Source organism: Paenibacillus oryzae (assembly GCF_001675045.1).
GTDB classification, from domain to species: Bacteria; Bacillota; Bacilli; order Paenibacillales; family Paenibacillaceae; genus Pristimantibacillus; species Pristimantibacillus oryzae.
Genome location: NZ_LYPA01000042.1, coordinates 1 through 57,671 on the forward strand (window position 1 = coordinate 1; position 57,671 = coordinate 57,671).

At 51.0% G+C, this 57,671-nt stretch carries 53 protein-coding genes (1 of these 53 running past the window's edge); 11 read left to right on the top strand and 42 right to left on the bottom strand.

All coding sequences use genetic code 11. The features are described 5' to 3' along the window. The first annotated feature begins 188 nt into the window (after positions 1-188). Positions 189-479 (top strand): hypothetical protein, encoded by a 291-nt coding sequence (locus A7K91_RS06545; RefSeq protein WP_068680887.1) that lies wholly within the window; start codon positions 189-191, stop codon positions 477-479. Between the two features lie 108 nt (positions 480-587). Here A7K91_RS06545 and A7K91_RS06550 read toward each other — a convergent pair whose 3' ends face one another. The 4 genes from A7K91_RS06550 to pyk all read right to left on the bottom strand — a co-directional run bounded on the left by A7K91_RS06550 (position 588) and on the right by pyk (position 5,301). Then, positions 588-854, bottom strand: coding sequence for a CD3324 family protein (locus A7K91_RS06550; RefSeq protein WP_068680889.1), 267 nt, complete (start codon positions 852-854; stop codon positions 588-590). A gap of 389 nt (positions 855-1,243) precedes the next feature. Beyond that, positions 1,244-1,873 carry an SGNH/GDSL hydrolase family protein gene (locus A7K91_RS06555; protein WP_068680891.1) on the bottom strand — a complete coding sequence of 210 codons (630 nt, stop codon included), beginning with the start codon at positions 1,871-1,873 and terminating at the stop codon, positions 1,244-1,246. Between the two features lie 89 nt (positions 1,874-1,962). Further along, positions 1,963-2,982, bottom strand: coding sequence for an EamA family transporter (locus A7K91_RS06560; protein WP_068680893.1), 1,020 nt, complete (start codon positions 2,980-2,982; stop codon positions 1,963-1,965). A 900-nt stretch (positions 2,983-3,882) separates the two neighbouring features. After that, a complete protein-coding gene (gene pyk, locus A7K91_RS06565; protein ID WP_068680895.1) occupies positions 3,883-5,301 on the bottom strand; it encodes a pyruvate kinase in 1,419 nt (472 codons plus the stop codon). A gap of 110 nt (positions 5,302-5,411) precedes the next feature. Between pyk and A7K91_RS06570 the strand changes: the two genes are divergently transcribed. Both A7K91_RS06570 and A7K91_RS06575 read left to right on the top strand, forming a co-directional pair. Beyond that, positions 5,412-6,197, top strand: a complete 786-nt coding sequence (locus A7K91_RS06570) for an AraC family transcriptional regulator (RefSeq protein WP_068680897.1) — start codon at positions 5,412-5,414, stop codon at positions 6,195-6,197. Between the two features lie 68 nt (positions 6,198-6,265). Next, positions 6,266-8,308: a molybdopterin-containing oxidoreductase family protein gene (locus A7K91_RS06575; RefSeq protein WP_068680899.1), complete on the top strand. Its 2,043-nt coding sequence runs from the start codon at positions 6,266-6,268 to the stop codon at positions 8,306-8,308. A gap of 21 nt (positions 8,309-8,329) precedes the next feature. Here the strand turns inward: A7K91_RS06575 and A7K91_RS06580 are convergent, their stop codons facing one another. The 6 genes from A7K91_RS06580 to A7K91_RS06605 form a co-directional block, all read right to left on the bottom strand. Next, positions 8,330-9,313: a 2-hydroxyacid dehydrogenase gene (locus A7K91_RS06580; RefSeq protein WP_068680901.1), complete on the bottom strand. Its 984-nt coding sequence runs from the start codon at positions 9,311-9,313 to the stop codon at positions 8,330-8,332. A 68-nt stretch (positions 9,314-9,381) separates the two neighbouring features. Then, positions 9,382-10,551 carry a PstS family phosphate ABC transporter substrate-binding protein gene (locus A7K91_RS06585; protein WP_245697289.1) on the bottom strand — a complete coding sequence of 390 codons (1,170 nt, stop codon included), beginning with the start codon at positions 10,549-10,551 and terminating at the stop codon, positions 9,382-9,384. A 68-nt stretch (positions 10,552-10,619) separates the two neighbouring features. Beyond that, complete coding sequence (locus A7K91_RS06590; RefSeq protein WP_068680902.1) at positions 10,620-11,606, bottom strand: zinc-binding dehydrogenase; 987 nt, start codon at positions 11,604-11,606, stop codon at positions 10,620-10,622. Between the two features lie 21 nt (positions 11,607-11,627). Then, positions 11,628-13,463: a polysaccharide deacetylase family protein gene (locus A7K91_RS06595; RefSeq protein ID WP_068680904.1), complete on the bottom strand. Its 1,836-nt coding sequence runs from the start codon at positions 13,461-13,463 to the stop codon at positions 11,628-11,630. A gap of 9 nt (positions 13,464-13,472) precedes the next feature. Beyond that, entirely contained in the window at positions 13,473-14,903 is a 1,431-nt protein-coding gene (locus A7K91_RS06600; RefSeq protein ID WP_068680906.1) for an MBOAT family O-acyltransferase, read from the bottom strand. Between the two features lie 176 nt (positions 14,904-15,079). Further along, a complete protein-coding gene (locus A7K91_RS06605; RefSeq protein ID WP_068680908.1) occupies positions 15,080-15,514 on the bottom strand; it encodes a GNAT family N-acetyltransferase in 435 nt (144 codons plus the stop codon). A 229-nt stretch (positions 15,515-15,743) separates the two neighbouring features. On the opposite strand from A7K91_RS06605, the gene A7K91_RS06610 reads away from it, so the two are divergent. Both A7K91_RS06610 and A7K91_RS06615 read left to right on the top strand, forming a co-directional pair. After that, complete coding sequence (locus A7K91_RS06610) at positions 15,744-16,556, top strand: hypothetical protein (RefSeq protein WP_068680910.1); 813 nt, start codon at positions 15,744-15,746, stop codon at positions 16,554-16,556. Beyond that, a complete protein-coding gene (locus tag A7K91_RS06615; protein WP_068680912.1) occupies positions 16,553-17,800 on the top strand; it encodes a chloride channel protein in 1,248 nt (415 codons plus the stop codon). Before A7K91_RS06610 ends, A7K91_RS06615 begins: the two co-directional genes overlap by 4 nt. A 2-nt stretch (positions 17,801-17,802) precedes the next feature. Here A7K91_RS06615 and A7K91_RS06620 read toward each other — a convergent pair whose 3' ends face one another. The 5 genes from A7K91_RS06620 to A7K91_RS06640 all read right to left on the bottom strand — a co-directional run bounded on the left by A7K91_RS06620 (position 17,803) and on the right by A7K91_RS06640 (position 21,481). Continuing rightward, positions 17,803-18,681 carry a radical SAM/SPASM domain-containing protein gene (locus A7K91_RS06620; RefSeq protein WP_068680914.1) on the bottom strand — a complete coding sequence of 293 codons (879 nt, stop codon included), beginning with the start codon at positions 18,679-18,681 and terminating at the stop codon, positions 17,803-17,805. Between the two features lie 48 nt (positions 18,682-18,729). Next, complete coding sequence (locus A7K91_RS06625) at positions 18,730-19,185, bottom strand: thiol-disulfide oxidoreductase DCC family protein (protein ID WP_082967278.1); 456 nt, start codon at positions 19,183-19,185, stop codon at positions 18,730-18,732. A gap of 77 nt (positions 19,186-19,262) precedes the next feature. Next, positions 19,263-19,472, bottom strand: coding sequence for a cold-inducible protein YdjO-related protein (locus tag A7K91_RS27265; RefSeq protein WP_068680917.1), 210 nt, complete (start codon positions 19,470-19,472; stop codon positions 19,263-19,265). Between the two features lie 198 nt (positions 19,473-19,670). Further along, complete coding sequence (locus tag A7K91_RS06635) at positions 19,671-20,750, bottom strand: lactonase family protein (protein WP_068680919.1); 1,080 nt, start codon at positions 20,748-20,750, stop codon at positions 19,671-19,673. Then, entirely contained in the window at positions 20,747-21,481 is a 735-nt protein-coding gene (locus A7K91_RS06640; RefSeq protein ID WP_068680921.1) for a DsbA family oxidoreductase, read from the bottom strand. The genes A7K91_RS06635 and A7K91_RS06640 overlap by 4 nt, the downstream gene beginning before the upstream one ends. Positions 21,482-21,633: 152 nt before the next feature. Between A7K91_RS06640 and xerS the strand changes: the two genes are divergently transcribed. After that, complete coding sequence (gene xerS, locus A7K91_RS06645; RefSeq protein ID WP_068680923.1) at positions 21,634-22,731, top strand: tyrosine recombinase XerS; 1,098 nt, start codon at positions 21,634-21,636, stop codon at positions 22,729-22,731. Positions 22,732-22,788: 57 nt separating this feature from the next. Here xerS and A7K91_RS06650 read toward each other — a convergent pair whose 3' ends face one another. Further along, positions 22,789-23,310: an ADP-heptose synthase gene (locus A7K91_RS06650; protein WP_068680925.1), complete on the bottom strand. Its 522-nt coding sequence runs from the start codon at positions 23,308-23,310 to the stop codon at positions 22,789-22,791. 223 nt (positions 23,311-23,533) lie between these two features. Here A7K91_RS06650 and A7K91_RS06655 point away from each other — a divergent pair, with 223 nt between their 5' ends. Further along, the gene (locus A7K91_RS06655) at positions 23,534-24,520 is read left to right on the top strand and encodes a YpdA family putative bacillithiol disulfide reductase (protein WP_068680927.1); all 987 of its coding nucleotides are present in this window, start codon (positions 23,534-23,536) and stop codon (positions 24,518-24,520) included. Between the two features lie 149 nt (positions 24,521-24,669). Here the strand turns inward: A7K91_RS06655 and A7K91_RS06660 are convergent, their stop codons facing one another. The 8 genes from A7K91_RS06660 to A7K91_RS06695 all read right to left on the bottom strand — a co-directional run bounded on the left by A7K91_RS06660 (position 24,670) and on the right by A7K91_RS06695 (position 33,676). Continuing rightward, the gene (locus A7K91_RS06660) at positions 24,670-26,037 is read right to left on the bottom strand and encodes a DUF4129 domain-containing protein (protein ID WP_068680929.1); all 1,368 of its coding nucleotides are present in this window, start codon (positions 26,035-26,037) and stop codon (positions 24,670-24,672) included. After that, complete coding sequence (locus A7K91_RS06665; protein ID WP_068680931.1) at positions 26,021-27,121, bottom strand: DUF58 domain-containing protein; 1,101 nt, start codon at positions 27,119-27,121, stop codon at positions 26,021-26,023. Before A7K91_RS06665 ends, A7K91_RS06660 begins: the two co-directional genes overlap by 17 nt. A gap of 8 nt (positions 27,122-27,129) precedes the next feature. After that, a complete protein-coding gene (locus A7K91_RS06670; RefSeq protein WP_068680933.1) occupies positions 27,130-28,089 on the bottom strand; it encodes an AAA family ATPase in 960 nt (319 codons plus the stop codon). Positions 28,090-28,136: 47 nt separating this feature from the next. Continuing rightward, entirely contained in the window at positions 28,137-29,057 is a 921-nt protein-coding gene (locus A7K91_RS06675) for a polysaccharide deacetylase family protein (protein ID WP_068680935.1), read from the bottom strand. A gap of 76 nt (positions 29,058-29,133) precedes the next feature. Continuing rightward, the gene (locus A7K91_RS06680) at positions 29,134-30,150 is read right to left on the bottom strand and encodes a phosphotransferase (protein WP_068680937.1); all 1,017 of its coding nucleotides are present in this window, start codon (positions 30,148-30,150) and stop codon (positions 29,134-29,136) included. Between the two features lie 340 nt (positions 30,151-30,490). Beyond that, the gene (locus A7K91_RS06685; RefSeq protein ID WP_068680939.1) at positions 30,491-32,167 is read right to left on the bottom strand and encodes an APC family permease; all 1,677 of its coding nucleotides are present in this window, start codon (positions 32,165-32,167) and stop codon (positions 30,491-30,493) included. A 53-nt stretch (positions 32,168-32,220) separates the two neighbouring features. After that, positions 32,221-32,838, bottom strand: coding sequence for a DUF3298 and DUF4163 domain-containing protein (locus A7K91_RS06690; RefSeq protein WP_068680941.1), 618 nt, complete (start codon positions 32,836-32,838; stop codon positions 32,221-32,223). 112 nt (positions 32,839-32,950) lie between these two features. Next, positions 32,951-33,676 carry a phosphonate ABC transporter ATP-binding protein gene (locus A7K91_RS06695; protein ID WP_068680942.1) on the bottom strand — a complete coding sequence of 242 codons (726 nt, stop codon included), beginning with the start codon at positions 33,674-33,676 and terminating at the stop codon, positions 32,951-32,953. Positions 33,677-33,844: 168 nt separating this feature from the next. On the opposite strand from A7K91_RS06695, the gene A7K91_RS06700 reads away from it, so the two are divergent. Together A7K91_RS06700 and A7K91_RS06705 are read left to right on the top strand one after the other, a co-directional pair. Next, positions 33,845-34,072 (top strand): hypothetical protein, encoded by a 228-nt coding sequence (locus A7K91_RS06700; protein WP_068680944.1) that lies wholly within the window; start codon positions 33,845-33,847, stop codon positions 34,070-34,072. A 127-nt stretch (positions 34,073-34,199) separates the two neighbouring features. Next, positions 34,200-34,865, top strand: a complete 666-nt coding sequence (locus A7K91_RS06705) for an HAD family hydrolase (RefSeq protein WP_342671732.1) — start codon at positions 34,200-34,202, stop codon at positions 34,863-34,865. A gap of 129 nt (positions 34,866-34,994) precedes the next feature. Here the strand turns inward: A7K91_RS06705 and A7K91_RS06710 are convergent, their stop codons facing one another. From A7K91_RS06710 to pdhA, 11 genes are all read right to left on the bottom strand, one after another. Continuing rightward, positions 34,995-37,337: a type IA DNA topoisomerase gene (locus tag A7K91_RS06710; RefSeq protein ID WP_068680946.1), complete on the bottom strand. Its 2,343-nt coding sequence runs from the start codon at positions 37,335-37,337 to the stop codon at positions 34,995-34,997. 15 nt (positions 37,338-37,352) lie between these two features. Then, on the bottom strand, positions 37,353-38,426 hold the full coding sequence (locus A7K91_RS06715) for a hypothetical protein (protein ID WP_068680948.1): 1,074 nt from the start codon (positions 38,424-38,426) through the stop codon (positions 37,353-37,355). 35 nt (positions 38,427-38,461) lie between these two features. After that, positions 38,462-38,797, bottom strand: coding sequence for a hypothetical protein (locus A7K91_RS06720; protein ID WP_068680950.1), 336 nt, complete (start codon positions 38,795-38,797; stop codon positions 38,462-38,464). Between the two features lie 1,071 nt (positions 38,798-39,868). Further along, positions 39,869-41,356 (bottom strand): glutamate synthase subunit beta, encoded by a 1,488-nt coding sequence (locus A7K91_RS06725; RefSeq protein ID WP_068680953.1) that lies wholly within the window; start codon positions 41,354-41,356, stop codon positions 39,869-39,871. A 176-nt stretch (positions 41,357-41,532) separates the two neighbouring features. After that, entirely contained in the window at positions 41,533-42,024 is a 492-nt protein-coding gene (locus A7K91_RS06730; RefSeq protein WP_068680955.1) for a dihydrofolate reductase, read from the bottom strand. 45 nt (positions 42,025-42,069) lie between these two features. Beyond that, positions 42,070-43,026 carry a thymidylate synthase gene (locus A7K91_RS06735; RefSeq protein ID WP_068681016.1) on the bottom strand — a complete coding sequence of 319 codons (957 nt, stop codon included), beginning with the start codon at positions 43,024-43,026 and terminating at the stop codon, positions 42,070-42,072. 143 nt (positions 43,027-43,169) lie between these two features. Continuing rightward, positions 43,170-43,673, bottom strand: a complete 504-nt coding sequence (locus tag A7K91_RS06740) for an acyl-CoA thioesterase (protein ID WP_245697291.1) — start codon at positions 43,671-43,673, stop codon at positions 43,170-43,172. A 121-nt stretch (positions 43,674-43,794) separates the two neighbouring features. Next, positions 43,795-45,210, bottom strand: coding sequence for a dihydrolipoyl dehydrogenase (gene lpdA, locus A7K91_RS06745; RefSeq protein WP_068680957.1), 1,416 nt, complete (start codon positions 45,208-45,210; stop codon positions 43,795-43,797). 3 nt (positions 45,211-45,213) lie between these two features. Then, a complete protein-coding gene (locus A7K91_RS06750; protein WP_068680959.1) occupies positions 45,214-46,506 on the bottom strand; it encodes a dihydrolipoamide acetyltransferase family protein in 1,293 nt (430 codons plus the stop codon). A 32-nt stretch (positions 46,507-46,538) separates the two neighbouring features. After that, positions 46,539-47,516, bottom strand: coding sequence for an alpha-ketoacid dehydrogenase subunit beta (locus A7K91_RS06755; RefSeq protein WP_068680961.1), 978 nt, complete (start codon positions 47,514-47,516; stop codon positions 46,539-46,541). Between the two features lie 21 nt (positions 47,517-47,537). Continuing rightward, positions 47,538-48,605 carry a pyruvate dehydrogenase (acetyl-transferring) E1 component subunit alpha gene (gene pdhA / locus A7K91_RS06760; protein ID WP_068680963.1) on the bottom strand — a complete coding sequence of 356 codons (1,068 nt, stop codon included), beginning with the start codon at positions 48,603-48,605 and terminating at the stop codon, positions 47,538-47,540. A gap of 277 nt (positions 48,606-48,882) precedes the next feature. Here pdhA and A7K91_RS06765 point away from each other — a divergent pair, with 277 nt between their 5' ends. Further along, a complete protein-coding gene (locus tag A7K91_RS06765; protein WP_068680965.1) occupies positions 48,883-49,620 on the top strand; it encodes an alpha/beta hydrolase in 738 nt (245 codons plus the stop codon). A gap of 107 nt (positions 49,621-49,727) precedes the next feature. Here A7K91_RS06765 and A7K91_RS06770 read toward each other — a convergent pair whose 3' ends face one another. After that, positions 49,728-50,237 (bottom strand): low molecular weight protein-tyrosine-phosphatase, encoded by a 510-nt coding sequence (locus A7K91_RS06770; protein ID WP_068680967.1) that lies wholly within the window; start codon positions 50,235-50,237, stop codon positions 49,728-49,730. Positions 50,238-50,240: 3 nt separating this feature from the next. Next, complete coding sequence (locus A7K91_RS06775) at positions 50,241-50,909, bottom strand: trimeric intracellular cation channel family protein (protein WP_068681020.1); 669 nt, start codon at positions 50,907-50,909, stop codon at positions 50,241-50,243. A gap of 198 nt (positions 50,910-51,107) precedes the next feature. Between A7K91_RS06775 and A7K91_RS06780 the strand changes: the two genes are divergently transcribed. Next, positions 51,108-51,746: a thiamine diphosphokinase gene (locus tag A7K91_RS06780; protein WP_068680969.1), complete on the top strand. Its 639-nt coding sequence runs from the start codon at positions 51,108-51,110 to the stop codon at positions 51,744-51,746. Here the strand turns inward: A7K91_RS06780 and A7K91_RS06785 are convergent. The 5 genes from A7K91_RS06785 to A7K91_RS06805 form a co-directional block, all read right to left on the bottom strand. Then, positions 51,743-53,764: an endonuclease MutS2 gene (locus A7K91_RS06785; protein ID WP_068680971.1), complete on the bottom strand. Its 2,022-nt coding sequence runs from the start codon at positions 53,762-53,764 to the stop codon at positions 51,743-51,745. The two genes, A7K91_RS06780 and A7K91_RS06785, sit on opposite strands and share 4 nt — an antisense overlap. 483 nt (positions 53,765-54,247) lie before the next feature. Continuing rightward, complete coding sequence (locus tag A7K91_RS06790; RefSeq protein WP_068680973.1) at positions 54,248-55,042, bottom strand: MBL fold metallo-hydrolase; 795 nt, start codon at positions 55,040-55,042, stop codon at positions 54,248-54,250. Beyond that, positions 55,039-55,710 (bottom strand): GNAT family acetyltransferase, encoded by a 672-nt coding sequence (locus A7K91_RS06795; protein ID WP_068681022.1) that lies wholly within the window; start codon positions 55,708-55,710, stop codon positions 55,039-55,041. The genes A7K91_RS06790 and A7K91_RS06795 overlap by 4 nt, the downstream gene beginning before the upstream one ends. A 707-nt stretch (positions 55,711-56,417) precedes the next feature. Continuing rightward, the gene (locus tag A7K91_RS06800) at positions 56,418-57,074 is read right to left on the bottom strand and encodes a GNAT family N-acetyltransferase (protein WP_068681024.1); all 657 of its coding nucleotides are present in this window, start codon (positions 57,072-57,074) and stop codon (positions 56,418-56,420) included. Between the two features lie 121 nt (positions 57,075-57,195). Next, positions 57,196-57,671 carry the 3' portion of a carbon-nitrogen hydrolase family protein gene (locus tag A7K91_RS06805; protein ID WP_068680975.1) on the bottom strand. Its footprint extends 388 nt past the window's final position, so 476 of the gene's 864 nt are visible here — the last part of the coding sequence; its start codon lies off the right edge, out of view; it ends in the stop codon at positions 57,196-57,198.

Consider the following 57,671-nt stretch of genomic DNA (forward strand, 5'->3'; position numbering starts at 1 on the left):
TCTATGTCTTGGTGGCCAGTTTATTCAAGCATAGATTCTCACCATTACCAGTTAATCTCGCGAACTGCATAAGTCATGTCTTCATAGAAGTCATCCATAATTTGACAAACATTGCAGATGGCATCTGTTAGCATAATAAAGAGCTTGCGTTAGCGCTGGCATAACATATCTTTTAGGAGAGTATACGTATGAAAATGATTTCCAATCAACGCTTTACCAATGAAACAATCTTTTTTGACGGCTTTTGCTTTTCCAACTGCAGCTTTACAGACTGTGTCATTATTATTACGTCGCTCCAGTTCCATTTTGAAGGCTGCTGCTTTTACCGGTCCTCTCTTCACGTCCATCCCGAGCTGCCGGTTTTCGAGGTATCTCATCGTTTGTCGCAATCCAGCTATGATTCCGATACGCTATGCTTCCGCGACGATTACAAGTATCCCAGAACAACGCTGCCCCTCCCGGGCGCCAGCTTAGCTTAATTGATCCCTATAGACATGCCAAGAAAAAAACAACCTTCGGAGCACACCGTTCGCAAACGCGGTCCAAAGGTTGTTTTTTCTTTTGATGATCTATAAGGTCCTTAATCATTAGCGGGCCTTCACAATAATTTTACGAATGCTTTCGCTGGACAAATGGTACTGTCTCTCAAGCTCGGCCACTGATGCGCCGTTGCTGTAGCACTTAACAATCTCGCTGTTACGCTCCGCCAGCAGCTTGCGGGTTCCGCTTACTTCGCCCCAGCTTGCACGTTGGTTGGCAGGTTTTGGTATATAAATCAAATCGCCTTGAATATACTTTTGCAGCTCCAGCAAAAGGCTAGGGGGAAGCACGTCTCTTCCATTTTTGTAGTTCACGGTCAAAGTCCTCCTGAAATTGGTTTAAGCTAAACGATACTGCGACATTCGACATTCCATTCATAAGCAATGTGTTAGTCATGTGTAACATTCCTCCCTTTCCTTAATTTTTGGTTGCCTTTTTATGGCTCATTATTCATTATAATGAACATTGTTCCAATGTTCAATCACCGACTTCAGAAAAATATAAGAGGAGGCCTCAAAGGCCTCCTCCGTGGAAGGCGGTTTCCGGCGTTAACCGAAAACCACCTCAAGGTTCTTAATCAAATCGATCAGCTCCTTTCTTCTGAAATTCGTCGGCCCCGACACCTTCATTATAGAGCAGGCCTCTGTGGGATTTCTAGGAAAAGAACAGCTATAAAATAAACTTTACCAAAAAGCCGGGTTTGCTAGATCGCTTTTACCGCGCGCAGCCAGGCATCTGCAATGAGCGCATGGCCGGGAGCCGAGGGATGAACGCCGTCTGCTGCCCAATAGGCAGGCCCCGTCGACATGCTGCTTGCCGCAAACAAACCGTCAAGCGGCACATATAGTGTTTTAAACTCCGCAGCCAGCGACCGGACAGCTGCGATTTTGGGATCAAGGTCTTCACGCCAAGCGCGGCGGTCTTCCGGAACGGGAAGCACAAATGGCTCGATCAAAACCAGCAAAACGTCCAGCTTGTTTTTTGTATCCACAATCAGCTTGCGATAGCGCTCATAAAAGAGCTCTGCCGGCGTGTAATCGTTGTTGTCATACCTGCGCCAGGTATCATTGATGCCAATGTAAATGGACAGCACGTCCGGTTTAAGGTCCAGACAATCCCGCTGCCATCTGGCTTCCAGATCAGGCATGCGATTGCCGCTGATTCCCCGGTTTAGAAAGGTGACTCCGCTGTCGGGATACAGAAATCCGAATTGTGAGGCAATGAGATGAGCATAGCCATTACCCAGGCTGCCGGGATCGCTATAGTTTCGCCCGCAGTCTGTAATGCTGTCGCCTTGAAATAGAACCGTTGCATGATTAGGGATAATAGACATTGCCTGAAATCCTCCCAAGCTTAAAATAGAGTTTTTTTGGAAGTCGATACCATGATGATGGTTAATTTTATCCCTCTGTTTTGAAGCTGTCAATGATTAAACGCAGTTGTTTTACGCCGTTGCCGTCGCTTCATCCACTCCGGCAAGGCAATCCCGAGCAGAACCAAAAGCACGCCACCCCATTGAAGCACGCTCACCTGCTCGTGCAGCACCACCGACGACAGCAGGACGGCAACGGGAAGTTCGGCTGCGCCTAGAATACCGGCCAGCCCTTCCCCCACATGCGGTACGCCGTAGGCAAAAAGCAGCGGCGGAATAAATGCGCCGAACAACCCAAGAAAAATGCCAAACACCAACAGACTGGATACCAGATCGCCGTTCCACAGGAATTGCGGCGGGAAAATACTCCAGATCAAGAGCAACGCGCCGGCCATCATCCACTTGCTTCGTTCCGCAGGCGGGGCGCTTGGCACTGCCTTGCCGCTAACCATAATAAAGAGCGTATAGCTAATTGCCGACAAAAATCCTAGCAGCAATCCCCACAGATGAAGCTTTCCCAAGCCTTGCTCCAACACGCCTGCAGCTAAAAACGTTCCGCTTAACAACACAAATAACGTCCAATAAATAATACCGGAGGGCCGTTTCCGTTGTCTCACCGATTGGACCAGCACGCTGATCCAGGTAAATTGAAACAGAAGCAATATGGCAAGCGAAGCCGGAATATAGCGGAGCGACTGATAATAAAGCAATCCCGTAATAGCCGTTGGCATGCCCGCAGCCATAAGAATGAGGCGCTGCTTCCATGAAAGAGCCGTAGCTGCGGCTCCTGCTTTATTTGCTTCAGCTAAGCCAGCCCCTGCTTTTTGTCCAGCAGCTTTAAGGGCCGAAGCGCTGCTGTTAGGCATGGTGCCCGCTGGAAGCTGATTTTTGCTAGATTTACGCCGGAGTCTCAGCCAATAAGCAAAACCCCAGCTTAACAGAAACCCAACCATCATTTGCGAGCCGGTCACCTCGCCAAGGCTATAACCCGCCTCATATGCCTTCACTACAAATGTCGACAATACGCCGTAGCTGGCGGCGCCGAGTAATACCGATAACACATACCTCACTTCAAATTCCCCCTATAGGTAGTTCAAAAAGTTCGCTTCCCATTACGGGTCATGACTAGCGTCATGGCCAGCGGCGAATATGGCTTTCAGCCGAAACTTCCGTTGCTCACTTAGCTTCCACTAAGCTCCGCTACTCAGTTTCTAGCTTCAAGCCATCTTCTTGGTACTGGAAACCGAACTTTTTGAACCTTCATTNATGGCTTTCAGCCGAAACTTCCGTTGCTCACTTAGCTTCCACTAAGCTCCGCTACTCAGTTTCTAGCTTCAAGCCATCTTCTTGGTACTGGAAACCGAACTTTTTGAACCTTCATTTTTGTGGTAGTTCAAAAAGTCCGCTTCCCATTACGGGTCATGACTAGCGTCATGGCCTGCGGCGAATATGGCTTTCAGCCGAAATTTCCGATCCTCACGTAGCCTAAACTACGCTCCGGTTCTCAATTTCTAGCTTCAAGCCATCTTCTTGGTACTGGAAACCGAACTTTTTGAACCTTCATTGTATGGTCGTTCAAAAAGTACGCTTTCCATATAAGTTGATCAATGGAAATGTAGCGACAGGCCAGAGTGTGAGGGGTTCTGGAGAAGCGAAGCGTTCGCTTGTGTTCTCGAATTCCACCATTTGAAAAATTTAATTCAGGGAATTTAGGAACAATTGCGATCGGAAGAACTTTTCACACGCCGGCCCACACCGCTAAAACTCTTTGTTCACCATGAACGCAAAAAAAGCTACGAATAAGCAAGTTATCCTCCTTGGAGGAACAACTTGTTATTCGTAGCTGGAAAGTTAGGCTTTCCGTAGAAACCCCCGCCCTGTGCCTTTCGCGGTTATGCGGGACTATACGAATGCATGATGAAGCAACAGCATTCATTGTTGCACAGGCCGGCTTGTCCTGTCAAGATAAATTAGTCCACTTGATGGATTTGGATCAGGTTGGTTGCGCCTGCTTTTCCGCTTGGAACGCCTGCGGAAATAACAACGAAGTCGCCGGATTGAACGATTCCCGTTTCAGCCGCTTTCGCGATGGACAGCTTGAACATTTCGTCGGTCGAATTTACGTTTTCGCCTTTTACAGGCACAACGCCGCGTGTCATTGTCAAACGCTTCAATACGCTGTCATGGGAAGAAATCGCGATAATTGGCGCTTTTGGACGATATTTGGATACCATGCGAGCCGTAAAGCCGCTTTCCGTAGGCGTCAGAATTGCTTTTGCGCCTAGCTGCAGCGAGGAGCTTACAACGGATTGGCTGATCACTTCCGTAATGGAGCCGATCGGCGCTGTCATGCGGCTTTCGAAAGCAGCGTCGTAATCCACGGTTGCTTCTGTACGGTCAGCGATTTGGGCCATCATGCGTACAGACTCCAGCGGATATTTGCCCGCTGCGGATTCGCCGGACAACATGATGCAGTCAGCGCCTTGCAATACCGCATTGGCAACGTCGCTTACTTCTGCGCGAGTCGGACGCGGGTTAACCTGCATGGAATCAAGCATTTGAGTCGCTACGATAACCGGCTTGCCGGCAACGTTGGATTTTTGGATCATGATGCGTTGCAGCATTGGAACGTCCTCGGCCGGAATTTCAACGCCAAGGTCGCCGCGGGCAACCATGATGCCGTCGGATGCTTCGATAATGGCGTCGAGGTTGTCTACGCCTTCCTGGTTTTCGATTTTGGAGATAATCGCGATATGTCCTGCGCCTGCATCCTCAAGAATTTGTTTCACTTGCAGCACGTCCTCCGCTTTGCGGACAAAGGACATGGCGATAATGTCGATTTTTTCCTCGATGCCAAAACGGATATGGCGAATATCGCGGTCCGTTACGCCTGGAAGGCTTGTGCTGATGCCTGGCAGGTTAACGCCCTTGCGAGGTTTGAGGGCGCCGCCGTTCATAACCAGACAGTTGATTTCAGTATCAACAACCTCTTCAACAACCAGTTCGATCAAGCCGTCGTCGATCAAAATGCGATCGCCAGCTTTAACGTCCTTTGGCAGGTCAGGGTAGTTGACCGGTACGCATTCGGCAGTGCCTGTTACCTGGCGGCTGGTCAAGGTCAGCTTGTCGCCGGCTTTTAGGGCAAAAGAGCTTTCCTCCAGGTTGCCGATCCGAATTTCCGGTCCTTTAATGTCCATCATAATAGCAACAATTTTGTTTGCCGCTGCTGCAGCTTCGCGAACAAGCGCAATACGCGCGCTATGATCTTCCAGTTCGCCGTGTGCCATATTCAAGCGGGCTACGGTCATGCCCGCATTCATCATATCCTTCAAGATTGGTACTGAATTGCTTGACGGTCCCATTGTACATACGATTTTTGTTTGGCTCATTACTAAGATCCCTCCATAGTTGTTCTGCTCACCCCAATTGTAGAGGAACCGGAAGACAACGTACATGAATTATAGTATCATGAATGTAAAATAGTATTGCGAGGTGCTCCATGCTCACTGTGGAAAAGATCAGCTTTGACCGTGGGATGGGCTGGTACGGAGATTCCAAGGAAAACGCAGATTTATCGTTATTTATCGTTATGACCTACGGAAAGTGCCTTTTTCGCATTAATGGTAAGAAAGTGATCGCGGAAAAAGGCGATTTCCTGTATGTGCCAGCCGGCGCAGACTATTATGGGAAAAGCGTTCCAACCGTCTTTCACGAAAAACTTGTCTATTTCTTGAAAACACATGTCAATTATGTGACACTCCCATTACTGCAAAAAGGGATTGGCGTCGCGGCTAAAGCAGGCTGCTTTGATTATAGCGTGGAAAGGCTACGCTCCGCCGCCAAGGAATGGGAGGAAGATGCGCCTTATGCCTCCGTCCGCAATGCGTCGGTCATTATGGAAACGCTGGTGCTCTGGAGCCGCGAGCTGGATCGCGGAGAACCATCGGATATATGCCTTCAGCATACCGAGAAGATGAAAGCTTTTATTGGTTCGGGCTACCGTGAAAAAGTAACAAAGGAGCAGCTGGGAGAATGCATCGGACGCAGTCCCAATTATGCGGCCTCCCTCTTCAGACGTATGACAGGACAAACGATCAGCGAATATGTTCACGCCGTGAGAATGCGCACAGCTGTTTACATGCTGACGGAATCCTTGCTCAGCATCACCGAAATTTCCGAATATCTGGGCTATACCGACGTCTCCTATTTTCAACGCTTGTTCAAGCGGCAATTCGGGGTACCTCCTTCCCATTATTTAAAGGAACGGCCAAAAGGAGTATACTGAGCAATATAGATTTATTGACAAATACGGCCGCGTTCATTCCGGTCCTGCGTGAAAGGCAGTGTGAACTCATGACATCGTTTGTATCCGACGGCATTGTCCGTTCTGTATGTCCCTTCGATTGTCCCGATACCTGCGGACTTCATGTCACGATAAGCGGGGGCAAAGTGACAAACGTCACCGGCGATCCCCAGCATCCCGTAACAAAAGGGGCTATTTGCAACAAAGTAAGACAGCTGCCGGACCGGGTCCATCATCCCGAGCGGCTGATGCATCCCATGCGCCGTGTCGGACCAAAAGGAAGCGGCCAGTTTCAGCGTATCTCCTGGGAGGAGGCTTACGACGAAATAACGTCCCGCATGAAGCATCTGACAGAGCAATACGGCGCTGACAGCATCATGCCCTACAGCTTTTATGGCAATATGGGCGTGCTTAGCGCGGAAGGCATGGATCGGCGCTTTTTTCATCGCCTTGGCGCTACCCATCTCCAACGGACGATTTGCAATGCAGCCGGAGCAGCCGGCTACAGCTATACAATGGGCGCTTCCGCCGGCATTGACCCGGAAGAAACCATCCACACCAAGCTGTTCATTATTTGGGGCTGCAATCTGGTTTCCACCAACATGCATCAGACGGTTTTGGCTACAGAGGCGCGCAAGCGCGGCGCTCGCATCATCCATATTGATGTGCACCGCAACCGTACGTCAACATGGGCGGACGAGTTTATTTTGGTCAAACCGGGTTCGGACGGCGCTCTTGCGTTGGGCCTTATGCATGTGCTGATTCGCGACGGGATGGTTAACCATGATTTTGTCAACCAATTTACGGTTGGATATGAGGAGTTAGCCGAGGAAGCGAAGCGTTACGAGCCTCATATCGTGGAGGAGCTGACAGGCGTGCCTGCGGCCAAAATCGAGGAGCTTGCCCGGTTGTACGGCAGCGTGTCACCCTCTTTTATCCGCATTGGCAACGGCTTGCAGCATCACGACAATGGCGGCATGATGACGCGCACCATCGCTTGTCTTCCGGCTTTGACCGGACAGTGGGATATTCCCGGGGGCGGCGCGATGAAAGGCAATGGCTGGTACTCCCGTTTTAACGGCAGCAAAGTGGAACGTCCCGATCTTTCGCCCAATCCCGAGGTGCGCCAAGTCAATATGAACCGTTTGGGAGAAGCTTTGACGGAGCTGGACCCGCCAATCCGCATGCTTTTTGTGTACAACAGCAATCCCGCCATTGTGGCTCCGGACTTGAACAAGGTTCGAGACGGCCTGCTGCGCGAGGATTTGTTTACGGTTGTGCATGATCTCTTCCTGACAGATACGGCTAGCTATGCCGATCTTGTATTGCCTGCAACGTCGCATATGGAAAATCTTGATTTGTACTCTTCGTATTGGCATTTGTATGTGCAGCTGGGCAAGCCTGTTTTGCCGGTGCCAGGGGAATGCAAGTCCAATTTCACCTTGTTCAAGGAGCTGGGCCTCAGGATGGGCTTTGAGCCTGAAGCATTCGATATCGACGAGGAGCAGATGATTGCCGATGCGCTTGACAGCGAAATGAATCCTTTGCTTGAAGGAATAAACGTTGAAACGCTTAAGGAGCATGATTGGCTAAAAGCTGGCGGCGGACGCCGCATTCTTCTGAACGAGCGTCTGCACACGCCAAGCGGGAAGATCGAGTTTTATTCCAGCTCAATGAAAGCAGCCGGCCTGCCTCCCGTTCCCGTTTATACACCGCTGATGGAGGAAACGGATTACCCGTTCTGGCTGACGACGGGGCCTAATCATAGCTACATTAATTCAACCTTTGCCAATCAATCCAAGCTGCAAAAGCTTGAAAAAAGGCCAACTCTCATTATGCACCGCGATGACGCGGCGGCATTGGAGCTGGCCGAAGGCGATCAGGTGCTTGTTCGCAACGATCGCGGCGAGGTTAAGTTAACGTTAAAAATCGGCGAGGACGTGCTTCCCGGCGTGCTGGTCACCCAAGGATTATGGTGGGATGATGCCAGCGGCGGCCAAGGAGCCGTAAACAAGCTGACTCCGCAACGTTTATCCGATATGGGCGGCGGCGCCGTCTTTTTCTCCAATCGTGTTGAGGTTGTGCGCTTATAGCTTTTAACTTTTAAAAACCGGTTACCGGTAACCTAATGACTTGAATTCAGGGATGAGGCAGGATGGCGTTTCTCCCTTTAATGCACAGACCAGGTTTTCAGCGGCAAGCATCGCCATATCGTTGCGGGTTTTGGATGTGGCGGAGCCAATATGCGGCAAGAGCACAACATTGTTCAGCTTCATCAAGCGATTGTCCAGGGGAAGAGGCTCCCGCTCAAACACATCCAGGCCCGCGCCGCGAATGGTTCCGTTTTCCAATGCCTGGATTAATGCTTCTTCATCCAGTGTAGCGCCTCGCGAAGCGTTAATCAGGATAGCGCTGTTTTTCATCATGCCAAATTCCCTGGCGCCCAGCATGCCTTTTGTATCCTCTGTTAACGGAGCCAGCATAATGACAAAATCGCTATGCTGAAGCAGCTCATCCAAAGTCGCAAAAGCGGCTCCATATTTGGCTTCGACTTGCAGTTTGCGGCTTCGGTTATGATACAGCACCTTCATGCCGAAGCCAAGAGCTGTCCGTCTGGCCACCGCTTCGCCGATCCGTCCCATGCCTATGATACCCGCCGTTGCATGATGAACGTCGATGCCAAACAGGTTTTCGCCGTCGCCTCGTTTCCAGTTTCCCTCCCGGACGTACCGGTCCAGCTCCGCTATTCGTCTTGCGCTGCCAAGCATAAGCGCCAATACCAAATCGGCAACCGAATCATCCAGTACATGTGGCGTGTGTGTGCCAATAACGCCCGCTGCTGCCATTTCCTCAATGTCAAACTGGTTGTAGCCTACACTGATGGTGCTAACGGCTTTTAACTTTGGCGCAGCCGCAAGCAGCTCCTTATCGACCCGCCTGCCTGCCGTCAGATAACCTTCGGCCTCTGCCAGCCTGGCATGCAAAGCCTCGCGCGTCAGCGTATCGCTGCCCTCCCATACATCCAGAGCGCTATGCTCCATCAAATAAGCCTTCACGTTGTCCGGCAGCGGACGGTCTGCAAAAATATAGGGCTTCAAACAGCCTCACCTCTCTTTTTACAAGCTTGTGACTCTACGCGCGACAGCGATAATCCAATCCCCCACGTTTAGGAAGACGGCAAAATCGGCGTATAGCCAACCTTCTCTACGATTTTTTGTCCCTGCTCTGACGTTATCCACTCCAGCAGTCCATCCAGATTGGGATTATCGGACCCCGCTGTAATGGCATAAAAATCATTAGCAAGCGGATAGGTTCCATTTCTGATATTATCGCACGTAGGCGCGATTCCGTCGATTTCAAGCAATCTAATTTTTCCGTTACCCGCCATTTCCGTTGCGTAAAATAAAAAAGAATAACCGATTGCCCCTGGATAATTGCGATAATCCGCCGTTTGCGAAATAATGCCTCCCATGCCGCTCGCGACATCTTCCTTCAGCGGCTCCATCAGCTTTGTATCGCCCATGAGGCGCTGAAGCGCGGTCTGGCTTCCGCTGTCCTCGGGACGCTGAAACGCCTTGATGGCCGCATCTTTACCGCCCAGCTGCGACCAGTTTGTCAGCTTGCCGGAGTAAATTTCTCTTACCTGCTCCGTAGTGATCCCGGTTACAGGATTATCCTTATGTACAAAAAAAACAAAGGCCTCTTTGCCAAGCGGCGTCAGCTTCAATTCAACGCCCGCCGTTTTGGCATTCCATAGCTGCATGTCGGACGGTCCCGCGGCAAAAATGATATCGGCTTCGCCCTTGATCAAGCCTGCGTAAGCTTCCTGTGTTTTGGTAGAGCGCACCTTGCTATTAATGGGATTATAGTCCCCTTGCGGATAAATAGCTTGGGCAAAGGATGCATATAGCGGGTACAGCGCTGTCGCACCGTCCATAACGGGAAGCGGCTGGACAACCTTAAAACCGGCATCCTCCCCCAGCGAAACCGCCTTAGTGTCTTTGACAAAGGGCTTGTATGCCCCCAGGTTTACCTCGCTGCCTACAACCCCGAAGCTTTTATGATAGAGGTTGATGCCTTCATTACCTGCAATACTTAAAACAGCAGCCAGCAACATACCCGCTATGATACGCTTGCCCGTTTTGCCTTTTAGCCGCCCCATTAAGCCAATGGCTAATAACACAATGCTGGCAATAACCGCAATCGGAATAACATACATGTAGAAACGATCACTTGAAAATAGAGCCGTTCCCACCAAGATTACAAAGCCGACAAGCGCTATCATTGGCGCAAACACTATAAATAAACCGATATTTTCCCATGTAGTACGTTTCAAGCCCGACTCCCCCTCTTCCTCTGCTTTCATCATAAGAAAAGGGGGCTGAGCCGGATAGTACCAACTTCTTATAGTACCTTCACTACAATTTTGCCGCGAACATGGCGCTCCGAAAGCCTTTTTAACGCTTGGGGCACCTCCGCCAGGCCAATTGTTTCTTCGATCATAGGGTCAATCAGCCCTTTGGCCATTAAACCAAGAAACTCGTTGCCCATTGCCGCAAGCTCTTTTTGCGCTTTTATACTTCCCGAGAGATGCGCGCCGCCCAGCATAAGCTTGTGTAACGTAAAGGACTTTGTGGAAGGGTGAAAATCCGCAACGATTTCCGGAGCGCCGGCAATGCAGGCTAATTGGCCGCCAAACGAAAGCGCGCCCAGATCCTTTTGCGAGATGACCCTATTAACCGTATTTAAAATAAGGTCGGGTCCTTCCCCTCCGGCAGCCTCTATCATCCGAGCATGCACATCCTCATTATTATAGTCAAAAGCGAGGTCTGCTCCCAATTTGTTTACATAATCAAAATTATGTGACGAACAACTTGTCATAATCAGCCCCGCGCCTAATACGCGGGCCAATTGAATGGCATAACCGCCAACTCCGCCTGCTCCCCCGTGAATAAACACGGATTGGCCAGGCTGGATATGCATGCATCGCACAAGCGCCTGATAAGCGGTTAAGCCGGCGCAAGGAAAAGCTGCTGCTGCTTCAAAGCTGATGTTTTCCGGAATGCGCGAAACGGTATGCGCCGTTGTAACCGCATATTCCGCGCATACGCCGCCAGCAAATACGCTGGCATGAAAAACGACCCGGTCGCCCTTCCTCCATTCCGTTACGCCTTCTCCAATCTCCTCCACCGTACCGGAGGCATCAACGCCGGGCACATGAGGATAAGACCAGGAAGGATGTCCCGCAGTCATCATTTTGTAATCGACCGGGTTTAAGCTTGCCGCATGAATGCGGACGACCATTTCTCCGCTCCCCGCCACAGGCTTGTCAAGCTCCGTCATAACAAGCTCCTCCGGCTTACCCGGGCCTGACTGCGCGATTGCTTTCATCCCTTCGCCTCCTTGAATCCGTCATTTACCTTGCAATCTTTGTGCCAACACCTCGCTTGGCACCTCGGGTCCTCCATTGATGCGCTTCAGAGCAAACAGCGTCCGCGGGTCGCCCTTCACGATTTCGTTCAAGCCGGATTTGGTCGATAACGTTGAACGATAGCCCAAATCCCTAAGAATCTGCTCGGAGAGATGAGTATAGAAGCCAAACGGATACGTAAACACGTTTACCTCGCCGCCAACATGCTTCTCGATTTGTTCCTTCATATATTGTACGTCCTCTGTCAAGGCTCTTGCATAAGCCCCTGTGCTTTCGCCGGCCTTCGGCAATACGCCGTTACGTACATCGGAATCCTCGGGCGGCGTTTCATGCATATCAAAGGAATGGTTCTGAATGTCGATTACGCCGGAATCCTCCATTTCCTTAGCCTGCTCCCATGTGAAATGCGGGTAAAACTGCTTGCCGGGAATCCGGTGCTCGTCCCTGCCGACCGACCAGCCAATGGCGGAAATGGTGGCATGCATACCCAGCTCCTTCAAAACGGGATAAGCATATTCGTAGTTGCTCAGATACCCGTCGTCAAACGTGATGACCAGCGGATTGTCGGGGAGCTCGCTTTTTCCATCTACATAATCAATGAGCTGCTGCAAGCTGACGGTTTGAAAACCCGCCGCCTTGATTGCCTCCATATCGCTGCGGAATTTGGCAACTGGAATGATGAGCGAGTTCGGCTCATAGGGATTGTCGTCGATGTGATGGTAAACGAGAATCGGAACCGTCGCTTTTTCTCCGGACAAAGCAGGCGGCGCAGCAAACACCTTCTCCGCCTGCTCCTTGACGTTTTCTTTGGTTGTGTAATGTCCAAAATCGGCCGGCACATAAACGTCGGGGTCCTCGAAAATGTAGCCCAGCATCATTTTGCCCAGCGTATTCCGATAATGCATCGTATCGTAGAAATAACGGGGATCTCCGCTTATACCGGTATAGCCGGTAAAATCCCAGAAGTCCGTCACCTCCGCCAGCTTGGCCCAATATTCCTTCAGAGCCGCCAGATCATAGCTTTTCATCTCCTGCTCCGACGTTGCTCCGGTAATGAGGCGGAAGGTCGCTCCCCGCGATTCCACATATTCCTTGATTCGTTTCAGAGACATTACGTTTTTGTCCAGTGCAACGGCCTCCAGCTTGCCGAAGGGAGCAAACGCCGCCTTGTTGGCTGCCATAAAGGCCTCCCGATCGTCCACTGGCTCGGCGTCACGTCTTTCTTTATTGTATACGCCTGTTTCAGGAATAAAAGTCGCAAACTGGTACGGATCAGCCGCTCTTTTTGCGTACCCCTCCAGCTTGGCGTAGCTATAGGACGGATTCAGCTTCAGATAATCCAGATAAAAGCGCCATTGCGGCTCGCCGGAAACCTTGCCGTGCAGCGATTGCTTAAAATCTGTCGCTTTTTCGTTGAAATGACTGATTTCCTGAAGGCTCATATGGAGCACGATATTTTTGGGCTTGTATTGATCCATCAGATAATAAACCGTTTTTTCGTAATCGTTAAAATCGCCGCCGTACATCAGCATGCTGTAAAAGCTGGCGCCGTCCCCGTAGTAGTCATTCAGCAGCTCCGGCGAAATGGAGCTGGACTTGGACCCTCCGATAATATAGGAATTATAGCGGTCGTGATACTGATCCAGATAACCGATTTTGGCTACACGCGGATTGTTGTTCATATTGTAGGCATGCCAGCCCAGCACCTTGTCGCCAAATACGCCAAAGGGATCAACAAGTACATTAAAACCCGCCACCAGCCCGGCTCCAAGCACTAGCGAAGCGACAAAAGCGGTCAGCCATTTGCGTAACGTCATGTTTTCACCTCAAAATTGGAAGTACAAAAAGTTGGATACGGATGTCATCTGCGCCAGACAAATGCTCAGAAGCACCGCAGCCACAACCGCATGGCGCAGGCGCGGCGTAAAGTTTTCGGTAAGCTGAGCGCTGTTTTTGCCGAAGAAGGTAATGCCCATCCCAATTAACAGCAGAACAATAACATAGGCGTTGGAAGCGCCAAAATGGGCTATTTTTTCTAACGCGCCTGTCCATCCCAGCCCGGCAAAATCCTTCAGGCTCATCATTTTCTTCATGACGTGCCACGCCTCTTTTGCATCCTTGGAAACAAACAAAATCCGGGTCAAAACAACGCCTGCAAACGTCAAAGCCCAGGCCAGAATAAACGGCAGCTTCCATTTTCTGCGATACATCACATGGGCGAAGCAAACAAAAATGCCGTTAATGATGCCCCATAGAATGAACTGCCAGCCCGCGCCATGCCAAAAGCCCGACACAAAAAAAGTCATCATGACTGAAAAATAAAAATTAAAGCTGCCGCTGCCCTTCCGGTAAAAGCTTCTGAAAATATAATCCGACAGGAACTTGGACAGCGTCATATGCCAGCGCTGCCAATATTCCCGGAAATTCCACGCCCGGTAAGGCGAGTTGAAGTTATGCGGCAGCCGGATATTAAAGAGCAGCGCAAGTCCAATAGCCATATCTGCATAGCCGGATAAATCAAAATAATAGGAGATCGTATACCCTACCGACGCCAGCCAGGACATCAGCGTGTCTCCCGCCGCCACATCCGAATAAAAGGTAATGGCATAATTGGTGAGCGGATCGGCCAGCATTATTTTTTTGGCGCAGCCGATCGAAAACAGGAAAATGCCCGTCATGATGTTCAAACTGTTCAGCACAGGCATCGCCTTGGACTGGTATTGCGGGATGACATCGGCATGATGGACGATCGGCCCTACAATAAGCTGCGGGAAAAAGGTAATGAACAGCATAAAATCGACCAGCGGCGTTTTTTCGCTTTTACCTCGGTAGCAGTCTACCAGATAAGCAATCAGCTGGAAGGTGTAAAAGGAAATGCCGAGAGGCAGCACAATCTGCAGCAAGGCAAAGGCTTGTCCTGTCAGCATGTTAATGTTTTCAATCATAAAGTTGGAATATTTGTAATAGCCCAAAAAGGCGATATTGAGCAAAAGACCAAGCGCAAGCAACGCTCTGCCCCGCCAGACGGCGCTATTTTTCATACATCGGATAATGAGATGGCCCAAGGCATAGTTGACAAGCACATCAACAATGAAAAGCAGAGTAAACGTTCCGCTGCCCTGCGCGTAGAAATAGAGCGAAGCCAGCACCAGCCAGATTTTGGCCGCAAGCGACAGCTTGAATGCGCTTAATGCCCGATAAACGAAAAAGGTTACCGGCAAAAAAATAAAAATAAACGTGTAGGTCGAAAATATCAAGGAGATAACCTTCTTTCGCTCAGTCTAGGGCGTGTCTGAATACTCCGAGAGGAACAGATTGTGCCGATTTTTTGTCCCAAGCAAGGAAGTTTTGTGCAGGCTTACCGGGGGTAAGTCAAACAAAACGGACGCAGCAGGGGGCGAAAAGGCGGTGCAAGATGACCTCAAGCGGGTTTTCAGACATGCCCTAAAGCTTTGATCATTCTGATATGCGGAATGCCTTCCTCCAAAAACACATCAGAGTCGCTGACATAACCAAGCTTTTCATAAAAGCCCGCGGCTTGCGTCTGGGCATGCAGCTTGGCTTTTTTAAGCCCCATTTCCTTTGCAATTTCCTCCAGCTTGATCATGATTGCTTTGCCTGTGCCGCTTGTGCGAAAAGGTTTAAGCACGCAAATACGCTCCAGCTTTGCCGTCTCCTCCACGACCCGTATCCGTCCCGCGCCGGCGGACGCTCCGTTGCTTAGCGCCAGCACATGAATGCTGCTGTTTTCATATTCGTCAATTTCGGCTTCTGCCGCAACGCCCTGTTCCTCTACGAACACTTCCACCCGTACGCGGAACACCTCCCGAAGCTGCTCCGGGGTTACGACTTTCTCTGTTGTTATCATGGCCGTACGCCACTCCCTTCATCAATACCACTCTATTATAATGGCATTTCATACAAATGCCAAAGCGGCATTAACATGACGTTGCCTGCAGCCAAAGGGGCCGCCAAGCAGCGTTATGCCGGCAATCATTGACAAGGGGAAGCGGCGGCTTCTATAATGAGGTCGACTTGTCGCCTGAACATGCCGCCAATGCGGCGATATCCGTTAATGACCTGGGAGGTAAACCTGTATGACGGCTGAGCCGCTTGATTTTTCCGTTATTCATTCGTTTTATCATATTTCGCCGCAAGGCGCGGAGCATCCCGACCTGGAACTGCCGGCAGCCGATATGCTGAAGGCTGATGTATGCCGTGAAACCTTGCGTTTTTTTGGCGAGGCCACGTTAAGCCACGGGATGCTTTACCCGGCATCCATGATTGGGCGAACGATGTTTAACCTGTGTACAGCCACGCTTTATTTTTTGAGCATGAACGGCGTTTTTGTCCACTTCCGGCTTGAGGACTTAACCTTTCAAATGGAGAAGCACGGCGAGCATTATCATTTGGGCTACCGGATTGACAGCTTGAGCCTTCACTCGCTTGCGGCGGACGGAGAAGCGCGGGAGCGCGATATAGAGGAAGGCTGGGCTGCTTTTATTAGCGGGACGGCTGTTCCATTTATCCGTGCCATTGCCGAGGCAGCAGAGGTCAAGCCGGATATGATCTGGAATCAGTTTGGCTCCGGTCTGTTGTCTCTATTGAGTTATGTGGGCGACCAAATCCCTGTTCCCCATTTCCTTGAGCAAATCAACAAACAATCCGCTAATTTGCAAGCCTTGCCGGGCGAGCTGTTTCAAAGACGCCGTAATCCGTTTTCCCATACGCCGAAATATGTCGAAAATCCCTACGATTGTTCAAAAAATTACATTGTCCGCTCCGCCTGCTGCTTCAATGACCGAAAGGAGGGCGGCCTAAAATGCTATACCTGTCCTCTGCTCACCGCCGATGAAAGAGAACAGATACGTGTCGGGCTCGCAGCCCAAAGCGCTGCAAGTGAAGCATGAAACAATCAACAGCAAAAAGCCCCGTTCTAATAGCCGCACGAAAATATATCGCTTTGCCAGCCGCGGCCGGAGTCGCGGCCGGTTCGGCCTCCGCGCTATTCCTTGCCAGCCTGCAGCTTGTTTCCGCGCTTCAGGCCCAGCATCATTTCTTATTGTGGCTGCTGCCGTTTGGCGGCGCTTTAGCCGCCTTTTGCTATATGAAATACGGCAAGGAAGCCAGCCGCGGAAACAACCTGGTGTTTGAGCAAATCCATAGCGGAAAAGGCATAGTACCGTTTGTCATGGCTCCGCTTGTTCTGCTTGGAACGCTTCTCACTCATTTGCTTGGCGGCTCTGCGGGGCGCGAAGGCACCGCTGTGCAAATGGGCGGCAGCTTGTCCGCAGCCATTGGCAAGCGACTGGGATTATCGGAGACGGATTCGAGGCAGCTCGTTTTGTATGGGGTATGCGCCGGCTTTGGCTCCGTTTTCGGAACGCCAATTGCCGCCACGATTTTTGGCCTGGAGGCAGGAGCCAGGCGGAACATGCTGCTGGGCTCCCTCTTCTCTTGCCTGCTTGCAAGCTGCGTTGGACATGGCGTAACTCTTGCATGGGGCATCAGGCATACCCATTATGACATTGGACGTTTGCCAGAACTGGACGCCCTCGTTTTATTGAAAACAGCGCTTGCGGGTATTGCATTTGGGGTAATGGCTCTTTTGTTCGTGGAGGGGTTAACCGTTGTTAAATGGGGCCTCAGCAAGGTTAGCAGCCACCCCCCGGTAAAGGGATTTATCGGAGGGCTGCTGGTTGTTATATTGGTCTACGCCATCGGCAGCCGCGATTATTTGGGCCTTGGCCTTCCCTTAATGGAGCAGGCCTTTTTGGAGCCGGCCTCGCCCCTTGCGCCATTTCTTAAGCTATTGTTTACGATCGTGACGCTAGGCGCCGGATTTCCCGGCGGTGAAGTGACGCCGCTGTTTGTTATCGGGTCAACTGCAGGCAGCGCCCTTGCTCCCCTGCTTCTGCTCCCGGCTCCCCTGCTGGCCGCGCTCGGCTTTGTTGCGGTATTCGGCGCCGCAGCCAAAACGCCCCTTGCTTGCATGGCGCTTGGCATGGAGCTGTTTGGACTTCAGGGCGCTCCGTATATCATCACAGCCTGCGCCGTTGGTTATTTGCTCTCCGGCAAAGCCGGCATCTATGCTTCGCATGTCAATGCAAATTCAAATCGTTTGGCTTTTCGTACAAGGAGGAAGGCGGAGTGAAGCTATGTGCCGAAGCGTTGGCGATAGCCGCACTTACGGCACAACTCCTCCACCGCCTCGCGGCGAGAAAAGCCTTCATATAGCTTAACTGCACGATCGCCGTTGACAATTTCGCCAAACGGCTGCTGCCTGATATTGCCCAGATCGATAACACCTTCCCCGTCCAGGCAGCAAGGAATAACGGTTCCGTCGATTAGCACCCCCGCTTGATTACGCATGCCGTGACAAAACCCTTTTCCGTCGTCCTCCGGCTCGTTCAAATCCGGCCATTTGAATTCGGGGTCCTGATTCAAATAAATGCGTTCCGCGATTTTGACGCCGGTGCCTGGTTTAAATCTCTCCTCGATAAAATAATCCAGACCAAACGCTTCTTCAATCATCGCCAGCAGCTCGCGGTTTTTGTGCGCTTGGCGGTTGACCTCGTTATCCATATCCAGATTCCATAGCCGGAAGGATACAATCAGGTTGCTGCTAGCAACAGCTTCTTTGGTAAAGCTCAATATTTGAGCCAAATAACCCGCTTTGTCCTGGGAGCCGGGATGTCCGTCAAAGCTGTGCAGCGAAAAATTGATTTGCCTTAGTGCGGGCTTGCCCAAAAGCTTGTCCCGGTTTTTTGTAATCAATGTGCCGTTGGTCGTAATGTTGACCTTAAACCCTTTTTCATGGCTGATGTCCAGCAGCTCATCCAGCTTTGGATGAAGGAGCGGCTCGCCTTTGACATGAAAATAAATATAATCGGTATACGGCTTGATCTGATCCAGCGTATCGCTAAAGTCCTGAACGGACAAAAAGCCTTTTGCCCGCTGGGTTGGCGGACAAAAGTAGCAGGATAAATTGCAAATGCTTGTTGTTTCGATGTAAAACTTCTTAAATCGCTTCATGCCCGATAAGCTCCATTTCTAAGTGTTATGGGCTCTCTGTTATGAGCTCTAATGGAGCCCGTCCTTCAAAAAGCGGGATTTTACGTCTTCGCCCGGCATCAGGCAGCTGGTTGACTTGCCGAACCAGCGATAGCGGTTTCTGGCCACCCAATCATATGCCCAGTTCCGCAGCGGAGCCGGGATGATTATGAAAAGATAGAGGAAGGAAAACCAGCCCCCGACAGCCGCAGCGGCTCGCAGGACAGCGCCTGATCTATTATATATAACTCCGTTTTGAACAAGCAGGAAGGAACGCGGCCCTTCTGCGCCGATAGGTTCGCCGCCAAGTAATCTCCGGCCGGCAGGCGATTGCAGCGTAGCAAAATGAAGCTTTCGCTTTTTGTCATGCTTGACCGCAAAAGCGGTAAGATTGTGACATAAGAAGCATTCTCCGTCTATTAGCGCTATGTTGGAGGGATTTTTCTTATGCTCGTCCCCTTCTTCACTCATGCGGCCATGTCTCATTTCCTCGCCTCTTTCTTCCGATAAAAACCCGGCTTAGGCTGCTGTTTTACTATTTATATTCACGCACCAGCCGCATGCTATGCCTTGCTCCCGCGCGGCTGGCGTTTAGGCTTGTTTTGTACCGGCGGCAGATGCCTCATGCTGCGATGCATCGGCCCCTTGCAAAGGGGACATTGCTGCTCCGTAGCGGCAAATTCATCTCTCACCCAGGCCTTGCATTCGCTATTTTTGCATTTCCATATTTTTGTCGGTTTCAATTCGCTTTTGGTGTCTCCCGCAATACTCACAACTCACACGATTCCTTTCGTTTCTGCGACTAGCCACTAAAATTATAGTAGCCCTGATGTTTATATTAGTATCATTAATAATTAATGTCATAAATTAAAACTCACCGCAAAAACCTTCAGCTATTGCTTACTCCATTCAGGAGCGCTTGGGGTTTTTGCGACAGCTTTATTTCTGCGGACAACGTCATAATCTATGCCTTACAAATATACCGGTATGACGCAAACCGGCTTGGAGGCCAATATTTCATGACCGGCAGGCTCAAGCTTGCCGGATGCCGCATTCACGCGGAAGGTCACGATATTGTTCCCGTCGCGGTTGGCGGCAAGCAGCCACTTGCCGTCAGGCGTGAAAGCGAAATGGCGGGGATGACCGCCGCCTGTGGAAACATGCTGCACCGTTTCCAGCTCGCCTGTTTCTTGGTTTACCTTGTAGACGACAATGCTGTCATGTCCGCGATTGGAGCCGTACAGAAAATGTCCATCCCCAGAAATGGCAATTTCGGCACAGCCATTTTCGCCTTTAAAGCTTTCCGGGAGCGTGCTGTAAGATTGAAGAGCCTCCAGTTGTCCGCTTTTGGCGTTTTGGCGCAAAACGGTAACGGTTGAGTTTAATTCATTAATGACATAAACAAACGGCGCTTTGGGATGAAATACTAGATGACGCGGGCCTGCTTCAGGCTCCAGACTGGTTTTTGACTGCAGCTCCAGCTTTCCGTTTTCCGCATCAAGCCGATAAACCGCGATAATATCCAGCCCGAGGTCCTGTACATACAGGTAGCTGCCGTCAGGACTGTAGAAGCTGGAATGCGGATGGGGACGATCCTGGTTGGGATGGGGTCCGCGTCCTTCATGCTGCTTGACATCAAGCAATGTTCCAATGCCTCCGTCATCGTTAATAGACAGCAATCCCGTCATACCGCCGTGATAGCTCGTAACGGTCAAATAACGATTTTTTGCATCACGTTGGATGTGGCAGGTCGTGCTCCGGACTGTAGGCGCAACGTTTAGAGGCGTGAGCGCTCCTGTCGATGCATCGATGCGGAAGGCTGCGGCTTCACCCGATTTGACGCCGTTTTCGTCAACGGCTTCGGAAATGGCATACAGCAGCTTGTTTTGGGCATCCACATTCAGAAAGGTCGGGTTTTGCAGCCCCGCATATTCATGCTGGAGAGAAAGTGCGCCTGACTCTTCATCAAGCTTGAATACCTTTAGCCCCTGTTCATCTCTTGACGCGTAGGAGCCTGCAAACACATAAAGGCTTTGCTTGTTTTCACTCATTTCGCCTGACCTCCATTGTCCGTTCCTGGTACGACACAGCTTCCATCCTCGCAGAGCGCTGCGTCCTGATCTCCGACAATTTCCGTCAGAACCGGATTCCGCTCCTCCCAGGCTTTATTCAGCGCGTTCAGGAATACCTCTGCCGGCTGAGCGCCGGACACCGCAAACTTGCGGTCAAACACAAAAAACGGAACGCCCCGGACGCCTAAACGGGTCGCTTCCTCTTCATCGGCTCTTACCGCCTCCGCGTATTGCCCGCTTTCCAGCACTGCCAGCGCTTCGGTCCGGTTCAACCCGACTTCCTGAGCTAAATTAGCGAGACTGTCATAATCGCCAATCGGAGAGTTGTCCGTAAAGTGGGCCTTAAGAAGCCGCTCCGTTAAAGCAAGGCCCTTCCCTTGCGTTTCGGCATAATGGGCAAGACGATGGCCATGGAACGTATTTTCCACGCATGCGTTTTCGAACGTAAAATGCAAGCCGACGGCAGCGGCCTGCTGCACAACATTTTCAGTCATGCCTTTGGCCTGCTCCAGACTCATGCCATATTTCCCCGCAAGCATCTCGATTTCGCTTTTCCGTGCCGACGAGTCGGCATTGGGATCAAGCTCGAAGCTTTTGAACGCCATCTGAACCTGCTCCCGATGCGGGAACTGCATTAACGCCTCTTCAAAACGCCGCTTGCCAATATAACAGAACGGACATACAAAGTCCGACCAGATTTCAACTTTCATTTTCTGCACCTCCAAGCGTTATCGTTATATTATACCATGACTTTACTCACAGGCGCACATGGTTCAACATGTGTTTTCCCGACGTTCTGTGTTGTTACTCCTCCTTGCTGTTGCTACAATAGATAAATAATCATTTATTCGGAGGAAGCGCCATGAACATTCTCAAGCTGAAAGACCGCGCGGAGCTGGAGGCCAAGCTGCCCTCCATGCCCTGGTACATTGAACAGTTCATCCAATACAAGCTGCCCGATCTGTCTCCGTCCTCCCTTGTGGAGTACATGCGCGATTATGAAACCTTTATGAATTGGCTAATGAGCGAAGGCTTGACCAGCGCCTCCGCGTGGAAGGACATTCCGCTTCACGATCTGGAAGTGCTCAAGATGGAAAGCATCGACAGCTACCGGATGTTTCTGTCGACCCACAAGCCGGAGCGCAACAACCGGACCACGATTTCCCGCAAGCTCTCTTCGTTACGCTCGCTGTTTCATTACTTAAGCCAGATTGCCGAGGATGACGACTTCTACCCTCTTCTAAAGCGTAATGTGATGGCCAAGGTAAGCATCAAAAGGAGCCATAAACCAAAGGATACCGCTGCCAAGCTGGAGGGCAAGCTGCTTCAGGAGGAAGAAATAACGGAATTTATGCATTATGTAAAATCCCTATACGGAGCGGATGTCGCTAACAACAAGCAGGCGCTGCTTGCATACGAGCTGAACGCAACCCGGGATTCCTGCATTATCAGCTTTATTCTTCATTCCGGCTTGCGCGTATCGGAGCTGGTCAATCTCAATGTGGACGATATTGATATGAAGAAAAAGCTTTGTTATGTCTATCGGAAAGGTAAAAATGACGACACCTTCAAAACGCCTGTTTATTTCCGTCAGGACGCCATCGCCGATCTTCAAGCCTATCTGCAGCTTCGAGATACCCGCTACAAAGCGCCAAAACGTGAAAAAGCGTTGTTTCTGGCGGTTGCCAACGGCAAGCAGGAAGGCTCGCGCATGACCAAACGGGCCATTCAGGCCATGGTGATCAAATACGCGAAACGGTTTGGCAAGCCGTTCCTGTCCGTACATAAGCTGCGGCATTCCTTTGCCACGGATTATTACCTTCAGAACGACCTGTACAAAACACAGGAGCAGCTTGGCCATGCGTCTCCTGAAACGACGCAAATCTATGCCCACCTGACAGACAAAACAATGGCGGAAGCCATCGAAAAAAGAGCGGCGGACAGCAAGGCCGATGAATGACCTTGACGTACCGCCGCTTTCCTTTTGTTTGTTGCCTCCTGCCTGAACTGAGGCCCCTTATAGCTCCATGTCCACAGGCGATATGCCTTCTTCGACCGCAAATTCGAAATCCTCGATATCATAAACCTGCACCGGCACTTCCGCTTCGATCAGCTTATCCTGAAACTCGAACTGATCCGACAGCAGCGGCACATCCAGCTTGATGGCTGACAACAGCAGCTCCGTCTCGACTGGATCAAAGCGTTCGCCGTATTGCGCGTTGTCTACGGCATGAACAACCGTGAATTGAATGTGGTCATTCAGCAGCAGCGGAGCGCTTTCGCGCCAAGGCACCTGCAGAATCCTTTCGATTTTTTTACGATTGAGCGAGTCCTCAAAAAAAGCGATTAATTCATTGATTTTGGCTCTTACATGCACATCTTCCTCCGGGTCATCCATAACAGGCTGCGTTCCATCTCTCATTTCATATAGCTCCGCAATGGATGAATAAGGCACAATAAAGTCTACCGGACGGGTTGGTACAAGAAGATGCCCATACGTAGCAATCATGACCGCCTCAATAACGAATCTTCTGCGCACGGCGTCTCCCCCTTGCTGTTTCTGTAATGGCTTTGCGCAGTATTTTTGAAGTCCGCGCACGCCTTCTTAAGATTATGAGATTAACAAGTTATTCAAAAAATATTTTTGTAATCATTATACCGTATACTGCAAGCTGTACAATAACGTATTTGCGTCACATTTGCAGAAGGGGCCCCGCAGAAGTAAAATGACAATACAGCACTATAGATCAGGAGGATGAAGCGTGCAATCATTTCACCATACTATTATTATCGGCGCGGGACCCTGTGGTCTTGCAGCAGCAATTGAATTAAAACGGGCCGGAATCACGCCGCTCGTAATTGAAAAGCGTAATATCGCCCATTCCATTTCCCAATATCCTACATATATGCATTTTTTCAGCTCTCCAGAGCTTTTGGAAATCGGAGATATCCCGTTTACAACGGCGCATGAAAAGCCCTCCCGTATCGAGGCGCTCCATTATTATCGGACGGCGGCCCAGCGTCATCAAGTCAACATTTTGCCATATGTCGGGATTAACGCGATTCAACGCCAAGCAGACGGCAGCTTTGTGCTGGAGGGCACTGATCGTTTTGATGAAAGGCTTTCCTTCAGCTGCAGCAATGTAGTTATCGCTACCGGTTATTTTGACCACCCTAACATTCTTGGCATACCTGGAGAAAATATGGACAAGGTTAGTCATTTTTTCAGAGAGGCGCATCCTTATGTCGGTATGAAGGTTGCGATTATAGGCGGCAGCAATTCCGCTATCGACGCGGCGCTTGAGCTGGAGCGGGTTGGAGCAGAGGTTACAGTTATTTATCGGGGAGACGGGTATTATCCCGGCATCAAGCCTTGGGTGCGCCCCCTGTTTGAGGGCAAAGTGGCCAAAGGCTCCATCGGCATGTTGTTTAATTCTAATGTGACCGAAATTCACCCCCGCCATCTGGTCGTCAAAGGGCCGGAGGGGCTGACGGAGCTTGCCAATGATTTTGTGCTGGCTTTAACCGGCTTCCATCCAGACCGGAGCTTCCTGACGGCCGCGGGGGTTACGATTGAGCCCGAGGGTTATCCTACCTTTAATGAGGAAACGATGGAAACCAATGTTCCTGGCATTTTTCTGGCGGGGGTTGTTGCATCAAGGCGCGAGGCTAATGAAATCTTTATTGAATCCGGCCGCTTCCACGGCGTAAAGATAGCCGCTTTGCTTGCTCAGCGCTCAAACGGCTGAAAACTGCTGATTTCACGGTTCATTTCTGTATGCTATCTCGACTCTAGGCCAAAAGAGACGCCCCAAGCTCCATGCTGGACGAGAACCTGCAGCCGCTCTATCACGAGCGCAGGTTTCGCTGCATGGAGCTTGGGGCGTTAGCTTTGTTTTCATTTTTCCTCTAAGCGGCTCCGGTACAGCTCAACCTCACTAGAATCCGGCTCTATGCCGCCATATCTGGCTTGCTCGTACAGATCGACAAAACGGTCCAGCTCATAAACAACGGTTCCATTCAACTTCTGCTGTCGCTTTGCCAGAGCCTCCGCCGTTTCTCTTGCTGTTTGATCCTTGCGGTAAGAATAACCTCTTGAGATGCCGCGTCTCACCATCATCTTATACAGATATCGGATTTTTTCGCTATTTGCAGAAAGCTCATTCCAGGCTTTAACGTCATTTAGCAGACCGCCCTTAGCCCTTGATGCTCTGTTGCGCTTCCATTTACTTGAAGCCATCAAGCTTTCAATTTCGTCCTTGTAAGCCGCGCCATCCTCGTTGTTGATAGCCTTTGTGTGAAACAGTCTTTTCCATAAAGCTTCGGATAGTCTGAACAGCTTTCGGATGATGAAAAAAAGCAAGACGCATGTCACCGCTATGATGAAGGCATAAATGACATACCACATGAACTGCTCCAGCATTTTCATCCAGAGAGCGGGCTCCCTGGGCTCTATCTCCGGCAGAAAGGCGTTAGGCTCTTGCGAAGCCGGTATTTCCTGATCGGGCGGGGACGATTCTGAGCGGAATAGCGCCATTAACGCTGCAAAAGCGGTTTTCAGGCCTTCCTCCACCCATTGCTGAAGCTGCCGAAAAATAGAAATCAGCACAATGAGGCCAAGCAGAATAGCCATCATCCATCTATTTCGCCTTCTTGCGGTCAGCACTGCGGAGTTTTTTCCCTTGTCAATCAATTCAAAGCTCAAATGGCGGTGATTGATAATTAGCAAAAATAGAAAGAGCGCTGTTATGCCGCAAATCGCAGCAGGTATCGAATAAGGAGAGAGCCGGTCCGGCCCCCAATGAATGATGCAGGTCAACACAAAATAAGCAAGGATGCAGGAGGCCATTCTATTAAAGCTGAATGAATCATTCCATCCATGCAGCCGCATGGCAACCCCCCTGTCTGCCATCCAGATGGCGGTTGCCATACAAAGCAGCCAAATTGCGTCATACCCGGTCAGCCCTCGGAAAAAGGCAAATGCAGCGATATGGACGCCGCCAATGATCAGGGCTCCAGCTAACCTGCGCCAAAACTTGAGACTTTCCGCTTTATGAATCAGCCAGGCGGCTGCGGCATATGGCAGCCACAAGGTGAGAAGCCATGGATAAACCTCGCTTTGCGGCAAAAGCCAAACGACTGCCAGCAGCAAAAAAGGGAAATAAAATAAGAGCTCCGTCAAGCCGCGAACAAAGGGCTTCCAGTGATTGCTTCCGCCTCCCTCGGCGGACTTCTGATTCAGACCAGCGTTATTCTCCGCTTGCATAAGCGCCCCCCTTGCCCTCCAGCATCCACACGATCACAGCATTGCCGTTGTAGCGCAGTCTGGCTGCCGTTTGCTCCAGTTCATCATCCCAATAGGTGGATATAATCAACATGTCCTGAGCGGTAGCGCCAGCGCTCTCCGCTCGTTTAAGCACTTCCGCAAACGCTTCCGTTCTCTGCATCTGTAAACCCGCCATCAGGTCAAGCAGCGCATACAGATGCTCCTGTCCTCCGGACGGCTTGATATAGGTGCTATCTGACCTGCCTTGCTGGGGCATATTGCTAGCAAACCCGGCCGACATGCCGCTGGCGATCGCTTTTCCTACCGCGCCTGCCGCCCAGCTAATGCCGGTTTCGATCAGCTCTTCGTCTGTTACCGCTCTCCACATCCCTTTGCCGCTTTCCACATTCAAAAAAACCATGAGCTCCGGGTCCGCCGTAAAATCGTATTGATGCACCTGAAGCTCGCCAGTCCGCGCAGTTGCTTTCCAGTTGACGGATTTCATTGTATCTCCGCTTCGATACGGCCTTGCGCCAACAACAATGAATGGGTCAGGCGCAATGTACCGCTTGACACTATGCTCCCCCTGCCAGCTATGGGAAGGCAGATCGCCCAGATTAGGCAGCAAGGGCAGCGGATAAACGGTCAGCTCGCTTTCTAAAGGAATCACGAAGGAGCGATTTCCGTTGCCAAGCAAATCTCCGCCTGATAACGTAACCGTCTCCAGCTTGAATTTCCCCCGCCTGGCGGCTGTTAGCGTATGAGTCCGGGTTAGCTTGGTGTAGGGTGCAAGACTAAAGAAGCTCCGGTGATTCTGGGAAAACTGCCCGCTGCTGACATCAAAATTATCGCTTTTCCTGAAACGGAGCGAGCTTGGAAGCAGAGCTTCTGCCCGAAGCCACGGAACCGGCAGCCACTTTTCATTTCGCAGCTCCTCCACCAGCTCCACCTCATCCCCGCAGAAGCATTGCTTCTGGCGAAACCGGCGGGTATAGCTCAGGCGAGCCAACACAAATCGCTTGAACAGCCGGTTCTGAATATAAAGAACAGCTCCTGCCGCTAGAAGAAACCATATAAATATCATCGGCTTGCCTATTGAGCCGCAAGCCCGGCTTCCGCCGGCACTTCCAGCCCCTGCAAAATTTCGTCGATGATTTTGCCCGCGTGCTCCTGCCCTCTGCCCAGCGCCCGCAGCACAAGCCTGTGGCCCAGCACAGGCTTCGCCATCGCCTTGATGTCATCAGGCGTTACAAAGCTTCTGCCGCGCAATATGGCATGGACCTGGGACGCACGAAGCAGCGCCTGGCTTCCGCGCGGGCTGACGCCAATCAACACATCGTCGCGTCCTCGCGTCCGCTCTACTAATTGCAGCAAATAAAGCAGCACATCGTCATCGGCTTTTACGGCAGAGTAAGCCGCCTGCGCCTCTCCTATTTCGTAGCTGCCGGCAATGCTTTGCAAATCGTCCAGCGGATTGCTTTCCTTAAACCGCTTCAGCAGGCTTAAGCCTTCCTCTTGGCTGGGATAACCCATTTTGATTTTGAACAGAAACCGGTCAAGCTGCGCTTCCGGGAGCGGAAACGTTCCCTGATGCTCCACCGGATTTTGGGTTGCGATGACCATAAACGGACGTTCCAGCGACTTGGTTTCCCCGTCAATGCTGATTTGACGCTCCTCCATACATTCCAGAAGACTGGATTGCGTTCGCGGCGTTGCCCGGTTGATCTCATCGGCAAGCAGCAAATTAGTAAACAACGGACCTGCCCGAAACACAAATTCATTTTGTTTCTGATTATAGAAATGAATGCCGCTTAAATCCGAGGGCAGCAAATCTGGCGTAAATTGCACCCTCTTGAACTGCAGCGATAGCGATTTGGCAAAGGCCTTTGCCAGCATCGTTTTGCCCGTGCCCGGCACATCCTCAAGCAATACATGCCCGGAAGTAACCATTCCGATGAACAAAAGCTCGATAACCTCTTCCTTGCCGACAATTACCTGTCCGACATTATGGCGCAGACGCTCCGCCAGCTTCTGTATATCCTGAAAAGACATATGCGTAACACTCCTCATCCCTTAAGACGTATCTAAAAAGCTTGGGACTAGCCCTTCGCTTTTTTCCCCCGCTGCAATTGCTGAAGCTCTCGCCACCTGATCAATGTGATGCCGCGCTCCTTCATGTAAGCTGTCATGTCCTCATCCAGAAATAAATGATGCTCCATCACCCGCTTCTCCGGCTGGGCATGGAAGGCATCCAGCTCCTCCGCAGCCAGCGAAGGATGGATGATCAGCTCCGTAACTCCAGGCTTTAGCGAAGCAAGCAAATGCTTCATATCGGCTTTGAAGCTGTCATACGTTTCCCCCTCGCCCTTATGGAAAGGCAGCCCTACCAGATAATCCAGAATGACGACGCCTTTGGCATCCGCCAGCGCGGCAATAGCTTTAGCCTGCTCCTCCATCTCCGGGGGCGCGATGCCGCCTTGCTCCGGCGTGACGTACCTTGGCAGGCGAAACGGCAAGCCGTATTCCGCGCATACCTCCAGCACCCCGGTTAAAAAATGCCTTCCCGTAGCAAGTCCGTACAGACTGCCCATATGGTTGTCCGCATGAGTTGGCGTCATGCCGAAGGAAAGCGCCCGCTCCAGCTGGCTGATGAGCTCCAGCCTCACTTGGCCGGCATCCGCTGTTTCCTCAAAAGCTTTTGTCCCAGCCGGAAAATAACCTTCCTTCGTTACAAGTGAAGACACATTTCCGCTTGTGGTCACCGGCCCCCACTTGTACGGCTCCCATTCGCTCGTAAATGTGAAATGCACGCCAACGTCCAGATGTTTGTTGGAAGCGCTCCAGAGAGCAGCCTCGCGCGCCCAGGCGCAAGGCGTCATCAAAGTGGCGGAGCTGACAGCCCCCGCTGCAAGCAGCTGTTGAACGGACTGGTTGACGGAATGGCATAACCCGTAATCATCCGCATTAATAATCAGAAGCACCTCATCATTTCCATAGCCCAATTGCTCCGCTAGCTTCATTCCTGCTCCTCCTCCATATCCAGTTGCTTGTACCGATTTGCTCAACCCTCATTTATGGATTGTAAAATAGGCGTCATCAGCCCTCCGGCAGAACGGAATGCTGCTCCAGCCAATGCAAGCCGTACATCGTATCGTCGATAATGCCAGCCAGCACCTCGCCGCTATCAATTCCATCCGAAAATCTAACAGCAAAATGCAGCGCAACATCCAGCAGCCTCAGCTTGATCAAAACAGGCAGGAGGCGAAGCTCCTCCTTGTTTAGCGAAACCTGGCTGGTAAACCCTTGAATAACGGCGCGGATGCTTGCAGCTGCATCCCTGTTCCAAGGCTTGATGAGATCAACAATAAGCACGGCCAGCTCCATGGCGCGGCAATCTACGGTGACGAACTCAAAATCAAGAATTCCGGTAATTCGGCTGCCGTCGCTTAACGCATTGTTAAATACAAGATCCCCATGAATCCATTGCTGGGGTAAAGCGGCAACCTCGGGGCATTGCCGTTCCGTCGCCTCTCTGTGAAGCTGAATGGCTGCCAATGCCTCGCCTTTCCCTTCCAGAAGCGGCGATGCGCCGGAAAGCGCCGCCATTTTTTCGCCCGTCATTGCAGCGTAGGAGTCCGCCAAGGCATAATACGGACTGTATTGCGGTTTGCCAATCAGCTCCATATCCTTAATGGTGTTAATCAATCGGCCAGCCGCTTCGCCCAGCTGGAAGGCGTCCCTCTCTGAAGCCCCCGAAGGACGAGCGCCTTCAATATAGCGAAAAACGGCGCCCGCTCTTCCATCTGACAGCTCCACCACCGTTTCTCCAGCTTCATTAACTAAAGGCCGAGGCACCAAAAACGGCAGCTCAGACCTTTTGTCCAGCTTGTCCAGCATTTCATGCTCCAGTTTTACCGCTTCCATATTTCCATAGTTGTTATACACGCGCAAAACAAAGCTTTCGCCGCCTGAGCTCCCCATTACCGTAACATTGTTCATGCCGCTTTCCCCTTCTGTCAGCTCAAGAGGTTCATTCGGACGAAAACGCTGCCACAATTCCCGTAAGAGCTCATTCCTTCCTGATTCGGTATGTACGTTGCTTTCCTGTTGCATTAATCTCTCTGCTCCTTCCCCTCATATTCTCATAGAGGCAGATCCAAAAGCCCGCTTTCCAAAAGGAGTCATGCCCTCCCCATAAGCCTTATTATAATCGCCCTAGGGAGAAGATGGCAAAAAAGTTAGCTTCACGGTCCCCCTTTAAAGGCTGCATTATTTAAGGAATGGCAAAAAAAGCAGCTTTCGACAGACTGGAAGGCCCAATATGGCCGCCCTCGTTGTCGAAAGCTTCTGTTTTCTGTAGCTTATTGCGCTTCCCCGGGAAATAAAGCGATGCGCCCTTTCTATTTCCCGTTCCCATTTCCCAGGCTGCCTGCCAGCTTAAAAATGATAAGCGCTAATTCACGGGATAATTTCCTTCCAGGCGAGAAAGCTCGCGGCCAGCTTTCTTCATTACTTTTCGTCCTTCTTCCATTCTGGCTCTGCGTTTGCGAATGGCGGCTTCTCTAAGCACTGCCAGAGTCAAAAAAGCGGCAATGCCAGCCCCGCCTCCGGGATGGACATAGACGGCAGAAAGAATTCCGCTGGCGGCTAGCCATACAAATGCAACCGCATGAATCGGCTTGCTCCAGCTCCCGAGATGCCAAGGTCCTTGACCAAGCGACGCTTCATGCATGATTTTGCTTCTATTTCCAAGCAGTGATTTAAGCCGCAGACCAATCGGCACCGCATAAGCAAGCTGAAATCCCGCCAAACCAAGCGACAGCAGCAGCATTAGGTGGTTCCGGCCTGCAGCGGCAAAGCACGCAAGCAACGCCAGCGAGAGAGCGGCTGTCACAACAATGGCCGTGACAGGCAATTGGCGGGTTACGGACACAGCAGCCAGCCTGCGGCTGAACGGCAAGGCTTCGTCGCGTGCCATAGCAAACAGTGTTCTGGCGCAAGAACCGGCGGCCTGTACTCCACTGAACCATATCGACAAAATAATCAATACGGCTAGAATCACAGCTCCTCCCCACCCTGCCAGGGCGCTTTGCATGAACCACTCCACTCCCGAAAACCCGCCAATCAGGGGGATCGTCGCCAGATTGGAGCTGCTGCCCAGTGCGGACGGCAATGTCAAAGTCATAAACATAAGCAGCACAAAACCAAACGCAAAAACAAAAGCAACCGACATAAATATGCTCCACGGAACACTAATTCGCGGCTCAATGGTTTCCTCTGCGCCTTGTGCCGCTCCGTCCATTCCCGTAAACAGCTTCAGAAGCAAAAGCGAACCAAGAAGCAGCCCCTCCGGTCCGGCCGCTGCATTCCAACTTATGTCCCGAAACGCAAACAATACAGCCGGTGAATAATCGCCAGGCCAGAAAGCCCAGACCAACCCTCCCAATATAGCTGAAGCAAGCACAAGCTGGAGCCACAGTCCCGCAGCCGCAAGCCATTGGCGCGCTATATGTCCCCACAAGCTGGCGGCCGCGAGCGAGCAACATACTGCCGTTGCCGTCAGGCCTAGCGACATTGGCGTCACTTCAAGGCCAAACCGGGCGGCAAGCAGCCGATTGACCAAAAATGCGCAGCCCCCTGTTAGAAGGGCAAGCATGGCAAGCTGGCCGATGGCGTGAAGCCAGCCGGCAAAAAGCGCCCACCTCCGCCCTCCAAGCAGATATGCGCCGTGATAAATGCCGCCTGATGAAGGCACTGCCGACATCAATTCCGCCAGCGCAGCAGCAACAGGCAGGCTTAGAAGCGCAACAATCGGAAAACCAAGGCCAATGACCGTTGGTCCTCCGGCGATCAAAGCCGGACCAAACAGGATCGCTGCGCTTCCGATTAGCGCCATTGTATTAAAGGAAAGGCCCAGCGCAGGAATGCCCCGCCATCTGCGGGACAATAGCTGTGCCAGTCCCAGCCGATGCAAGTCCGATTTGTCCTGAAGTACTTGCGCGTCACGCCCATACATGGACATGCTCTGGTAACGTGAGGACTCCACGCCGCTTTGCGCCTTCCAGCCCAATGCCAAAATTAATACCCCCGCGGCAACAGCCGGCAAACATCCCAACAAAGCCGCAAACATGCCGCCATCCCTCCCATCACATCCATCTGCAACCAGCACCCATACGACTGATATTAATCTCCTGCCAGCATGACGCCCAGCGGGCCATCCTCCTTAATGATGGATTGCAGCTCATATACGGAAATAGGGAAATAGATAAAGCCGTACACATAAGCAGCCAGCTCATACAGCTGAAAATAGATAACGAGCGACCGGTCGGCGATATAGAAGGATTGGCCGGGTGAAATGGATTTGAAGGGCTCCAGCGTTTCTATGCCGCGTTTGGCAATGGATGCGGCAACAATAGCGCTAATGACTTCAATGTAGTTGCTGCCTGGCTTAAACAGCTCGCCAAGCGTATAACGCTTGCCTGTGCTGGCGTCAAAGGTGAGCGATTGCTGAAGCGTCATGCCATGCGCGCCGCCGGTATAGGCGTAATTGTATAGCGAGAGGCTGAACACGTTTTTTTCATTGGTTTTTACTTCGAACCAGCCCAGCATTTCGGCTCTGGGATCGTCCAGCGGACCTTGGTTGGCCCGTAAATTGCGCACCTCGGCGGCTATCTCCTCATTGATGATACGGACCGCGTTGGCGTTGGCGTGGCCCCCTCCGGATACATGCGGGACTAGCAAAGTTGTTTTTGGAAATACAGCCTTTGCGGTTTGAACAACGAGAGGTGAAGAAATGGACATGAAGCGACACACCATCCTTTAAACAAGCTGGGATGATTAAGCTTATGTCCAGGACAGCTTGTCTCATGACAAAGACGGCGGAGATTGCTCCCCGCCGCCAGGCTGTGTTTTCTTACAAAAGACTTTTTTCGCGCAATGTCAGTTTTCTTCCGTAAACATCAAGAACCAGCTTGCCCTGATTTAATCCCAAAATACGGTCGGCGTACCGCTCGGCCCAATCGCCTTGATGAAGCACGGCGATTACGATAATGCCTTCGTTTTTACAAAGCGCTTTCAGCTCGCCAAGCACTTCATCCGCAGCATGGGGATCAAGGCCCGATACGGGCTCGTCCGCAACAATAACCTTCGCTCCATGGACAAGCGCCCGGGCAATAGCCATCCGCTGCCGTTCGCCGCCGCTTAGATTACGGGCCTTCAAATGCGCTTTATCGAGCAAGCCGCGTTTTTCAATCATTTCCATCGCGCCCATATAATCGTCGTTTCTCATCATTCCGCTCCATCTGCGCCATGCTGGCGTTTGGGTAACGGAACCGATGATGACATTTTTCAAGCCTGTTTTATCGGGATAAAGAAACGGCTTCTCCTCCAGATAAGCAACCTGCTGCTTAATCTTCATTTTTGCAAGCCAGTTGCCCTGAGGCACATCCTTCCCGTTGAACTGGTAGGTTCCTGAGGTCCAGGTTTCCTGTAGCGCAAGGCATTTCAGCAGCATGGATTTGCCGCTGCCGCTGCTTCCTTTTACAGCCACAAAATCGCCCTCGTAAGCGTCGAAGCTGACATCGTCAAGCACCTTCGGACCTCCGGGTATTCGTTTGGTTAATCCTTTTACTCGTAACATGCCCAGCTCCCCTTCTAACAATGCAACTATGTAAGCAAGTCTTATAACGATAACCTATAAAGCTAGTTTACGGCAAATAAAAAACACTTTCCACACGAACAAATGTTTGGTATACTGAAAAAGAACAAATGTTCTGAAAATTGAGGCATTGAAGGAGGCCGGTACACCATGGGAATTAGCTGTGAAAATTTTCGTTATGTGGAGAAGGTTCGTCCGTTTCGCGATTTAACCTTTAAGTTTTACAGTGATGGAAGGTTAGTCATTATCGACAATAACACAGAGGAGGTGATCGGTCCCCGCGATTTGAAGAGCGACAGCCGCGACTTTTATGTGAAGAGGCGCATTGCTTTTATCAAAAATCAACTGCATCAATCCCAATTAAAGTATGCCCTATGAATGCCTCGCCCCGTTCTCCCCTGTTTGAATTGGCTGTGCGGCAGTTTGACGTTTCGGGGTCAGATGCGGTAGATTGGTATAAACCAACTACGCCATGCGTATGGAACGGCAAAGGAGAACAGGCTTGATGAAGCAGCAACTATTATTTGATCTGGATGATACGCTTATTTATTGCAATAAATATTTTTTCTTTGTCATTGATCAATTCGTGGATACGATGACGGTCTGGTTTGGCGGTTATGATGAGGTTAAGGCCGAGGATATTCGCAGCAGGCAGATGGAATGCGACGTCGCATTAATTAGTGTCAGCGGCTTTAAGAGCGAGCATTTCCCCCAATCTTTTCTGGATACCTATTCGCACTTCAGCCATTTAACCGGACGCAAGCGTTCCGCAACAGAAGAAGCTTTTTTATGGAAGCTGGGCATGGGGGCATACGAGCATGAAACGGAGCCGTATCCAAATATGGAACGTACATTGGATACGCTGGCGGAAGCCGGTCACGAGCTCCATCTATATACGGGCGGCGAAGAGCCCATTCAACGCCGCAAAATTCAGAGTATGGGACTCCAGCATTATTTTGGCTCCAACATCTATATTCGGCAGCTCAAGGACAACGAAGCTATGGAAGGCATTTTGGCATCCGGCGGCTTTGACAGAGACCACACATGGATGATTGGCAATTCCATCCGTACCGATGTTGTGCCGGCATTCATGCCATTCATATACGCTCACAGCTGGAATGGCATTACAATGTGGTTGGTATTGACGTACAGCCGCGCGGAGCTTTTCTGACGCTTGATCAATTGATTGAGGTGCCGGACGCCATTCATAACTTTATTACCCGCTAAAAAGTCAAAAACCGCTAGCATTCGCAATTAAGCGACTGCTGGCGGTTTTTTTCATTCAAACGTTGCGTGACTTCTATATTTCCACCCCAAGCTTGCCCGTTGCAGAATCAAGCAGCACAATTTTCCCTTCGGCTACTTCCCCTTCTCTAACGGTTAACTTAAGCTTTGCTGTTTTGCCTTTTTCGGCAAGCGCTTTGACCTGGGTATCGCTTAGCTTGCGGCCAAAGCTTTCCTTCCAGATGACAAAGCCGCACCCCGTTTTGTAATGACTGCATCCATAACCCTTGCGGCCCATAAATAAATATCCGCCGCAGCCCGGCCGAGGGCATGCTGCCACCCTTTGCGGCTCCTGAGAATGGCTTGGCTGGTTTTGCTGGCTGCGGGAGACCGGAGCAGTTGTCCCGTTATTAACCATACTGCTGCTGGCAGCAGTACGGGAACTGACCGGCGATTTCTTAGAGGCGGTCCCGGCGTTAGCCGTTGATCTTGACGATGCAGCTCGCGTGCTCCGCGTCGTTCCTTTGCTGCTGCCCCTTCCGCCTTTGGCTGGCATGTCGGTATTTTGGAAGGCGGCGCTGTCGATTCTGACCTGTCCCTTTGCTTTTTGAACGATCATGGTCGCAAATTTTTTGACATTTTCCATAAATTGCTCATTGGATGCGGTGCCGCGCGCGATTTCGCTTAACCGTTTTTCCCACATGCCGGTCATTTCGGGCGATGTCAAAAGCTCCACTCCCGCTGCACGAATCAGTTCGATGGCCGTTTTGCCTTTTTGGGTAATGACGATCCGCTTGCCCTGCATCGCAATATATTCAACCTTTTTTAACCGTTCAATCGTAGCTGCGCGAGTAGCGGGGGTTCCCAGGCCGGAGTCCTTCATGGCATCCCGCACATCCCCGTCTTCAATATCTTTGCCCGCGCTTTCCATAGCCTTCAGCAGCGTGCCTTCTGTAAAAGGCTTCGGCGGCTGAGTTTCCTTTTCCTTTGCCTCCGCATGGGTGCACGTAATGCCCTGCTCCTTATCCAGTCGGAACGGATAGGCTACCTCCACCTCTTCATCGCTATCCTGCTCTTTTTGAGCTTTATCCGTTTTATCCTTCGTTTTTTCCGCTTTTTCATCTTTGTAAATAATTTTCCAGCCCAAGCTTTGCAGCTCCTTAATATTGCTCTTGAACCGCTCCTTCTCTACCTCGCTCACAACGGCGTGCGATTTGTATTCGGCAGGAGGATAAAACTGGGATAAAAAACGTTTCACAATGAGATCATACAGCTTGGCTTCGTCTCCGGACAGTTCACCTGCCTTGCGGGTTGTGGGAAGTATGGCATGATGATCCTCGACTCTTGCCGGGTTGCAGATGAATTTGTTTCCCTTATGCACCAAAGCCCGGTTGGCGGAGCTTGCCCATTTGTCGTATGCTGTTCCTTGCAAAGCGGACAACGCCTTATGCATTTCCGGAATATTTTGCTCCGTGACATAGTTGGAATTTGTTCTGGGATAAGAAATAACCTTGTGTTTTTCGTACAAGACTTGTGCGATATCCAACGTCTTTTTGGCGGAAAAACCGTAACGCCCGTTTGCTTCCCGCTGGAGAAGCGTCAGATCGTATAGCTTGAACGGATATTCCTTAACATCCTTAACTTCATAGGATTCGATAATGCCGGACTTGCCGCTTACTTTGGCAGCAATCGCGCCCGCTTTATCGCTGTCCGTTAACCGGTCCCCCATCCAGATGCCGCGAAAAGAGGTTTCTCCCTGCTGAAGCATAGCCTCTACCACATAATATTTGAGCGAGGAAAAAGCCTCGATCAGCTTTTGCCTGTCGTAGATTAATGCAAGCACCGGCGTTTGAACCCGGCCAACCGACAACAACACGTTATGCTTGGTTGTAAAAGCGCGTGATCCATTCATTCCGATCAGCCAATCCGCTTCGCTTCGCGCCGTCGCCGCTTTGGTCAGATTATCGTATTCCGAACCATCCTTTAACTCGTCAAAGCCTTTGCGAATGCTTTCGGGAGTCAAATCGGATATCCATAGCCGCTTGACTGGCTGGCGCAGCTTCAAATGGCGCTGAATAAGCGAAAAAATGTATTGCCCTTCCCGCCCCGCATCGCAGCAATTAACCAGCTGCCCGGAGCGTTTGGCAAGCTCCTTGATGACCTTGAGCTGATCTGCCGTTTTGCGGTTTGCCACCAGCTTGAACGCCTCCGGTATAATCGGCAAATCGTTAATATTCCATTTTTTATATTTGACATCATAAGCATCCGGCTCGGCGAGGCCGATCAAATGACCGATTGCCCATGTAATAATATAGTGCTCGCCCTCCAGATAGGTCCGGTGATTTTTGGCGCGCGGTTCGATCACGGCCGCGATGTTTCGCCCCATGTCGGGCTTTTCCGCTATAATCAGCGTTTTCAATGTTAGGCCACTCCCTTATGAAACAGCTTTCTCGGTGACGCTATGGATTTCCAGATGACTGACGATGGACCTGAATATGGAGGAAACGCCCGTTGACCAGTTGGGGTCTTCCGCATATTGCCGGTTGATCCAGACAAGCGGCTCGGTCCCTTCAGGACGGTCCTTGCTAAGCCGATTAATCGTTCTGGCTGCAATCTGTGCAGATTCCTTTGTTGTTGTATTGAAATCCTGCCAGCTATAAAAAACATTAAACGGATTATTAACAATTTCCCGCGCCCGTTTATTGTCCTTTGGCACAAACCCCTGCTCCTGCCCGGTAATGGCAAACAGCAACGCGGGGTGGATATCGAATTCCTGGGCCGTCACCATAATATCGGTAAAATAAGGCTCGTCCGCCAGCAAGGAATTGCGGCTTGTCAAATAGGACAGCAGCGCCTCCCTCGACACATCCACAAACTTCATATCCGCTGGCAATTCATTAAGCATAGCCGGCGCTGCAAGCTCCTGCTCAGGGCCGCTCGGTGCAATAAATGCCGTGTCTTGGGTTTCCGCCGTGCTTGGCATTGTTAAATATCCTGCCCCATACAAACCCAGGCAGGAGGCGAGCAAAACAAATAACAGGCTGTAGAGCAGCGTTTTTCTCTGCTTTGGCCTGCTCAATTCCCCTGCTCCTGATAGTGCGGCTGGAGGCAGCGCTTCCGCGTTTGCGCCTGAAGCGGCGCTTCCGGAAAATGCGATCGGCACGACTTCGCCCGAAGCCAGCTTTTCGCCTTGCAGGTCAATCCATCTTTGCAGCGGCCCCGCGATTTTTTCGTCGCTATGGTCAAGCTCCAGACATAGCCGATACACGTCGTCTGCGCTTACAGGCCGCTGCTCCTGCAGCACGGTGGACCGGATCAGCTCGCCAGTCAAACGCTGCTTGAGCGACAGCTCAAAATCCGGCAATTGCCGGTGAATAATGCGCTGAACCGCATCCGCCACCATTTCGACTCGTTTGTCGTTTGGCATGGCGGCATATTTGGTATGTACGTACCCGCGTATATTTTTTACATCAGTTGGCGTTAGGATATAGGCAGGATTGGCAGTCATTTGATAACCCCCGGCACCTTGTCTTCACACCGATTTTACCACAACTTTCCTTCTTGCGGTACAGCTGCCTCGCAAATTTGGCGTTGAATGCCCTCCTGCCGGATAAAAGCAGCAATTTGTTCCTTTTCGGAGGGGGTAAAGCTATATTCACAATCACAATCCTCGTCCAGAGCCACGCTCTGCACCAGCTGTCCATCCGGCGTAGCAATCACTAATATAGAAAAATCAATGATATCCCCCGGCAAAAGGGAGGATTCCGCAAGCTCCGGCTTCAGCCAAATATCGATCCATTGGCTGTCCCGCTTTTCAATTCTGGCTTGAAACCCAGCGAAAATAAGCTCATGCGCCGCATCCATTCCATATTTAATCATCGTGATATCCTCTCCTTTTCACCTAAAAAAGCAAGAAAGCGCCCTAAGGCGCTCACAGATCAAGTATATTTAATTTCGGGCTAAATGCCATATTCGACGCCGCCCATGACGCCAGTCATGACCCGTAATGGGAAGCGGACTTTTTGAACAACCATTAAAATGAAAGTTCAAAAAGTTCGGTTTCCAGTACCAAGAAGATGGCAAGAAGCTAGAAACTGAGTAGCGGAGCTTAGTGAAAGCTAAGTGAGCAACGGAAGTTTCGGCTGAATGCCATATTCGCCGCCCGCCATGACGCCAGTCATGACCTGTAATGGGAAGCGGACTTTTTGAACATCCATTAAAATGAAAGTTCAAAAAGTTCGCTTTCCAGTACCAAGAAGATGGCAAGAAGCTAGAAACTGAGTAGCGGAGCTTAGTGAAAGCTAAGTGAGCAACGGAAGTTTCGGCTGAATGCCATATTCGCCGCCCGCCATGACGCCAGTCATGACCTGTAATGGGAAGCGGACTTTTTGAACATCCATTAAAATGAAAGTTCAAAAAGTTCGCTTTCCAGTACCAAGAAGATGGCAAGAAGCTAGAAACTGAGTAGCGGAGCTTAGTGAAAGCTAAGTGAGCAACGGAAGTTTCGGCTGAATGCCATATTCGCCGCCCGCCATGACGCCAGTCATGACCTGTAATGGGAAGCGGACTTTTTGAACATCCATTAAAATGAAAGTTCAAAAAGTTCGCTTTCCAGTACCAAGAAGATGGCAAGAAGCTAGAAACTGAGTAGCGGAGCTTAGTGAAAGCTAAGTGAGCAACGGAAGTTTCGGCTGAATGCCATATTCGCCGCCCGCCATGACGCCAGTCATGACCTGTAATGGGAAGCGGACTTTTTGAACTACCATTAAAATGAAAGTTCAAAAAGTTCGGTTTCCAGTACCAAGAAGATGGCAAGAAGCTAGAAATCGAGGACCGGAGCGTAGTGTTAGCTACGTGAGGACCGGAGATTTCGGCTGAATGCCATATTCGCCGCCGGCCATGACGCCAGTCATGCTCCCGTATTGGGAAGCGGACTTTTTGAACTACCTCTTAAGGCAGCATGGAGGAGCCTGTTAGATATTTGTCCACCTCACGAGCAGCCTCGCGGCCTTCGTTGATCGCCCATACAACAAGGCTTTGGCCCCGCCGCATATCCCCTGCGGCAAATACCTTTTCAACATTTGTTACATATTTTCCGTATCTTGCTTTTACATTGGAACGGCGGTCCTGCTCCAGTCCCAGCTGCTCGATAATCGTTGTTTCGGGACCCTCAAAGCCTACTGCGATAAAAACAAGATCAGCCGGCCATACCTTTTCCGTTCCCGGGATCTCCGTGTAGATTTTACGGCCTGTTTCATCCACAGTCCGCTCGATCTGTACCGTATGCAGCTCCTTCAGGTTTCCGTTTTCGTCGCCAACGAATTTTTTTGTCAAGACGGAAAAGGCGCGCGGATCTTCACCAAACATGGCTTTTGCTTCTTCATGAGCATAATCTAGCGTGTACACATTCGGGAACTGCGGCCATGGATTGTTAATGTGGTCGCGCTCCAGCGGGGCTTTGGCATGGGTGCCAAATTGCGTTACGGATTTGCAGCCATGGCGCAGCGCCGTTGCAACACAGTCAGAGCCGGTATCGCCGCCGCCGATAACGATGACGTCCTTGTCCTTGGCTGAAATATATTGGCCGTCCTCCAGATTGGAGTCCAGGTAGCTTTTGATCGTGCCGTTCAAGTAGTCCATTGCTTTATAAACGCCGTTTAAATGGCGGCCTTCCATTTCCACGTCCCGGGCACGGGTAGAGCCCCCGCACAGTACAACTGCATCGAAGCTGTCTACCAGTTCGTTTGCGGAAATGTCTTTGCCGATTTCCGTATTCGTCACAAACTGGATGCCTTCCTCTGCAAGCAGATCAACCCGGCGCTGGACAATATGCTTCTCCAGCTTCATGGTTGGAATGCCATATACCAGCAAACCGCCGATCCGGTCCGCGCGTTCGTAAACCGTTACCGTATGGCCGGCTTTGTTGAGCTGGGCGGCTGCCGCAAGTCCTGCCGGTCCGGAGCCTACCACCGCTACCTTTTTACCCGTACGCACTTTTGGCGGCTGAGGAACAACCCAGCCTTCTTCAAAGCCGCGGTCAATGATGGCCTGCTCGATAGTTTTAATCGTAACGGCATCGCCGATAAGACCAACTGTACAGGAGCCTTCACAAGGAGCCGGGCAAACGCGCCCCGTAAACTCTGGGAAATTATTCGTTTTGTGCAAACGCTCAAGCGCCTCGCGCCACAGTCCTCTATAAATCAGGTTGTTCCATTCCGGAATAAGATTATTAACCGGACAACCCGATACGGAGCCTCCCAATTCCATGCCTGTATGACAATACGGCGTACCGCAATCCATGCAGCGCGCGCCTTGCATGCGAAGCTGCTCGTCGCTCAAATGCTTATGAAATTCATTCCAGTCCTTGATGCGATCGATAGGATCGCGATCCGCTGGCAGTTGGCGCTGATATTCCATGAATCCAGTTGGTGTAGACATGTGCAGTTCCTCCGTTCTCGTTCCTGTTTGCAGCCTTTATATGTCGATTGCAGTCAGTGCGTTGTATTTTACATGCTAGCATTACTGAGACAGGATCGTTAATGGATTTTCCGCACAATCATTTGCACTATATGACGAATCGTTCGTCAAACCTTCTTTGGAGTCATCGCTAGAATTCAGATACGCTCATACGTATAAAAGGTGAAGGAATACGGATTATTGTCATCGGCTTCTCTAAACCGGCTTCCCGTTATTTTCCAAACAGTTTCGTCCAGCGAAGGGAAAAAGGCATCCCCTCCCGGAATATCCGTGTCGACAACAGTAAGCAGCACCTTGTCCGCATGCGGCAAAAACAGATGATAGATCTCCGCTCCTCCCGCAACCATCAGCTCGCTGCTGCCGCCAGCATATTTCCTGAGCGCTTCATTGACCGTTTGCACGGTTTCACAGTTAGCCAAGCCGTTTCCATCCCCTCTGGTGAGAACGGCGTTTAGACGTCCCTCCAGCGGCTTTCGGAGCGATTGGAAGGTCTTACGGCCCATAAGGACCGTTTTACCCATTGTTTTTTCCTTAAAATAAGCCATTTCCGCCGGCAATCTCCACGGCAGCTCATTATGAATACCTATCGTTCGGTTAATGTCCATAGCCGCAATCATTGTTACTGGCACCAATTCCATCTCCCTTAAGCTTTCTTAAAGAGGCTGTTCACTCACTTAAACGGCCACCGGCGCTTTAATGCCGGGATGAGGCTCGTAATTTTCCAGCTTGATATCTTCAAGCTCCATTTCAAAAAGTGAGGTTTTTCCTGAATTCAGCAGCAGCTTGGGCAGCGGCTTTGGCTCCCGCGTCAGCTGCTCCTGGATTTGCTCCAGATGGTTTAAATAAATATGCGCGTCGCCCAGCGTGTGGATAAATTCCCCGGGCTCCAGGCCGCATTCATGAGCGATCAGATGCGTCAGCAGCGCATAGCTGGCAATGTTAAACGGCACTCCAAGGAAAATATCGCCGCTGCGCTGATACAGCTGGCAGGACAGCTTACCCTCCGATACATAAAACTGGAACATCGTATGGCAAGGCGGCAAGGCCATATTGGTCGGCACATCCTCCGGATTCCATGCCGATACAATCAATCGTCTGGAATCGGGCGTTTTTTTAATGGCTTCGATAACATCGCGAAGCTGGTCCACGCTGTCTCCGCGCGAGGTGCGCCACTCCCTCCACTGCTTTCCGTAAACATTGCCAAGCTCCCCAAATTCCTCGGCAAATGTGTCTTCCTCCAATATCCGGGTTTTAAAAATATCCATTTGCTCCCGGTATAAAGCGGCAAAGGCTTCATCGCTTTGAGAGCGAAGCCCAAAATCCGTCATGTCGGGACCGGAGTAAGCACTGCTTTCTACCCACTTTTTGAACGCCCATTCATTCCAAATATTATTATTGTGCTGAAGTAAATAACGGATGTTGGTATCGCCTTTAATAAACCATAATAACTCGCTGGCAACCAGCCTGAAAGCTACGCGCTTGGTAGTTATCAGCGGAAATCCCTGCGACAGGTCGAAACGCATCTGATACCCAAATGTGGAGATCGTCCCCGTTCCCGTCCGGTCCTCCTTGCGCGAACCCTTGTCCAGCACATCCCTCAGCAGTTGCAAATATTGCTGCTCGCCGTTCATGAATTGCTCATCCTCCCGCTTGACAATCAAACCTCTTATTGTCATCCATTATATCATCCCGTTAGTTGTTGCACGACGGTTTTTTGTTTCCACTTGACGACAGAACCAACAGTCTAAGTTCATCTTCCCATCCTTGATGCAGCCTAGTCGGACTTTTTTGTACTGGCGGCTCTCTCCTGCTTGCGCTGCTTGCGCAAAGCATACCGTTCCGGGGCGGAAAGAAACAGTGCCTTTTCTTTCTCCGTTTCCGGCTCGACAGGGGCAACCTGCGTTGGTTTTCCGCTGTCATCCAGCGCTACAAACGTAAAAAATGCCGTTACGGTTGTTTGACGTTCGCCGCTATACAAATTTTCGGATATGACGCTGACGTAAATTTCCATAGAGCTGCGGCTGGTCCAGGTAACAAATGCCTCTACCTCGATAACCTCGCCGATTCGGATTGGCGCAAGAAAATCCAGACTGTCCGTAGAAGCGGTAACCACTCTTCCCCTGGCATGGCGCATTGCTGCAATTGCAGCTACCTTGTCCATGTATTCCATCAGCTTGCCGCCAAACATCGTATCGTAATGATTGGTGTCCTGAGGAAATATGAGCTGAGTCATCAAGGTTCTGGATTCGCTTGTTGCTTTGGGCTTTAGCATTACCATAGGCGTTCTCTCCTTAAATAAGAGGGGGTATCTACTATAATATGCGCAAAGAGGTCTAAGCAGCATAACACCGCCTGACCTCTTTGCTGTACAAATCTATTTTTTACCGGACAAATGGCTCTTACTTCACAAAAGTGTGAATCGGATGACCCAATGCAACCTCGGCTGCGTCCAGAACGATTTCGCCCAGCGTCGGGTGAGCATGGATAGTCAGCGCGATATCCTCAAGGGTAGCGCCCATCTCGATAGCCAACGCCAATTCTGCGATCATGTTGGATGCTTCCAGACCAACGATATGTGCCCCAAGCAACAAACCGGATTCTGCATCGGAAATCAGCTTCACGAAACCTTCGTTTGCATTAAGCGACATAGCGCGGCCGTTGATAGCAAACGGGAATTTACCCACTTTGATGTTAAGGCCTTGGTCTTTTGCTTCTTTTTCGCTGATGCCGACGCTTGCGCACTCCGGATCGGAGAAGCAAACAGCTGGTACGCATTTGTAATCAACAACGCTAGTCAAGCCGGAGATAGCTTCTGCTGCAACGCGGCCTTCGTACATGGCTTTGTGAGCCAGCGCAGGGCCAGCCGTAATGTCGCCGATCGCATAAATATGCGGTACGTTTGTGCGGCATTGAGCGTCAACTTCCACCAGACCGCGATCTGTCATTTTAACGCCTGCCAGATCAAGACCAAGCTCTCCGTCTGTGTTAGGACGGCGTCCAACTGTAACGAGCAGGTAATCAGCCGTTACTTTTTCTTCCTTATCGCCTACAGTATACGTAATCGTAACGTCGTTATCGGTTTGCTCTGCACTTTTTGCTTGAGCGCCAGTCACGATGTCAACATTGGTGCTTTTCAGTTTCTTGGCAACAATGGAGGACATGTCCTTGTCAAAGCCTGGCAGGATGGAATCCGAACCTTCGATTACGGTTACTTTAGTGCCGAACTTGGAGTACATTTGGCCAAGCTCGATGCCGATGTAGCCGCCGCCGATAACAACGAGGCTTTTCGGAATTTCAGGCAGCGACAAAGCGCCTGTAGAAGACACGATGCGTTTGCCGTATGGGAATGCTTTCAGCTCGATTGGACGCGAGCCTGTAGCGATAATGCAGTTTTTGAAACGGTAACGAGGCGCTTCTTGATCGTTGAAAACACGCGCTTCGTTTTCGTTGATGAACATCACTTCGCCTTGGAAGTATTGAACCTTGTTTGCTTTCAGCAAGGAAGCAACGCCGCCAGTCAGCTTCTTGACGATACCGTTTTTAAACTCTTGAACTTTGCTGAAATCAACTTTGGCTTCGCCTACTTCGATGCCAAAAGTGGATGCATGGCTCACAGACTCAAATTGATGAGCGGCCGAGATGAGCGCTTTGGATGGAATACAGCCAACGTTCAAACAAACGCCGCCAACATATTCCTTGTCAACAACCAGAACATTTTGTCCAAGCTGCGCGGCGCGGATGGCGGCAACATAACCGCCGGGACCTGCACCAATAACCAACGTATCGATATCCAGTGAAGCGTCGCCTACTACCATGTCTTATACCTCCATAATAAACAGTTCAGGCTGCGCCAGAAGCTGCTTGATATAGTTCATAAAGTTTTGGGCTGTTGCGCCGTCGATCAGACGGTGGTCAAAGCTAAGCGACAGAGCCATTACAGGAGCGGCAACGATTTCGCCGTCGCGCACGATCGCTTTTTCGGAAATACGTCCAGTACCCAGGATGGCAACCTCAGGGAAGTTGATAACCGGCGTAAAGAACATACCGCCTGCGGAACCGATGTTGGAAATGGTAATTGTGCTGCCTTTCAGCTCGTTGGCAGCCAATTTGCCGTCGCGTCCGCGTACAGCCAGGTCGCGGATTTTGTCCGCTACCATAAAGATGTTTTTGCGGTCCGCGTCTTCGATAACGGGAACGATCAAGCCATTATCGGTGTCTGTAGCAATACCAACATTGTAGTATTTGCGGTACACGATTTCCTGGTTAGCTTCATCCAGCGTCGAGTTCATGATCGGGAACTGGCGGCAAGCTGCAACCAATGCTTTGACGATAAATGGCAGATAAGTAAGCTTGGAGCCTTTTTTCTCGGCATAAGGCTTGTATTTTGCACGCAGCGCAACAAGCTCTGTAACGTCTACTTCGTCCATAATCGTTACGTGAGGAGCCGTATAAACCGATTTGGACATTGCGCCTGCGATTACTTTGCGAATGCCTTTGAAAGGTACGCGCTCTTCAGGACGGTATGCATCGCCGGAAGCAACCGGTTTGGACTCTGCGGCTGCTTTTGGAGCTTCTTGTGAAGCTGCGCTTGCTGCCGGTGCTTCTGTAGCTGCAGCAGGTGCAGATGCGCCGCCAAATCCGCTAACGTCTTCGCGCGTAATGCGGCCGTTTTTACCCGAGCCGTTTACTTGCGCCAGGTCTACGCCTTGCTCACGAGCAAATTTGCGAACGCTAGGCGTTGCCAAAACGGCTGCATTAGTCGCTTTAGCTTCTGCCGCAGGAGCAGCAGCCGGAGAAGCGGAAGCTGCAGGCGCCGCCTCTTCTTTCTTAGGCTCTTCTGCTGGCGCTTCTGCGCCTTCAGGAAGCTCGCCTTCGGCTTCGATAATCGCTACAAGCTCGCCAACATGGCATACTTGTCCGTCCTTCACCTTCACCTCAAGCACTTTGCCGTTTACGGGACAAGGTACTTCAACAATCGCCTTGTCGTTTTGCACTTCCATAATAATGTCATCGTCTGTTACGGTTTGACCAGGCTGAATCAAGACTTTTACAATCTCGCCTTCGTGCAGGCCTTCGCCAAGCTCTGGAAATTTATATTCAAATTTTGCCACCGCAAGCAACCTCCTTTAGCAATTAAACTATATTAAAACTCAAGCACCTTTTTGGCAGCTGCAACAATGCGTGCAGGCGTAGGCAGCCAAGCATCTTCGATTTGGGCAAACGGATAAACGGTATCCGGTCCCGCTACGCGAAGCACTGGCGCTTCCAGATGCAGAATTGCTTTTTCATTAATTTGCGCAATAACCTCAGCGGCTACCCCGGACGTTTTTTGCGCTTCCTGCACCACGATGGCGCGGTTTGTTTTTTGAATGGAAGCTACGATTGTATCGATATCCAAAGGCATAAGCGTGCGAAGGTCGATAACTTCCGCTTTCACGCCTTCTTTTTCCAGCTCATCAGCAGCTTTAACCGCAGTATGAACCATCATGCCGTAAGCCAGAATCGTAACGTCGCTGCCTTCGCGAACAACGTTTGCCTTGCCAATCTCAATCGTATATTCGCCCTCAGGCACCTCTGCCTTGAATGCGCGGTACAGGTTAAGATGCTCCATGAAAAATACCGGATCGTTATCGCGAATCGCGGAGATCATCAGACCTTTTGCATCGTAAGGATTGGAAGGAATAATCACCTTAATGCCCGGCGTTTGAATCGCAAGACCTTCAAGGGAGTCCGTGTGCAGCTCGGCTGCTTTAACCCCGCCGCCGAATGGCGTACGGAATACGATTGGCGAGTTGTAGCGGCCGCCGGAACGGTAGCGCATACGTGCCGCCTGGATGAACATTTGGTCCAGCGCTTCATAGATGAAGCCTACAAACTGGATTTCCGCGATCGGACGGAAGCCTTGAATGCCCATACCAACCGCCATACCGGCAATTGCAGATTCCGCAAGCGGCGTATCAAATACGCGCTCCTCGCCAAATTCCTTTTGCAAACCTTCTGTTACACGGAACACGCCGCCAACCTTGCCCACATCTTCACCGAAGATGACTACGTTGGGATCACGTGTCAATTCTACGCGCATTGCATCGCGAATCGCTTCAAGCATATTCATTTGTGCCATGATTGTTTAGTCCTCCCCTTCTTACTGAAAATCGGCCTTTTGTTCTTCAAGGTGTTGCGGTGTTGCTTCGAACATAGTATCGATCAAGCCGGCAACCGTCATTTTTTCAACGGCTTCAGCTTTTTTAATGTTTTCAATAACAGCAGCTTTTGCTTCTTCTTTTACGCGGTTTGTATCTTCTTCACTCCAAAGACCTTTTTTCTCCAAGTATTTGCCGTAACGGATAATCGGATCTTTAAGCGCCCATTCCGCCTCTTCGTCCTTCGTGCGGTATTTAGTAGCGTCGTCTGCAAGGGAATGCGGACGGAAGCGATAAGTCAACAGCTCGATCAGCGTAGCGCCTTCGCCGTTTCTGCCGCGCTCAGCCGCGTCGCGAACAGCCTTGATAACAGCCAGCACGTCCATGCCGTCAACCTGAACGCCTTTGATGCCGGCTGCAACCGCTTTGTGAGCGATGGACAGGGAAGCCGTTTGCTTTTCGAACGGTGTTGTAATGGCGTAGCCGTTGTTTTGAACAGCATAAATGACAGGCAGTTTGTATACGCCGGCAAAGTTCAGGCCTTCGTAGAAATCGCCTTCGGAGGAACCGCCGTCGCCTGTGTACGTAATGGCAACGCGTTTTTCGCCTTTTTTCTTGAACGCCATGGCCACGCCTGTAGCATGAAGAATTTGAGCGCCGATAATAATTTGCGGCATCAATACGTGCACGTCTTCAGGAATTTGTCCGCCGTGCTGGTGTCCGCGGGAATACAGGAATGCCTGGTACAGCGGAAGTCCATGCCATACCAATTGCGGCATGTCGCGGTAGCCCGGGCAAATGAAATCGTCTTTGTTCAATGCATATTCGCTGCCAACCATGGAAGCTTCTTGTCCCGATACCGGAGCGTAGAAGCCGAGGCGGCCTTGACGGCCCAGGTTAACGGCACGCTCGTCCCAAGTACGGGTAAATACCATACGGTACATAATTTCCTTTAATTGATCATCAGTCAATTCCGGAAGCAGATCCGGATTTGTTACTTCTCCATCGAGCGACAATACGGACAACGGTGCTACTGGCTCCGTTTGAACTTCGTATGGCAATTTGCTCATTTTGAACGCTCACCTCAATTGAAATATTTGAAAATCATGTTGCTCTGTTATAGAATTATTATAAACCTGTTTAGCAAAAATGGTCAAAGCAAAAAGAGAAAAAACCCCGTTTTTTGAAGAGATTTTATTCTTTTTTTAAGAAATTGTATATGCTACAGATGACAAAAATCACTGTAACAGTATAGTACAACAATTAGCTGCCCGCTTTTGACGGAGCACTTTTATTGTGTTCCCATAACTAAGGTTTTCCATTCCATTCAGCCAAAGGAGCTTATCCATGAGCAACGACATCTACTTAAAAAGAACGATTTTAAAAGAAACGGTTCAAAGCCGTCGTTTGCCGGAGGGCAGCCGCAACCTTCGCGTCTTCCTTCCGCCGGGCTATAATGAGCTGCTCAGCTACCCTGTTGTTTATTGCCAGGACGGCGAGGATTTTTTTAATTTCGGCCGGATTGCCACAACCGCTACACGCCTTATTCTGGACGAAGGCCTGGAGCCTTTCCTTATTGTAGGCGTCGATGTCGACAAGTCGGTTCGCAGTGAAGAATATACGCCGGATGGCAGCCGTTACGCCGATTACATCACATTTTTTGCCGAAGAGCTTGTCCCTTTTATCGAGGAGCGCTTCTCCGTGCGGCAGGACCCGCAATACCGGATTCTGGCCGGAGACTCTCTTGGAGGCACGGTAAGCCTTCATCTGGCCGTAAGCTACCCCGGGCTGTTTAACCGCGTCATTTCCATGTCGGGAGCTTTTTATCCCGTCTCCCAGCGCATTCTCGCCCAAGCCTCCGATCTAAGCGGGCTTCATATGTATATGATCGTTGGACTGCAGGAGAACGCTTTCGAAACGGATCGCGGCGTATTCGATTTTGTACAGCTTAACCGCGATACTGTAGCCATTCTGAAGCAAAAGGGCGCGTCCGTTTTCTATGAAGAAAAGGATGGCAAGCATCAATGGGGCTTCTGGCAGCAAGAAGTGCCGCAGGCTCTCCTCCATTTCATAGAGGTCGAATAATTACGCCAGCGAGCTTGCCCCGGACCGGCACAGGCGGAGAGATGCTATACAAGCCCTTATGCGAGCTTGGCATCTCCCCTATCGCTCTGCCCCCGGTCAGGCAAGCATTAAGCAAGCCCCAAATCACTCTTCACTTTATGAAGCAGCGCTTCACAGCCCTCTTCTACGAGTTCATAAACAAAATCGAAGTTCCCTGTGTAATACGGATCAGGCACATCCTCCAAGCCCCTATCTGGCATAAGGCTCATAAAGGTCAAAACCTTAGGCCAGGCCTTCTCGCCAGCTCCGTCGTGCACGCCGCCTATTCCAAACAGCTTCCGCACATCCCCGTAATTTTTTCCGTCCATACAAACGATGTAATGAAATTGATCATAATCATTCCGTTTGACCTGTCTCGCCGCCATTCCCTCATACGAAATGCCATGCTGCTCCAGCACCTGGCGCGTTCCCTCATGGGGAGGCTTGCCCAGATGCCAGTCGCCGGTTCCCGCTGAATCCACTTCAACGGCGCCGTTTAGACCGGCCTTGGCGACTTCATGCCGCATAACAGCTTCAGCCATGGGTGAACGACAAATATTGCCCAGGCACACAAACAGGATTCGCGCCTTTTTTTCCATCCGCTAACTACCCTTTCTTTTGAAAAAATTGCTCTTGCGGTTCGCGTTGTTGGCGGATGCGGCAAACGCTCCTTTGAGCGACCTGCGCGGCAGCTTCCATTTAAAATAAACCGACATCATGCGGAATGCAATGATGATGACAAATAATACAAGAAGCTCCACAGGCCCTACAAACCAGCCCATTCCGACGGCAAGTCCCGCCAGCATGGCCCATACCGCATAAATCTCATCCTTCAGCACCAGCGGCTTCCTCCCCGCCAGCAAATCGCGGATAATGCCTCCTCCAATGCCCGTCAGCATCCCGGCAACCAGCACCGCGCTGAGCGGATGATTCATTTGCGTTGCATACAGCGCACCCTGAATGGCGAAGGCCGACAAGCCGATTGCATCAAAAAAAGCCTCGCTTCTGCGCCAGCGAAGAATCCATCTGACCGGAAGCAGAAACACAATCGTCATCGCAACTATCGCCGTTTTCAGCAGATACCCTTGGCTCCACAGCATGGTTACAGGCATGCCGATAAGCAGGTTCCGGATGACCCCTCCGCCAAAAGCTGTGACAAGCCCCAGCACGTATACGCCTAAAATATCGTATTCCTCTTCCATCGCCACCACCGCGCCGCTGACCGCAAACGCTATTGTGCCGATCAAGCTGAACACGCTGAAAATATCCATGCTCACTGTTGCCTAGCCTCGCTTCCCGTTACTCTCTGCTCCGCCCCTCCCCATTTTATCCCCGCTTGCGCCTGTTCGCAACGACAAATTTACGCAATTGCCGACAGAAACGTTATCCCTAATTTATTGTGGGATTTGCGCCCAGGAGCTATACTATCAAAGATTGGACTTCTATTTGAAGAATGGGAGAATACATAAATGAGCAGCAACATAATCATTTGCACAGGCGGAAGCCTTGGCGCTTGGGCGCTCCAGCACATGGAGGACAGCGACTTTTACATTGGCGCGGACAGCGGCGCTTTATTTTTGGTGGATAACGGCATTCCCCCTCATGTAGCGATAGGCGACTTCGACTCCGTAACGGCAGAAGAGCGGGAGAGAATCGCCGCTAATTGCGGCGAAATAATTCCTTGCGATCCCGTGGACAAAAATTACACCGATACCGAGCTGGCTTTCCGCCTTGCGCTCTCCAGAAAGCCATCCCGTATCAAGCTGCTGGGAGCGCTCGGCACCCGTTTCGATCATGCGCTAGCCAATGTTCACCTGCTGGCGCTTGCCGAAGCGGAAGGCGTTGAGGCCTGCATTTTGGACAAGCACAATGCCATATCGCTCGCGACCTCCAGCCTTGTCGTGCATCAAGGGGGCTACTCTCAAGTATCTCTCCTACCGCTGACAGAAGCAGTAACGGGCATCACATTATCCGGATTTCAATATCCGCTCCAGAATGCCACTCTTACGATCGGGCAATCTTTAGGCATCAGTAACGTGCTGGCCGAACCAACAGGAACCGTATTGCTGACAAGCGGCAAGCTGCTTGTTATTCAGAGCCGGGATTAATCTGCATCCTTTTCCTCCGTTATAATTTCCAAGCCTTCAATATGCTTGCGGCTTAGCTGGTGGCGGGCTTTACGATTTTCTTTTGTGTCGAACACAATGTCCAAGTCGTAATCCTCGCCGGGATAAAGCTTTTCCCTGCCAATGTACGGCTTGAGCCGTTTCCGGTTAAAGGTTAGCTTTTCCCCCTTTACCTGGACAACGACATTGCCCCTCTCATCCGCCGGGCGGAAAACGATGCCTGCTCTGCGAAGCGGATAAATCCAGACGGCGTCGCCCTTTTGAAACGTTTGCTTGCCTGCGGCAGCTGCCGCTCCTTCCCTATCATTTTCCCGGGTAGCCGCGCCAGCTTCATTTCCGCCATGTTCAGGGAGCTTATCCTTCCTGCCATTTCTGTCGCGGCGCCTGTTTCCCCTGCTCTCGGCCCCCTGATTTATTCCTTCGCCTTTTTTCGCTGGATGGCTGGCAGCAGCCCAACTGCCCGATTCTGGTTTGCGTTGCTGCTGAAGCAATGCTTCGGCTCGTGCCAGCACTGCCTCCGGCAACCCATAACGCCTTGCGATATCAAAAGCATGGCTTTCTCCCGCCTCCCCAATCTCAAGCCGGTATAGCGGAGCCAGCGTATCGGGATGAAAGGCCATCCTGGCATTCATACAGCCCTTGGTTGACGCTGCAAAGGTTTTTATTTCATTAAAATGCGTTGTTGCAGCAACCAATGATCCTCGCTCCAGCAGTGTTTCCAAAACGGCGATCGATAAAGCTATGCCTTCGGAGGGATCGGTTCCCGCCGCCATTTCATCCAGCAGCAGCAGGCTTGTTGAACCCGCCTCTTTCAGCATGACGCTTAATACGGACAAATGTGCGGAAAAGGTGCTAAGCGACTGCTCCAGGCTTTGCCCGTCTCCAATATCGGCGGCAACTTGGGTAAACAGCCCCAATGTGCTGCCTTCTCCGGCAGGCACAAGCAACCCGCTTTGATGAAGAAGCACCAGCAAGCCTGCCGTTTTTAACGCAATCGTTTTGCCGCCTGTATTAGGTCCTGTTATAATGAGCTGCTTCCAGTTCAAGCCCAGCTCAATAGTAAGCGGCTCGCAATGCTGGCCCAATAGCGGATGGCGGGCGCCGCGCAATATGATAATTGGCGACGAAGCTGTTGCAATGCGGTTTCCGCCGCAGCTATACGACCATTTGGCGCGGGCTGTGATATAGTCCAATATCGCCATGACCTCCCTGTTCCCGAACAAGGCATCCCTATGCTGCTCCGCCTGCTCCGATAATGTTGCCAAAACCGCATATCGCTCACGCTCCTCCGCCGCCCTCCATTCCTCAAGCTCGCCTTGCAAAGCCCCGATATCCTGCGGCTCCACAAACAGAGTCTGCCCGCTCGCGGATTCGTCCAGCACAGCACCAGGCACAAACTTTCGCTGCTCGCGTTTGACGGCCAAAACCAATCGGCCGCTTCTCCGGCTAATAACGGCTTCCTGCAAATAGCTTCTGTATTTGCCCATAATCTGGTTCATCCGTTTTTCAATTTTGTCCTCCACGGAATAGATGTGCCTCCGAATATGGCCCAACCCGGGACTTGCTTCGTCCAGAAGCTGACCGCATCTCAAACATCGCTGCAGTTCCTCTCTCAGTCGCGGACATTCATTCAGGCTTTCGCCATAAGCGGAAATGGTAGGCGCTAGCTCCCGTTTGCTTGCCATATAACGCTTCATTTGAGCAACGGATGTAAGCCATACCGCCAGCTGCTCCAGCTCCTGCTCATGATAAACTCTGCCTTTGCCCAGCAACGCCAGCAGCTCCTGTATACCGTCCATGGCAGACAAAGGAATGCTTGCGCCTTTCGCCAAAAGCCGGCATCCCTCCTCCGTTTCGCGCAATCTGGACTCCACGGCTCTTATTTCCGTTAGCGGCTTCATATCTGCAACGAGCATTTTCCCGTCAGCCGATACTGCAAAGTCCGCAATAATCCCTTTTACTTTGTCATACTCCAGCGTTTTAAATGTTGCTTCATTCATCCTTCTTCCTCCTTTTTTTACATAAAAAAAGACAGGAAGGAACGCGTGAGCGTCTCTTCCTGTCTTCGGGGACAACAGACCGTCGCCAAATAGTGCGCTTATGGGGCGCAATACAAAAAATGGCAACAAAAAAACCGTGCTTGCCAAGAAGCACGGTGTTCAGTCTGTCTACCTTCAGGTATGCAGGCGGAAATCCTCATGTTCTCAACTCATGGGACCAGATCACGAAATAAAGCCTCTGCTGTACATACAACAGGACCTTCATGATGCTTGGTCGTATCCAATTTATGAGTTAAGAACACCATTAATCATTAAAATTTCCCCTTTGTAAAGGTTGCTTTCAAATCATCCAACCTTGTTCCACCTTATCTTAACGTAACCACATTATAGAAGTCAATAGTGCGTTTGACCGCCCGGCTGGCTTAGCTGGCGTACACTTTCGGTTCGATGTGGAGTCGTCAAACCGGCAGCGCGCCAACTTCTTCAAACAGGCAGCATGATCGCTTGGCCTGTGACTGCATATCCCATTCCCGAGGGCAGGGCATGGTCTTGCCTGATGTCGATGTCATGCGACATATGGGTCAGCCACATCTGGCCGGGCTTCAAAAGCTCCGCAAGCTCGGCCGCTTCCATAACATCATAGACGGAACGGGTTTCGCGGGGATATGGCTCCTTATAAAAGCTGGTTCCTAAAACAAGGAGATCCAGCCCCTCCAACGGCCTTTTCTGTTCCTCCGTCAAATCAATAGCATCGCTGCAATAAGCCCATGAATAGCCGTTAACGCTATTTCTGAAGCGAAAAGCATAGGAATACCCGTTTTTCCCATGATTGACCCGCCAGCTATCCGCTTTCCAAGGACCAAAATCCAAGGTTCCGTCGAATGGCAAATAGTGAATTCGGCTCTCCAGCCACGGAAAACGCGATCTGATTTCGGCAATCACTTCCGTTGGCGCATACAAACGGCTCGTTTGGCCGGTCCAGCGGCAAACATCATACCATTCCGGCAGCCCGCCTATATGATCATAATGCGCATGGGTAATGAGCATGGCATCAATGCTCCTCAGGCCTGCCGCCTCCATCTGCAGCTTCCAGTCAGGGCCGCAGTCAATCCAAAGAATACCCGCCTCATCATTATTGATTTGCAAGGATGAGCGATACCTTCGGTTAAGTCCGCCATCGGGGCTAGACATTCTTGCTTCCTCGCAAACGGCGCATTGGCAGTAGACTCGCGGAACGCCTTGAGAATCGCCCGTTCCGCGAAAAACCAGCTCCGTCATAGCGGCTTTAACTCAACCGACCTGCGATTCTTCAAGCTCTGGACCATCTCAAGCCATGCCTCCGGTTTATTCGGCAGCGCGGAATAATAGCCCTCCAGAAATTCGGCAATTAATGCAGCATCCAGCTCTTGACGCTCCTCGTCCTGCGGGAGGAAGCACAAATCCAGCTCTTCCACTGCCTGCCCCTCGTGATCCCAGGACGGATGCACATAAGTGAAATCCAGCCGCTTGTAGCCAATATGGGATAATACCTCGCGGCGCACATAGGGATTCATCGGAGATACGCCGCCAAAACCATGCTCAGCCGCCCGATACGGGTCATACACCTCGGCAAACATGCCAAGCGGCACGGTGCCGGACTCCTGAGCCAGCCGCTGCAAATCCTTCTCGCGGTTACGCAGCAGGAATCGCCCGATGCCCATCGCCGGCTTGCCGATGATGGTGAAATCCGTCATGGCGACGCGAAGGCCGGGATAATAACGGTACTCCGTTGCGCCAACGACTTCTTCGCCATGCAGCGCCGCATAAACATGAATGGATGGATCAAGAAGCGGCTCGCGCCATAGCTCATACGCAAGCACCTCCTCAGGCGGAAAAATCGTCCCAAGCAATTCATGCAGTGGCTTGAAATATGGATCGTCGATTGATGTGATGCGGTGGTAGATCAACATACGTAAAGCACTCCCCTTCTTTTTTATAGGTAGTTCAAAAAGTCCGCTTCCCATTGCGGGTCATGACTTGCGTCATGGCCAGCGGCGAATATGGAATTCAGCCGAAATCTCCGGTCCTCACGTAGCTTAAACTACGCTCCGGTCCTCGATTTCTAGCTTCTTTCCATCTTCTTGGCACTGAAAACCGAACTTTTTGAACTTTCATTTTTATAGGTAGTTCAAAAAGTCCGCTTCCTATTACGGGTCATGACTTGCGTCATGGCCAGCGGCGAATATGGAATTCAGCCGAAATCTCCGGTCCTCACGTAGCTTAAACTACGCTCCGGTCCTCGATTTCTAGCTTCTTTCCATCTTCTTGGCACTGAAAACCGAACTTTTTGAACTTTCATTTTTATAGGTAGTTCAAAAAGTCCGCTTCCTATTACGGGTCATGACTTGCGTCATGGCCAGCGGCGAATATGGAATTCAGCCGAAATCTCCGGTCCTCACGTAGCTTAAACTACGCTCCGGTCCTCGATTTCTAGCTTCTTTCCATCTTCTTGGCACTGAAAACCGAACTTTTTGAACTTTCATTTTTATAGGTAGTTCAAAAAGTCCGCTTCCTATTACGGGTCATGACTTGCGTCATGGCCAGCGGCGAATATGGAATTCAGCCGAAATCTCCGGTCCTCACGTAGCTTAAACTACGCTCCGGTCCTCGATTTCTAGCTTCTTTCGAGAAATGGATTTCGCCATTCCATCAACGCGGCGTTGTTTAGGGATTGCTCGTCGTCCAAATAATTGCGTTCCACTCCAATGGGCATTCTGCCGCATTTCAGCAAAAAGGTGATAACGGGGTCCTTCCATTCGCCCGCAATGACCTTTTCAAGATATTGCTCCGGCGTCGCGATATCCGCCTTGGCGGCATATCCCGGCATGCGGCCGCCTCCAAGGAGACGCTTCAGGCCAAGATGCACAACCGTTTCATACATGGACTGCATCAGCCATTTGCCAACGCCCGCCTTGCGGTAAGCGGGAATGACGCATACGTCGATGACATATAGCGTATCGCCTTTGGGGTTGTGATTGCCGATGTAGCCATTATCCGCTATCGTCTCCCAGCTATGAGAGCCATGATAATCTTCCATATTGACAATGAGTCCGGTCACCGAGCCTACTAATCGGCCTCCAGCCTCCGCACAAAGCGCTCCCTGCGGGAAAGCCGCCACATGCCTTGACAGCTGCTCCTTGCTCCAGAGCAGCTCCTCCGAGTATGGGGGAGGGAAGCTTTTGCGCTGAACGTCAATCATTCCGTCAAAGTCGGCGGTTCCGTAGCTTCTAATGGCAAGGAGCTCGGGCTTGCCTTCATTCAGGATGTACATTTGCTTCTTCAAGCTTGCAGCCTCCTTTGTGCGAAAACGCCGCCGCCCCTTGGCAGCTAGTATAGCCAGCATAATAACCGTTGACTACTCGGTGTAATGTTCCCAATAATCAACGAAGTTGTTATGACGACCAGTCCGTATACAAATCCGCTCTGCGATCGCGCCAGGTCATAACGGAGCCGTTTCTGCGAACCTCTTCCAGCAGGTCCAGATCAAGATCGCCTACCACAAGCATATCGTCGTTTATAACGCCTTCCGCAATAATGCCGCCTGGCGGGAACGGAATATCGTTTGGCGCAAGTATGGCCGCTTGACCAAAATTGCCCCGCATAAAATCAACCTTGCGCAAAGAACCAACCGTTCCGGTTGCCACCACGTAAATCTGGTTTTCAATCGTTCGCGCATGACAGCAATAGCGGACGCGGTAGAAGCCATGTCTATCGTCCGTGCAGGACGGGCAGAAAATAACATCCGCACCCTTCGCCCGCGCCATCCGTACAATTTCCGGAAACTCGATATCATAGCAGGTCAACATCGCGATTGTGCCAAACTTCGTTTGGAATACGTTTACGCCATCGCCTTTTGACATATTCCATT

What these genes read in the sequence shown, in the direction of transcription:
- A7K91_RS06720 (WP_068680950.1), bottom strand. Translation starts at nt 38,797, where the DNA reads ATGATTAAATATGGAATGGATGCGGCGCATGAGCTTATTTTCGCTGGG.
- A7K91_RS06545 (WP_068680887.1), top strand. Translation starts at nt 189, where the DNA reads ATGAAAATGATTTCCAATCAACGCTTTACCAATGAAACAATCTTTTTT.
- A7K91_RS06735 (WP_068681016.1), bottom strand. Translation starts at nt 43,026, where the DNA reads ATGAACGGCGAGCAGCAATATTTGCAACTGCTGAGGGATGTGCTGGAC.
- A7K91_RS06605 (WP_068680908.1), bottom strand. Translation starts at nt 15,514, where the DNA reads ATGATAACAACAGAGAAAGTCGTAACCCCGGAGCAGCTTCGGGAGGTG.
- A7K91_RS06665 (WP_068680931.1), bottom strand. Translation starts at nt 27,121, where the DNA reads ATGATATTTATATGGTTTCTTCTAGCGGCAGGAGCTGTTCTTTATATT.
- A7K91_RS06705 (WP_342671732.1), top strand. Translation starts at nt 34,200, where the DNA reads ATGAAGCAGCAACTATTATTTGATCTGGATGATACGCTTATTTATTGC.
- A7K91_RS06590 (WP_068680902.1), bottom strand. Translation starts at nt 11,606, where the DNA reads ATGAAAGCAATCGCGCAGTCAGGCCCGGGTAAGCCGGAGGAGCTTGTT.
- A7K91_RS06800 (WP_068681024.1), bottom strand. Translation starts at nt 57,074, where the DNA reads ATGTACATCCTGAATGAAGGCAAGCCCGAGCTCCTTGCCATTAGAAGC.
- A7K91_RS06785 (WP_068680971.1), bottom strand. Translation starts at nt 53,764, where the DNA reads ATGAATGAAGCAACATTTAAAACGCTGGAGTATGACAAAGTAAAAGGG.
- A7K91_RS06575 (WP_068680899.1), top strand. Translation starts at nt 6,266, where the DNA reads ATGACATCGTTTGTATCCGACGGCATTGTCCGTTCTGTATGTCCCTTC.
- A7K91_RS06680 (WP_068680937.1), bottom strand. Translation starts at nt 30,150, where the DNA reads ATGCAACAGGAAAGCAACGTACATACCGAATCAGGAAGGAATGAGCTC.
- A7K91_RS06725 (WP_068680953.1), bottom strand. Translation starts at nt 41,356, where the DNA reads ATGTCTACACCAACTGGATTCATGGAATATCAGCGCCAACTGCCAGCG.
- A7K91_RS06670 (WP_068680933.1), bottom strand. Translation starts at nt 28,089, where the DNA reads ATGTCTTTTCAGGATATACAGAAGCTGGCGGAGCGTCTGCGCCATAAT.
- A7K91_RS06570 (WP_068680897.1), top strand. Translation starts at nt 5,412, where the DNA reads ATGCTCACTGTGGAAAAGATCAGCTTTGACCGTGGGATGGGCTGGTAC.
- A7K91_RS06740 (WP_245697291.1), bottom strand. Translation starts at nt 43,673, where the DNA reads ATGGTAATGCTAAAGCCCAAAGCAACAAGCGAATCCAGAACCTTGATG.
- A7K91_RS06615 (WP_068680912.1), top strand. Translation starts at nt 16,553, where the DNA reads ATGAAACAATCAACAGCAAAAAGCCCCGTTCTAATAGCCGCACGAAAA.
- A7K91_RS06640 (WP_068680921.1), bottom strand. Translation starts at nt 21,481, where the DNA reads ATGAAAGTTGAAATCTGGTCGGACTTTGTATGTCCGTTCTGTTATATT.
- pyk (WP_068680895.1), bottom strand. Translation starts at nt 5,301, where the DNA reads ATGAGCCAAACAAAAATCGTATGTACAATGGGACCGTCAAGCAATTCA.
- A7K91_RS06765 (WP_068680965.1), top strand. Translation starts at nt 48,883, where the DNA reads ATGAGCAACGACATCTACTTAAAAAGAACGATTTTAAAAGAAACGGTT.
- A7K91_RS06685 (WP_068680939.1), bottom strand. Translation starts at nt 32,167, where the DNA reads ATGTTTGCGGCTTTGTTGGGATGTTTGCCGGCTGTTGCCGCGGGGGTA.
- A7K91_RS06660 (WP_068680929.1), bottom strand. Translation starts at nt 26,037, where the DNA reads ATGCAAGCGGAGAATAACGCTGGTCTGAATCAGAAGTCCGCCGAGGGA.
- A7K91_RS06610 (WP_068680910.1), top strand. Translation starts at nt 15,744, where the DNA reads ATGACGGCTGAGCCGCTTGATTTTTCCGTTATTCATTCGTTTTATCAT.
- A7K91_RS06775 (WP_068681020.1), bottom strand. Translation starts at nt 50,909, where the DNA reads ATGGATATTTTCAGCGTGTTCAGCTTGATCGGCACAATAGCGTTTGCG.
- A7K91_RS06620 (WP_068680914.1), bottom strand. Translation starts at nt 18,681, where the DNA reads ATGAAGCGATTTAAGAAGTTTTACATCGAAACAACAAGCATTTGCAAT.
- lpdA (WP_068680957.1), bottom strand. Translation starts at nt 45,210, where the DNA reads ATGGTAGTAGGCGACGCTTCACTGGATATCGATACGTTGGTTATTGGT.
- A7K91_RS06700 (WP_068680944.1), top strand. Translation starts at nt 33,845, where the DNA reads ATGGGAATTAGCTGTGAAAATTTTCGTTATGTGGAGAAGGTTCGTCCG.
- xerS (WP_068680923.1), top strand. Translation starts at nt 21,634, where the DNA reads ATGAACATTCTCAAGCTGAAAGACCGCGCGGAGCTGGAGGCCAAGCTG.
- A7K91_RS06790 (WP_068680973.1), bottom strand. Translation starts at nt 55,042, where the DNA reads ATGACGGAGCTGGTTTTTCGCGGAACGGGCGATTCTCAAGGCGTTCCG.
- A7K91_RS06555 (WP_068680891.1), bottom strand. Translation starts at nt 1,873, where the DNA reads ATGTCTATTATCCCTAATCATGCAACGGTTCTATTTCAAGGCGACAGC.
- A7K91_RS06695 (WP_068680942.1), bottom strand. Translation starts at nt 33,676, where the DNA reads ATGTTACGAGTAAAAGGATTAACCAAACGAATACCCGGAGGTCCGAAG.
- pdhA (WP_068680963.1), bottom strand. Translation starts at nt 48,605, where the DNA reads ATGAGCAAATTGCCATACGAAGTTCAAACGGAGCCAGTAGCACCGTTG.
- A7K91_RS06625 (WP_082967278.1), bottom strand. Translation starts at nt 19,185, where the DNA reads ATGAGACATGGCCGCATGAGTGAAGAAGGGGACGAGCATAAGAAAAAT.
- A7K91_RS06780 (WP_068680969.1), top strand. Translation starts at nt 51,108, where the DNA reads ATGAGCAGCAACATAATCATTTGCACAGGCGGAAGCCTTGGCGCTTGG.
- A7K91_RS06595 (WP_068680904.1), bottom strand. Translation starts at nt 13,463, where the DNA reads ATGACGTTACGCAAATGGCTGACCGCTTTTGTCGCTTCGCTAGTGCTT.
- A7K91_RS06690 (WP_068680941.1), bottom strand. Translation starts at nt 32,838, where the DNA reads ATGTCCATTTCTTCACCTCTCGTTGTTCAAACCGCAAAGGCTGTATTT.
- A7K91_RS06755 (WP_068680961.1), bottom strand. Translation starts at nt 47,516, where the DNA reads ATGGCACAAATGAATATGCTTGAAGCGATTCGCGATGCAATGCGCGTA.
- A7K91_RS06770 (WP_068680967.1), bottom strand. Translation starts at nt 50,237, where the DNA reads ATGGAAAAAAAGGCGCGAATCCTGTTTGTGTGCCTGGGCAATATTTGT.
- A7K91_RS06715 (WP_068680948.1), bottom strand. Translation starts at nt 38,426, where the DNA reads ATGACTGCCAATCCTGCCTATATCCTAACGCCAACTGATGTAAAAAAT.
- A7K91_RS06635 (WP_068680919.1), bottom strand. Translation starts at nt 20,750, where the DNA reads ATGAGTGAAAACAAGCAAAGCCTTTATGTGTTTGCAGGCTCCTACGCG.
- A7K91_RS06675 (WP_068680935.1), bottom strand. Translation starts at nt 29,057, where the DNA reads ATGAAGCTAGCGGAGCAATTGGGCTATGGAAATGATGAGGTGCTTCTG.